The 56,328-nt window shown below is 65.8% G+C and carries 52 protein-coding genes and 1 pseudogene (2 of these 53 cut by a window edge); 26 read left to right on the forward strand and 27 right to left on the reverse strand.

Features of this window, described 5'->3' with window-relative positions:
- Both ACVK00_RS24610 and ACVK00_RS24615 read left to right on the forward strand, forming a co-directional pair.
- Positions 1-125, forward strand: partial view of a TfoX/Sxy family protein gene (locus ACVK00_RS24610; protein ID WP_284901011.1) — the 3' portion only. Its footprint begins 199 nt before the window's first position; the window shows 125 of its 324 coding nt (coding positions 200-324); its start codon lies off the left edge, out of view; its stop codon occupies positions 123-125.
- A 59-nt stretch (positions 126-184) separates the two neighbouring features.
- A complete protein-coding gene (locus ACVK00_RS24615) occupies positions 185-1,096 on the forward strand; it encodes a hypothetical protein (RefSeq protein ID WP_284900911.1) in 912 nt (303 codons plus the stop codon).
- Positions 1,097-1,135: 39 nt separating this feature from the next.
- Here the strand turns inward: ACVK00_RS24615 and ACVK00_RS24620 are convergent.
- Together ACVK00_RS24620 and ACVK00_RS24625 are read right to left on the reverse strand one after the other, a co-directional pair.
- A pseudogene (locus ACVK00_RS24620) lies at positions 1,136-1,303 on the reverse strand (branched-chain amino acid ABC transporter substrate-binding protein); the annotation flags it as partial.
- Between the two features lie 129 nt (positions 1,304-1,432).
- On the reverse strand, positions 1,433-3,607 hold the full coding sequence (locus ACVK00_RS24625; RefSeq protein WP_284900910.1) for a DUF4132 domain-containing protein: 2,175 nt from the start codon (positions 3,605-3,607) through the stop codon (positions 1,433-1,435).
- 547 nt (positions 3,608-4,154) lie between these two features.
- Between ACVK00_RS24625 and ACVK00_RS24630 the strand changes: the two genes are divergently transcribed.
- Complete coding sequence (locus tag ACVK00_RS24630; protein ID WP_175671614.1) at positions 4,155-5,582, forward strand: aminotransferase-like domain-containing protein; 1,428 nt, start codon at positions 4,155-4,157, stop codon at positions 5,580-5,582.
- Positions 5,583-5,639: 57 nt separating this feature from the next.
- Here ACVK00_RS24630 and ACVK00_RS24635 read toward each other — a convergent pair whose 3' ends face one another.
- Positions 5,640-6,764, reverse strand: a complete 1,125-nt coding sequence (locus ACVK00_RS24635; RefSeq protein ID WP_228910643.1) for an aminotransferase — start codon at positions 6,762-6,764, stop codon at positions 5,640-5,642.
- An 80-nt stretch (positions 6,765-6,844) separates the two neighbouring features.
- Entirely contained in the window at positions 6,845-7,627 is a 783-nt protein-coding gene (locus ACVK00_RS24640) for an ABC transporter substrate-binding protein (protein ID WP_228910644.1), read from the reverse strand.
- Positions 7,628-7,910: 283 nt separating this feature from the next.
- Between ACVK00_RS24640 and ACVK00_RS24645 the strand changes: the two genes are divergently transcribed.
- Both ACVK00_RS24645 and ACVK00_RS24650 read left to right on the forward strand, forming a co-directional pair.
- A complete protein-coding gene (locus tag ACVK00_RS24645; protein ID WP_284900908.1) occupies positions 7,911-9,059 on the forward strand; it encodes a succinylglutamate desuccinylase/aspartoacylase family protein in 1,149 nt (382 codons plus the stop codon).
- Positions 9,060-9,103: 44 nt separating this feature from the next.
- Positions 9,104-10,240 carry a succinylglutamate desuccinylase/aspartoacylase family protein gene (locus tag ACVK00_RS24650; protein WP_284900907.1) on the forward strand — a complete coding sequence of 379 codons (1,137 nt, stop codon included), beginning with the start codon at positions 9,104-9,106 and terminating at the stop codon, positions 10,238-10,240.
- 22 nt (positions 10,241-10,262) lie between these two features.
- On the opposite strand, the gene ACVK00_RS24655 is transcribed toward ACVK00_RS24650, so the two are convergent.
- Positions 10,263-10,880, reverse strand: a complete 618-nt coding sequence (locus ACVK00_RS24655) for a LysE family translocator (RefSeq protein WP_284901009.1) — start codon at positions 10,878-10,880, stop codon at positions 10,263-10,265.
- Positions 10,881-10,947: 67 nt separating this feature from the next.
- Here ACVK00_RS24655 and ACVK00_RS24660 point away from each other — a divergent pair, with 67 nt between their 5' ends.
- The gene (locus ACVK00_RS24660) at positions 10,948-11,871 is read left to right on the forward strand and encodes a LysR family transcriptional regulator (RefSeq protein WP_284900906.1); all 924 of its coding nucleotides are present in this window, start codon (positions 10,948-10,950) and stop codon (positions 11,869-11,871) included.
- Between the two features lie 125 nt (positions 11,872-11,996).
- Here the strand turns inward: ACVK00_RS24660 and acnB are convergent, their stop codons facing one another.
- The 5 genes from acnB to ACVK00_RS24685 all read right to left on the reverse strand — a co-directional run bounded on the left by acnB (position 11,997) and on the right by ACVK00_RS24685 (position 17,517).
- Positions 11,997-14,582, reverse strand: a complete 2,586-nt coding sequence (acnB, locus tag ACVK00_RS24665; protein WP_166723022.1) for a bifunctional aconitate hydratase 2/2-methylisocitrate dehydratase — start codon at positions 14,580-14,582, stop codon at positions 11,997-11,999.
- 224 nt (positions 14,583-14,806) lie between these two features.
- Complete coding sequence (locus tag ACVK00_RS24670) at positions 14,807-15,265, reverse strand: MarR family winged helix-turn-helix transcriptional regulator (RefSeq protein ID WP_284900905.1); 459 nt, start codon at positions 15,263-15,265, stop codon at positions 14,807-14,809.
- 44 nt (positions 15,266-15,309) lie between these two features.
- On the reverse strand, positions 15,310-16,191 hold the full coding sequence (locus ACVK00_RS24675) for an NmrA family NAD(P)-binding protein (RefSeq protein WP_284900904.1): 882 nt from the start codon (positions 16,189-16,191) through the stop codon (positions 15,310-15,312).
- A 152-nt stretch (positions 16,192-16,343) separates the two neighbouring features.
- Entirely contained in the window at positions 16,344-16,952 is a 609-nt protein-coding gene (locus tag ACVK00_RS24680) for a glutathione S-transferase family protein (protein WP_284900903.1), read from the reverse strand.
- 76 nt (positions 16,953-17,028) lie between these two features.
- A complete protein-coding gene (locus tag ACVK00_RS24685) occupies positions 17,029-17,517 on the reverse strand; it encodes a hypothetical protein (protein ID WP_284900902.1) in 489 nt (162 codons plus the stop codon).
- Between ACVK00_RS24685 and ACVK00_RS24690 the strand changes: the two genes are divergently transcribed.
- Positions 17,507-18,169, forward strand: a complete 663-nt coding sequence (locus tag ACVK00_RS24690; protein ID WP_284900901.1) for a glutathione S-transferase family protein — start codon at positions 17,507-17,509, stop codon at positions 18,167-18,169. The genes ACVK00_RS24685 and ACVK00_RS24690 overlap by 11 nt on opposite strands.
- Before the next feature lie 53 nt (positions 18,170-18,222).
- Here ACVK00_RS24690 and moaD read toward each other — a convergent pair whose 3' ends face one another.
- The 5 genes from moaD to fdhD all read right to left on the reverse strand — a co-directional run bounded on the left by moaD (position 18,223) and on the right by fdhD (position 22,545).
- The gene (moaD, locus tag ACVK00_RS24695; protein WP_228910891.1) at positions 18,223-18,480 is read right to left on the reverse strand and encodes a molybdopterin converting factor subunit 1; all 258 of its coding nucleotides are present in this window, start codon (positions 18,478-18,480) and stop codon (positions 18,223-18,225) included.
- A 61-nt stretch (positions 18,481-18,541) separates the two neighbouring features.
- Entirely contained in the window at positions 18,542-19,105 is a 564-nt protein-coding gene (locus ACVK00_RS24700) for a molybdenum cofactor biosynthesis protein MoaE (RefSeq protein WP_284900900.1), read from the reverse strand.
- 47 nt (positions 19,106-19,152) lie between these two features.
- Positions 19,153-20,271, reverse strand: a complete 1,119-nt coding sequence (moaA, locus tag ACVK00_RS24705) for a GTP 3',8-cyclase MoaA (protein ID WP_284900899.1) — start codon at positions 20,269-20,271, stop codon at positions 19,153-19,155.
- Positions 20,272-20,461: 190 nt separating this feature from the next.
- Positions 20,462-21,676 (reverse strand): molybdopterin molybdotransferase MoeA, encoded by a 1,215-nt coding sequence (locus ACVK00_RS24710; RefSeq protein WP_284900898.1) that lies wholly within the window; start codon positions 21,674-21,676, stop codon positions 20,462-20,464.
- Entirely contained in the window at positions 21,673-22,545 is an 873-nt protein-coding gene (gene fdhD / locus ACVK00_RS24715; protein WP_284900897.1) for a formate dehydrogenase accessory sulfurtransferase FdhD, read from the reverse strand. The genes ACVK00_RS24710 and fdhD overlap by 4 nt, the downstream gene beginning before the upstream one ends.
- 416 nt (positions 22,546-22,961) lie before the next feature.
- Here fdhD and ACVK00_RS24720 point away from each other — a divergent pair, with 416 nt between their 5' ends.
- The 4 genes from ACVK00_RS24720 to ACVK00_RS24735 all read left to right on the forward strand — a co-directional run bounded on the left by ACVK00_RS24720 (position 22,962) and on the right by ACVK00_RS24735 (position 26,835).
- Positions 22,962-24,362, forward strand: coding sequence for a cytochrome ubiquinol oxidase subunit I (locus ACVK00_RS24720; RefSeq protein WP_105785309.1), 1,401 nt, complete (start codon positions 22,962-22,964; stop codon positions 24,360-24,362).
- 3 nt (positions 24,363-24,365) lie between these two features.
- Complete coding sequence (gene cydB / locus ACVK00_RS24725) at positions 24,366-25,373, forward strand: cytochrome d ubiquinol oxidase subunit II (protein WP_228910659.1); 1,008 nt, start codon at positions 24,366-24,368, stop codon at positions 25,371-25,373.
- A 106-nt stretch (positions 25,374-25,479) separates the two neighbouring features.
- Positions 25,480-26,400: a bestrophin family protein gene (locus tag ACVK00_RS24730; protein WP_284900896.1), complete on the forward strand. Its 921-nt coding sequence runs from the start codon at positions 25,480-25,482 to the stop codon at positions 26,398-26,400.
- A gap of 48 nt (positions 26,401-26,448) precedes the next feature.
- Positions 26,449-26,835: a VOC family protein gene (locus tag ACVK00_RS24735; RefSeq protein WP_166723033.1), complete on the forward strand. Its 387-nt coding sequence runs from the start codon at positions 26,449-26,451 to the stop codon at positions 26,833-26,835.
- Here the strand turns inward: ACVK00_RS24735 and ACVK00_RS24740 are convergent.
- The 5 genes from ACVK00_RS24740 to ACVK00_RS24760 form a co-directional block, all read right to left on the reverse strand.
- Positions 26,814-27,041: a nuclear transport factor 2 family protein gene (locus tag ACVK00_RS24740; RefSeq protein ID WP_284900895.1), complete on the reverse strand. Its 228-nt coding sequence runs from the start codon at positions 27,039-27,041 to the stop codon at positions 26,814-26,816. The two genes, ACVK00_RS24735 and ACVK00_RS24740, sit on opposite strands and share 22 nt — an antisense overlap.
- 131 nt (positions 27,042-27,172) lie before the next feature.
- Complete coding sequence (locus tag ACVK00_RS24745) at positions 27,173-27,523, reverse strand: DUF1493 family protein (RefSeq protein WP_138850560.1); 351 nt, start codon at positions 27,521-27,523, stop codon at positions 27,173-27,175.
- Entirely contained in the window at positions 27,523-27,951 is a 429-nt protein-coding gene (locus tag ACVK00_RS24750; protein ID WP_228910661.1) for an STM2901 family protein, read from the reverse strand. The genes ACVK00_RS24745 and ACVK00_RS24750 overlap by 1 nt, the downstream gene beginning before the upstream one ends.
- A 348-nt stretch (positions 27,952-28,299) precedes the next feature.
- Positions 28,300-29,313: a tryptophan--tRNA ligase gene (gene trpS / locus ACVK00_RS24755; RefSeq protein WP_284900894.1), complete on the reverse strand. Its 1,014-nt coding sequence runs from the start codon at positions 29,311-29,313 to the stop codon at positions 28,300-28,302.
- 209 nt (positions 29,314-29,522) lie between these two features.
- Positions 29,523-29,678: a hypothetical protein gene (locus ACVK00_RS24760; protein WP_006753127.1), complete on the reverse strand. Its 156-nt coding sequence runs from the start codon at positions 29,676-29,678 to the stop codon at positions 29,523-29,525.
- Between the two features lie 532 nt (positions 29,679-30,210).
- On the opposite strand from ACVK00_RS24760, the gene ACVK00_RS24765 reads away from it, so the two are divergent.
- From ACVK00_RS24765 to ACVK00_RS24785, 5 genes are all read left to right on the forward strand, one after another.
- On the forward strand, positions 30,211-33,078 hold the full coding sequence (locus ACVK00_RS24765; protein WP_284901007.1) for a type VI secretion system Vgr family protein: 2,868 nt from the start codon (positions 30,211-30,213) through the stop codon (positions 33,076-33,078).
- Positions 33,079-33,113: 35 nt separating this feature from the next.
- Complete coding sequence (locus tag ACVK00_RS24770) at positions 33,114-35,189, forward strand: phospholipase D-like domain-containing protein (protein WP_228910664.1); 2,076 nt, start codon at positions 33,114-33,116, stop codon at positions 35,187-35,189.
- Positions 35,190-35,296: 107 nt separating this feature from the next.
- Entirely contained in the window at positions 35,297-36,859 is a 1,563-nt protein-coding gene (locus ACVK00_RS24775; protein ID WP_228910665.1) for a tetratricopeptide repeat protein, read from the forward strand.
- Positions 36,860-36,870: 11 nt separating this feature from the next.
- On the forward strand, positions 36,871-37,170 hold the full coding sequence (locus ACVK00_RS24780; RefSeq protein ID WP_284900893.1) for a hypothetical protein: 300 nt from the start codon (positions 36,871-36,873) through the stop codon (positions 37,168-37,170).
- Complete coding sequence (locus ACVK00_RS24785) at positions 37,167-37,670, forward strand: pentapeptide repeat-containing protein (protein WP_284900892.1); 504 nt, start codon at positions 37,167-37,169, stop codon at positions 37,668-37,670. Before ACVK00_RS24780 ends, ACVK00_RS24785 begins: the two co-directional genes overlap by 4 nt.
- A 237-nt stretch (positions 37,671-37,907) precedes the next feature.
- Here the strand turns inward: ACVK00_RS24785 and ACVK00_RS24790 are convergent, their stop codons facing one another.
- Entirely contained in the window at positions 37,908-38,054 is a 147-nt protein-coding gene (locus tag ACVK00_RS24790; protein WP_284900891.1) for a hypothetical protein, read from the reverse strand.
- A gap of 327 nt (positions 38,055-38,381) precedes the next feature.
- On the opposite strand from ACVK00_RS24790, the gene ACVK00_RS24795 reads away from it, so the two are divergent.
- From ACVK00_RS24795 to argE, 6 genes are all read left to right on the forward strand, one after another.
- Positions 38,382-38,627 (forward strand): AbrB/MazE/SpoVT family DNA-binding domain-containing protein, encoded by a 246-nt coding sequence (locus tag ACVK00_RS24795; RefSeq protein WP_006753129.1) that lies wholly within the window; start codon positions 38,382-38,384, stop codon positions 38,625-38,627.
- Positions 38,624-39,022, forward strand: a complete 399-nt coding sequence (locus ACVK00_RS24800) for a PIN domain-containing protein (RefSeq protein WP_284900890.1) — start codon at positions 38,624-38,626, stop codon at positions 39,020-39,022. The genes ACVK00_RS24795 and ACVK00_RS24800 overlap by 4 nt, the downstream gene beginning before the upstream one ends.
- Before the next feature lie 227 nt (positions 39,023-39,249).
- Positions 39,250-40,596: a flavin-containing monooxygenase gene (locus ACVK00_RS24805; RefSeq protein ID WP_284900889.1), complete on the forward strand. Its 1,347-nt coding sequence runs from the start codon at positions 39,250-39,252 to the stop codon at positions 40,594-40,596.
- 120 nt (positions 40,597-40,716) lie between these two features.
- The gene (locus ACVK00_RS24810) at positions 40,717-41,154 is read left to right on the forward strand and encodes a RidA family protein (RefSeq protein WP_011660575.1); all 438 of its coding nucleotides are present in this window, start codon (positions 40,717-40,719) and stop codon (positions 41,152-41,154) included.
- An 8-nt stretch (positions 41,155-41,162) separates the two neighbouring features.
- On the forward strand, positions 41,163-41,840 hold the full coding sequence (locus tag ACVK00_RS24815) for a DUF1028 domain-containing protein (protein WP_284900888.1): 678 nt from the start codon (positions 41,163-41,165) through the stop codon (positions 41,838-41,840).
- Complete coding sequence (gene argE, locus ACVK00_RS24820) at positions 41,833-42,996, forward strand: acetylornithine deacetylase (protein ID WP_284900887.1); 1,164 nt, start codon at positions 41,833-41,835, stop codon at positions 42,994-42,996. Before ACVK00_RS24815 ends, argE begins: the two co-directional genes overlap by 8 nt.
- 70 nt (positions 42,997-43,066) lie before the next feature.
- On the opposite strand, the gene ACVK00_RS24825 is transcribed toward argE, so the two are convergent.
- Complete coding sequence (locus tag ACVK00_RS24825; protein ID WP_041491854.1) at positions 43,067-43,990, reverse strand: LysR family transcriptional regulator; 924 nt, start codon at positions 43,988-43,990, stop codon at positions 43,067-43,069.
- Between the two features lie 352 nt (positions 43,991-44,342).
- On the opposite strand from ACVK00_RS24825, the gene ACVK00_RS24830 reads away from it, so the two are divergent.
- Complete coding sequence (locus ACVK00_RS24830; RefSeq protein ID WP_284900886.1) at positions 44,343-45,764, forward strand: purine-cytosine permease family protein; 1,422 nt, start codon at positions 44,343-44,345, stop codon at positions 45,762-45,764.
- A gap of 139 nt (positions 45,765-45,903) precedes the next feature.
- On the opposite strand, the gene ACVK00_RS24835 is transcribed toward ACVK00_RS24830, so the two are convergent.
- The 5 genes from ACVK00_RS24835 to ACVK00_RS24855 form a co-directional block, all read right to left on the reverse strand.
- Positions 45,904-48,183: an FdhF/YdeP family oxidoreductase gene (locus ACVK00_RS24835; protein ID WP_228910676.1), complete on the reverse strand. Its 2,280-nt coding sequence runs from the start codon at positions 48,181-48,183 to the stop codon at positions 45,904-45,906.
- A 100-nt stretch (positions 48,184-48,283) separates the two neighbouring features.
- Positions 48,284-51,115: an ATP-dependent Clp protease ATP-binding subunit gene (locus tag ACVK00_RS24840; RefSeq protein ID WP_284900883.1), complete on the reverse strand. Its 2,832-nt coding sequence runs from the start codon at positions 51,113-51,115 to the stop codon at positions 48,284-48,286.
- A gap of 600 nt (positions 51,116-51,715) precedes the next feature.
- Positions 51,716-51,985 carry a hypothetical protein gene (locus tag ACVK00_RS24845; RefSeq protein WP_284900882.1) on the reverse strand — a complete coding sequence of 90 codons (270 nt, stop codon included), beginning with the start codon at positions 51,983-51,985 and terminating at the stop codon, positions 51,716-51,718.
- Positions 51,986-52,085: 100 nt separating this feature from the next.
- Positions 52,086-52,901, reverse strand: a complete 816-nt coding sequence (locus ACVK00_RS24850) for a family 1 encapsulin nanocompartment shell protein (RefSeq protein WP_006755574.1) — start codon at positions 52,899-52,901, stop codon at positions 52,086-52,088.
- Positions 52,894-53,967 (reverse strand): Dyp-type peroxidase, encoded by a 1,074-nt coding sequence (locus tag ACVK00_RS24855; protein ID WP_284900881.1) that lies wholly within the window; start codon positions 53,965-53,967, stop codon positions 52,894-52,896. Before ACVK00_RS24855 ends, ACVK00_RS24850 begins: the two co-directional genes overlap by 8 nt.
- 520 nt (positions 53,968-54,487) lie before the next feature.
- On the opposite strand from ACVK00_RS24855, the gene ACVK00_RS24860 reads away from it, so the two are divergent.
- The 3 genes from ACVK00_RS24860 to ACVK00_RS24870 all read left to right on the forward strand — a co-directional run.
- Positions 54,488-54,940, forward strand: a complete 453-nt coding sequence (locus tag ACVK00_RS24860) for a phosphate-starvation-inducible protein PsiE (protein WP_284900880.1) — start codon at positions 54,488-54,490, stop codon at positions 54,938-54,940.
- 154 nt (positions 54,941-55,094) lie between these two features.
- Positions 55,095-55,550 carry a DUF1269 domain-containing protein gene (locus ACVK00_RS24865; RefSeq protein WP_284900879.1) on the forward strand — a complete coding sequence of 152 codons (456 nt, stop codon included), beginning with the start codon at positions 55,095-55,097 and terminating at the stop codon, positions 55,548-55,550.
- Between the two features lie 529 nt (positions 55,551-56,079).
- On the forward strand, positions 56,080-56,328 hold the 5' portion of the coding sequence (locus ACVK00_RS24870; RefSeq protein ID WP_284900878.1) for an aminotransferase-like domain-containing protein. 1,176 nt of this gene lie beyond the right edge of the window; only the first 249 of its 1,425 coding nucleotides appear in the window; its start codon is at positions 56,080-56,082; its stop codon lies beyond the right edge, outside the window.

Consider the following 56,328-nt stretch of genomic DNA (forward strand, 5'->3'; position numbering starts at 1 on the left):
CGTATCCGGCAGCAAAGCCGCATCTCGTCATTGGCGGCGACCGCTGGGACGACCGCGAATGGCTGTCGACGCTGATCCGGATCACCGCCGAGCAATTGCCGGTCCCGGTGAAGCGAGGCCGATAGCGGTCAGCATCTTCCGTGAAACAGGCGCGCCAACCCGCACGCCGCACTGGAGCACAAGAATGGAGACAACCCGACACTCGCAAGCCCCGCGACACGTTCGCCGCGCATGGCACGCGCTCGTCGCGGCGCTATGCGTCGGCTGGAGTGCGCTGTCGTTCGGCGCGGACGGTGCGGCCGCGCTGCTCGACCGTTATCACAGCCTCGGCGAGCAACTGAAGAACAACCCGTTCCACCGCCCGCTGTACCTCGAATCGTCCGAGGCGTCGTCATCGCTGAAGGGCGACATCTACGCGGTCGTCGACTATCCGTTCGCCGTCGTGAACGGCAAGCTCAACGATCCCGCGCAGGGCCCCGCCAACTGGTGCGCGGTGCTGATCCTGCACCTGAACACGAAGTATTGCCATGCATCGACCGGCAGCAACGGCCCGGTGCTCGACGTGAACCTCGGCCGCAAGATCGAGCAGAAGCTGTCGGATACCTATCGCGTGCAGTTCCGCTACGGCGTGGCCGCCGCGACGCCCGACTACTTCCAGGTCGACCTGACCGCCGACAGCGGCCCGATGGGCACGAAGGACTACCGGATCGCGCTGGAGGCCGTGCCGATCGGCGCATCGCGCACGTTCCTGCACCTCACGTATTCGTACGGCTTCGGCACGGTCGGCCGCATGGCGATGAAGACCTACCTCGCGACGGCCGGCAGCGACAAGGTCGGGTTCACGGTCGCGAGCGGCGCATCGACGGCGCAGCCGCAATACATCGGCGGCGTGCGCGGATTGCTGGAGCGCAACACGATGCGCTACTACCTCGCGATCGACACGTATCTGGCGACGCTCGACAAGCCGCTCGACCAGCGCCTCGCGCGCTGGTTCGACGCCACCGAGCAGTACCCGCAGCAGCTGCACGAAGTCGAGCGGGGCGCGTATCTGCAGATGAAAGCGCAGGAGGTGCAGCGGCAGCAGGCGGCGCGATGACGCCGCCTGCCGCCGGGCTGCCCGGCGTCGATCAGTCGATCAGTTCGACGCGCCGCCGACCGTGCGAATGCTGTGCCACTGTCCCTGTTCGACGCGGAACAGCGTGCAGGGCGGCTTGATCAGGTCGCCGCGCTCGTCGAACGAGATCTTCCCGGTCACGCCGGTGACCGACACCCCCGGCAGGCTCGCGACGATCTTGGCGCGATCATCGCGAACCGCGCATCAACCTCGCGTGCCCGGCCACGCGCGACGAACTCGTCAACGGGCTGCGGATCCTGTCCGGCACGCTGAAGGACCGGCCGCGCGCGCTGTTCGGCTCGATCTGACGGCACCCACTCAGTCGAGCAACCCCGCTACGACGTCGACGATCCGCTGCAGCAGCGCTTCGTCGTAAGGCAGCCACGGCACCGCGCGCAGCGGCGCCGGCGGCGGCTCGATCGCGGGTTCGACGGGCTCGCCGTCGCGCGTCACGCGTCCGGTCGCGCAATGCACCGCCCACGCGCCGACGCGCACATGGCGTTCATCGATCGTGATCCTCCCTTGCGCAACCGGTTCGGCGAACATGAGCGACAGCACGTGCCTGCGATGGCGTGCCATCACGCCCAATGGAAGATCCGACAACCGGTTCAGGCGGTGCCGGCGTTCCGTGTCGAGCGCGTGCTGGCGGACCGGGTCTGTCGTGAGCGCCGCGGCGGCCGCGCGCGTTGCGTCGTCGTCGAGCGCGAACGCGGCCACGCTGACGAGCAGGTCGACCGCGCGCGCCATTTCGGAGAAGACGACGCGGTCGATTTCGCCGATCGGCACGGGCGCCCAGCGCCGTTCGTGCCGGCGCTCGACGTACAGCCGGCGCGACGTGCCGTGGCTTTCCGAACCGGGATAGAGCCGCGCGTCGATGAGGAAGGTGGCGCGCACGTCGCCGAATTCGCGGACGAGCCCGTCGTCGTATGCGCGGATCGACCAGCCTTCGCGGCGCGCGACGCCGAGCAGCGGCCGGCTCGACAGCACGTGACCTTCGAACATCGCGCAATCGCTGGCCGACGCGTCGTCATCGGCCGGCACGTAATACTCGCGGAAGGCCTGCCGGACCGGTTGCCGCAGCGAGCGGCCGACGATCGCGCGCTGCCACGCGAGCCGCTCGTCCGCGTCGGCCAGCAGCGGGTGCCAGAGCCGGATGTCGCTGTCGGCCGCGATGTCGCAGGCGTGGCCGGCCGCGTCGCGCGGCACGACCTTGCCCTCAGCGATCTCAGGCATGAACGACTGCGTCGCGCCATCGCGGCCGCGTGCCTGCCAGATCATCCGCGCGGAGAACGCGGCGCCGGCCGGCGCATCGATGAGCCGCTCGCGCCATTCGGCGTGGCCGAGCGACATCGGCTGCCAGAAGCCGGCTTCCATGCACGCGGCGAGCATCGCGAGCTGCTTCTTGTCGGGCTTCGCGTTGAGCGTCATCCGCAGCGCGGTGTGCGGCCGCTCGCCGAGCGCGCGTTCGGCCGGTTTCAGGTTGCGCGCAAGCTTCTTCTGCACACCCGCATGACGCACGATGGCGAGCGCGTCGCGCAGCGCGCGCACGCTCTCGGGCGTCGGGATCGTCTCGACCGCGTGGCCGAGTGCGATCGCGAGCGACTGCGACGGCGCGGTCTTCGCGGCGGTCGGTGCGACGCACACGCCCGTCAGCAGCGGCCCGATCAGCGGGCGCAGCCAGGCTTCATCGCGATAGGCGGCCACGCGCGCGGCGCGCGCGACGACCTGCGCGTCGTCGGTCGTGAACGCGCGGTCGGCTTCGTAGGGCACGGTGCCGGCATGAAGCGCCGCGACCTGTCGCGCGGCTTCGGTCAGCGCGTCGCGCGCGAATGCGACGTACGCGGCGTCTTCCGCGAGCGTGACGGCCGGATCGCTGAAGTCGATCCACAGCCGCTTCGGCGCGAAATAGCCGTCGTTCGTCGCGGCCAGCGCGAGCAGCGCGGCCGCGCCGAGCTCGGGCAGCACGTCGAGTTCGCGCACGCGAAACGGCGAGCCGGCCAGCGCTGGCGCATACGCGGCGCGTCGCGCCGAGAAGTCGCGGCGGCCGGCGAACCAGTCGAGCGCATACGCGCCATACGCGGACGCCGCGCGCATCCCGCCTTCCTCCGGTTCGGCGGCGATGCGGGCGAGTTCGGCCTGCAGCGCGGGCGACGGCAGCGCGTCCAGGCAGGGCAGATCCTCCAGCGCACGTTTCCATCCGCCGGCCGGAATGTCGCGGAACAGCTCGAGTGCCGCATCGGCGTCGACGAGCGGCGCGAGGCCGAGCGCATCGATCTGCTGGCGCAGCCAGCGCGCGAATTCGGCGCGCGGGTCGTCGTACGCGTGGTCGCGCTGCAGGATCTCGTGCTCGACGCGACGCAAGGCCGGCCAGACCGCGCCGAGCGCACGCGCATCGAGCGCCGACAGGTCGATCGGCGTGCCGGTGAAGCGCGGATGGTCGGCCGTGCCGGTCAGCCGTGCGACCAGCAGCGCAACGAGGGCGCGATCAGTCATGCGCTTTCCCTGTCGATTGAGCCGTTCTGGCGCCATTTCCGTACTTGCCGGGCGGCGGGGGCTGCGTGGCCCGACCCGACTGCCTGTTCGATCTGTATTGCATGGTCTGACTCCGGCAGTGAAAACCGTGCGGGCGCACAGTATTGCACCCCAATTGCGGTCGTCGACGAAGGCCCGCGCGGCGGGCGTGCCGGGCGATCCGGCCGCGCCGCGCAAGCCGTCCGGCCGTTCGGCCATTTCATAAGATGTACAGTTGCCCCGCCATGCGCGATGCGCGCCGAACTGTACTCTTGTTCGCGTGATCGATGTGTGTACCCGTCGCCAACTGTTCTTCTCTTAAGATTCGTCCATCAAGTGCACAGTGCCGCGGATCCCGTTGTAACGGAATCCTCCCGGCGCATCTTCAAAAGCGAGCCACTGCGATGGAAAAGGCAAAACCGGAGGGAGCAATCAGGCAGAACGGCAGCCCGGTCGGCGGGCAGAACACGCGCGTATCGGACGCGCACGGGACGGCGGCGCGCATGCGCAGGCCGGCGGGGAGCGCGCGATGAAGCTCTACGAAAAACTCGCGGACGACATCGAGCGTCTGATTCGCCAGGGCGTGTACCGGCACGGCGACCGGATTCCGTCGGTGCGGCAGGCGAGCCAGCAGCACCGGATCAGCATCACGACCGTGCTGCACGCATATCTGCTGCTCGAAAGCCGCGGGCTGCTGGAAAGCCGGCCGCAGTCGGGTTACTTCGTGAACCTGCGCCGCGACGACAACCACGCGCCGGTGCGTGAGCTGCGGCCGTCGAAGCCGATCGCGATCTCGTCGTCCGTCGACATGAGCCGGCTCGTCCTGTCGACGCTGCGCTCGATCGGCACCGACGACGCGGTGCCGCTCGGCTCGCCGTATCCGGACCCGAGCCTGTTTCCGTTCGAGAAGCTGAACCGTTATGCGTATGCAGCCGGCCGCGACAAGTCTCTGTGGGGCGTGACGGACGGGCTGCCGCCGGGCCATCCGCGCCTGATCCGGCAGATCGCACGGCGCTATCTGGAAAACGGGATGTCGGTCGATCCGAACGAGATCATCGTGACGGTCGGCGCGACGGAGGCGATCAATCTGTGCCTGCAGGCAGTCGCGAAACCGGGTGACACGATCGCGGTGGAGTCGCCGACGTTCTACGCGATGCTGCACGCGATCGAGCGGATGGGGATGAAGGCGATCGAGGTCGCGACGCACCCGGAATACGGAATCGACATCGCGGCGCTGGCGGCGATCGCGAAGTCGCAGCCGATCGCCGCGTGCATGGTGATGCCGAATTTCCAGAACCCGCTTGGCTTCCAGATGCCCGACGAGCGCAAGCGCGAACTGGTTGAATATGCAACGAAAGCCGACATGCCGATCATCGAGAACGGCGTGTACAACGAACTGTATTTCGGCGAGTCGCATCCGAGCGCGCTGAAGTCGTATGACCGCACCGGGATCGTGCTGCACTGCTCATCGTTCTCGAAGAGCCTGACGGCCGCCTACCGGATCGGCTGGGCGTTGCCGGGGCGCTATCGGGATCAGGTCGAGAAGCTGAAGTTTTTGAACACGCTGGCGACGCCGTCGCTGCCGCAGCTCGCGATCGCCGAGTTTCTCGAACGCGACGGCTACGAGCATCACCTGCGGCGGATTCGCAAGGCGTATGCGCAGCAGGCGAACCTGATGCGCGCGATGGTGTCGCGGTTCTTCCCGGAAGGCACGCGCATCTCGAGCCCGGCGGGTGGTTACGTGCTGTGGGTTGAATTGCCGGCACAGGTCGACGCGATGCGCCTGTACCAGCTCGCGCTGGAGCAGGGCATCACGATCGGCCCCGGCTACATGTTCTCGATCACGGACAACTACCGGAACTTCATCCGGCTGAACTACAGCAGCCCGTGGTCGCCGGAGATCGAGCAGGCGGTGATCGCGGTCGGGAAGCTCGCGGCATCGTGCATGCAGTCGTGAAGCGAAGGGCCGGTGCGCGTCGCACGCACCGGCCTGTCCGATGCCGGTGTGCCGCGCTCAGCCGGCCTTCGCGCGTAAATACTCCGACACGCGCGCGAGCCCTTGCTCGAGCACCGTCCGGTTGTTGGCATAACCGATCCGCACATAGCCTTCCATGTCGAGTGCGCTGCCCGGCGTGAACATCACGCCGGTTGCCTCGATCAGCTCCGTGCAGAACGCGCGCGACGGCATGTCGAACGCATACTTGAGCAGCGCCGTCGTGCCCGACTTCGGCTTGACCCAGGAAATCGCCGGCTCGCGTTCGACCCATGCTTCGAGAATCGCGAGGTTGGTGCGCGTGATGTCGTGACTGCGCTTCAGGATCACGTCGCGGTGCTCGAGCGCGAGCGTCGCGAGATAGTCGTCGATCATCCCGACGCTGATCGTGTTGTAGTCGCGATGGACGCTCACCGCGTGGATCAGCTCGACCGGCCCGGCGATCCAGCCGAGACGCAGCCCGGCGAGCGAGTACGTCTTCGACATGCTCGCCGTGCTGATCCCGCGTTCGTACAGGTCGGCAATCGATGCGCTGTAGCCGCTGCCGGCCTGGTCGGTGCCGCGATAGACCTCGTCGCACAGAACATACGCGCCGCAGCGTTTCGCGATCTCGACGATCTTGCCGAGCAGCGCTTCGTCCATCAGCGAGCCGGTCGGGTTGTTCGGGTTGTTGATCGCGATCAGGCGCGTCTTGTCGTCGACGAGGGACGCGAGTGCGTCGAGATCGGGCAGGAACCCGTTTTCCTCGCGCAGCTTCAGCACCTTCACGTTCGCGCCGTAGCTTTCCGGAATCGAGTAGTGCTGCTGGTAGGTCGGCAACACCGACACGACCGTATCGCCCGGTTCGACCAGCGTTTCATAGATGAGCGCGTTGCCGCCGATCGCGCCGTGCGTGACGATCACGTTGGCGGCCGACTGGCGCGCGTAGGTCGATGCGATCGCTTCGCGCAGGCGCGGCGTGCCTTCGATCGCGCCATACGTGAGCTTCATCGGCCGCAGCTCGTCGAGCAGCGTGTCCTGCCTGCCGGTCATCGTCAGCAGCTGATCGACGGTCAGCGATTCGACGCAAGTTTCCGCGAGGTTGTACGTACAGCGGTTCTCGTATAGATCCATCCAGCGTTCGACGCCGAATTCCTTGATCTTCATGGTCGTTCCTTTCTCGGTTGAGGTGGCGCGGCAGGCGGCCGCGTACAGATTGAAACGGGCAGGCTCGTCGCGATCGCGGGCTACCTGACGATGATGTCGCGCTTGAAATAGTGGACCGACAGGCGGCTCAGCGTACCGTCCTTCTTCAATGCGTCGAGTGCGGCGGACACCTTGCCGCGCAGTTCGGCGTCCTGCTTGCGGAACGCCATCCCGACACCTTCGCCGAGCGTCGCGGGGTCGCGGATCGGCTCGCCGAGGATCGCGAACGCGCGGCCTTCAGGCTTGTCGAGGAAACCTTCCTGCGCGGTTTGCGATTCCTGCACGGCGGCGTCGAGGCGCCCGGATGCGAGATCGGCGTAGACGAGATTCTGATCCGAATACGACGTGATCGTGACGCCGCGCGGCTCCCAGTTGTGCTTCAGAAAATCCTCCTGCGCGGATGCCTGCAGCACGCCGATGTGCTTGCCCTTCAGGCGCGCGGGATCCGGCAACAATCCGGAGTCCTTGCGGGCGACGAACACCATCGGCACCGCATAGACCGGCGACGTGAAGTCGACGATCTGCTTGCGCTTCTGCGTGATGTTCATCGCCGAATTGACCATGTCGAACTTGCGTGCGTGCAGCGCCGGCAACAGGCCGTCATAGACGTTCTCGACCCACACGCACCGGACCTTCATCTTCGCGCAAATGGCGTTGCCGATGTCGATGTCGAAGCCCTGGAGCTGCCCGGACGCGGTCTTGCTTTCGAACGGCGGATACGCGGCTTCGATGCCGATCCTGAGCGTTGCGGCGTTATCCGCGAACGCTAGTCCGGACAGGCCCGTGGACAACGCGACTGCGACGACCAGATGCTTGAGGTTCATGCGAACTCCAATAAGGGTGAAAGGAGGACCGTCGCCCGTGGCCGGCCGGGGGCCGTGAAATCTGCTGCGGCGCACCGTAAAGCGGGACAGGTCGTCCATGACGGACGGTGCTGCCAAGTATCTTCTTTCAGAAACATATTGTCCATAGTAGACTAAAAATCTAAGTGATTTGGACGGTGTGACGAGGGCATCGACGCGCATCAAGCCAGTCGGCGGCGAGCCGCGAAGCGCGCGTTCGGGCCTCTCGTGACTGCGCACCGGAATCCGTTCGAGGAGACAGCAGGTGACCTATCAACGTATCGAACTGCCTTTGCCGTCGCCGGCACCGGGTGTCGCGCTTCATCTGAGCGCACACCGTTTCGGCAATCCCGACGCCGGGCGCAACCTGTATCTGCAGGCCGGGTTGCACGCGGACGAACATCCGGGGCTGCTCGTGCTCCAGCACCTGCTCGACGCATTGCACGAGCTCGATCGCGCGGGACGCATCGCCGGGGCCGTCACGGTCGTGCCGTATGCGAACCCGATCGGGCTGTCGCAGCGCCTGTTCGGGCCGGTCGTCGGGCGCTTCGATTTCGAGAACGGCGAGAACTTCAATCGCAATTTCCCGTTGCTGGACCGCGCGGTCGCGCAGCGTCTCGACGCGCCGGAGGCACGCGACATGACGCGGCAGGACTGGAAGCGGTTGTTCCGCGAGCTGCTCGGCGCGCGCAGCGAACTGACGCCGGCGGCCGCGATGAAGCTCGCGTTGGCGAGACTGGCGGTCGATCACGACATCGTTCTCGACCTGCATTGCGACACCGACGCGATCGCGCACGTCTACGCATCGACGTTGCAGCGCACGCGGGCCGAGACGGTTGCACGGATGATCGGCGCGCCGGTGGTCATGCTGGAGCCGCACGGCACCGGCGGCGGCGCGTTTGACCAGACGCATTCGAGCGCGTGGGGCGCGCTGCAACAGGCCGGCATCTTCGACGAAGCGCAGGGCGGCTTCTCGGCGACGATCGAGCTGCGCGGCCAGACCGACGTCGACGATGCGCTGGCGCGGCGCGACGCGCGCAACCTGTTGCGCTTCGCGCACGCCGAAGGAATCCTGTCGCTGCCGGAAACCGGTGATGGCGAAGAGGGGCCGGACGTCGTGCCTGCCGTGTTGCCGCTGCAGGGTGCCGCCCATGTGCGGTGTCCGTGTGCGGGCGTGATCGCCTATCGGCGCGCACCGGGCGAGCGCATCGCCGCGGGCGAGACGTTCGCGGAAGTCGTGCGTCTCGACGGCGACGGGATCAACGCGCGCATGCCGGTGGTCAGCCCGATCGACGGTGTGATGGTCGTGCGGCAACTGCAGAAGCTGGTGCGGCCCGGGCAGCGCGCGGCGCTGATCGCCGGCGACACCGCGCTCGCGGAACGGGATCCCGGGCATCTGCTGCTCGATTTCTGAGATCGGCCACACGTATCGTATCGATCCGACGACAGGAGTGCCGGATGGAACAGCTGGAAATCCCGCTGCCGGGAACGGCGCCGGGCATGCGCATCGCGTTGCGCGAATACACGTTCGGCCCCGCGGGCGCCGCGCGCTCGCTCTACGTTCAGGCCGCGCTGCACGCCGGGGAGGTGCCGGGGCTGCTGGTCATCCAGCATCTGCTTGAACGGCTCGCCGCGCTCGAGCGTACCGGCATGCTGGGTGGGCGCGTGGCCGTCATGACGTGGGCCAATCCGATCGGCATGCAGCAGTGCATCGGCGGCGCGCTGACCGGGCGTTTCGATTGTGCGGGCAGCGGCAATTTCGATCGGCGCTTTCCGGACATGCGGGCCGCGGTCGCGCGGCGGATCGCGGCGGGCGACGTGCCGCGCAGCGTGCGGGACGCGAAGGCATGGCTGACGGCGTTATCGGCGCCGCCGGCTGACGCCGCTGATCCGGTCGACTATCTGAAGGCGATGCTGCTGCATCGCGCATTCGCGCACGACATCGCGCTCGACCTGCATTGCGACAAGACGGCGGTGATGCACGTGTACGGCAACTGGGCGCACGAGGCGCGCGCGACGGCGTTGGCGCGCTGCCTGGATGCGCCGATACTGCTGCTCGAGGAACATGCGGGTGGCGGTACGTTCGACCAGGCGTTTCACGATGCGTGGGCGCAATTGCGCAAGCGCGGCGTGCCGGGTTGGCGCGACGATGAAGCGGGGCCGGGTTTTTCGGCGGTCGTCGAACTGCGCGGGCAGCGCGACGTATCCGATGCGCTCGCTCGCGGCGATGCGGACGGGTTGATCGAGTTCCTGCGAACCGAGGCGATCGTCGCCGATCGCAGTGCGACGCTTGCGCATGCCGCGCCGGCCGTGGCCGCGCTGGAGGCGGTTGATCACGTGAAGGCCGATCGTACCGGCATCGTGTGCTGGAAGGTGCCCGTGGGCGGGCACGTCGACGCCGATGCGGTGATCGCGGAAATCGTCGATGCGGCAGCGGACGGCGCGCAGCATCGCGTGGCGGTGCGCTCACGCACATCGGGGATGCTGGTGGCGAGGATGCATGTGCCCTTCGTGCTGGCCGGGCAGCGCATCGCTATGATTGCCGGCCGCGATGCGATACCGGGGCGGGTGAGCGGGGCGCTGTTGCCGGATTGACGTGGGGTCGGCAGCTCGCCGCTCAGCGACTGCCGCGCGCGACGGCCAGCATCACCCCGAAGCCGACGAGCAAGACACCGAAGGTGCGATCGATCCAGTGACGTAACGACAACAAGCGATCGCGGACGGCGTCGGCGGAGAAACAGACCGCGACCAGACTGAACCACCCTGCATGCGCCAGCGCGATGAACAGGCCATAGCCGATCTGCACGTGCAACGGCGTGTCGGGCCGGACGGCCTGCATGAACAGGCTGACGATGAACACGGTGGTTTTCGGATTCAATGCGTTGGTCAGAAAGCCGGTGCGCAGCGCCGCGAGATCGGACAGCGGTGCGACATGCATCGCGGGCCGGCCATCGGCTGGCCTGGCTGCGAGCATCCTCACGCCGAGGTAAATCAGGTAGATCGCGCCGACAAGCTTGACGGCGTTGAAGAGCCACAGCGATTGGCGGACCAGCAGGCCCACGCCGAGCAGCGTATAGCTCACGTGAACCGTCACGCCGAGCGCGATCCCCCAGGCGGTGAGCAAGCCCGATCGGCGCGACAGCATCAGGCTGTTGCGCGTGACCATCGCGAAATCCGGCCCCGGGCTAATGACGGCCAGCAGGGTGATGGTGACTACGACTATCCATTCCGTCATTGCATCGTCCTTTTGATTTTCATCGTGATGGGCCAATATTACGAATCGCGGTGCATCAGGAAAAACGATGATTTCTGACCAGGATGGTGAGTCTGATTCACATATTTTTCGATCCAACCTGCCGTCGTTGATGGCCCTGCGCTGTTTCGAGGCGGCAGCGCGTCATGAGCATTTCAGCCGTGCCGCCGACGAACTGCATTTGACGCACGGCGCCGTCAGTCGCGCGGTGCGTCTGCTCGAGGACGATCTGGGCGTGGCGTTGTTCGAGCGGCGCAGTCGCCGCGTCTTTCTGACCGATGCGGGCCGCAAGCTGGCGCAGGCCGTCCATGACGGTCTGCACTTGATGAGGCAGGCTGCAAACGAGCTAAGGACCGACGCGGCCCGTGCGCAGCGTTGGGTGCTGTCGTGCGAGCCGACGCTGCTGATGCGCTGGCTGATGCCGCGCTGGCCGGATTTCCAGGCGGCATACCCGGGCGTCGAGATTCATCTCGCGGCGGCGGGCGGCCCGTTCTCGTTCGACAACGGCATCGACATGGCGATTCGCCGGGATGACTTTACGTGGCCCGCCGGCTATCACGCGGCGAGACTGTTCGCGGAGAAGGTCGGTCCGGTATGCCGGCCCGACAAGGTAGATCCGTGGTTTTCCGGCGGAGGCGATGACCGCGCGTTGAAGCGGGGCGCGCCGCGACTGCATACGCGCACGCGGCCGGACGCATGGAAGGAATGGGCGGCGGCCGCGCATCAACCGGCGGGCAGCGGGCGCGGGCAGATGTTCGACCATTTCTATTTCAGCCTTCAGGCGGCCGTCGCGGGGCTGGGCGTCGCGATCGGCCCGTGGCATCTCGTGCGCGACGACCTCGCAAGCGGGGTCCTGGTCGCGCCGATGGGTTTCGTCGAAGACGGCTCGCACTATTGCCTGCTGACGCCGGAGCCGGTAAAGGACGGAAGCGCGCAGTCGGCTCTGCTCGACTGGCTGAGGACGATGGCCTGACGCGTGCGCCGGGTCGCTGCGCGACGTCGGCGACATCCAAAAAAAATGGCGCCGCAGGCATTCAGCCCGCGGCGCCATTGCGTGTCGCTACGGCGGGTACGACCCGCCGCAGCTCGACCGCGTGCTTAGATCTGCACGGTGTCGGCGACTTCCTTGAAGTCTTCGATCTGGTCGAAGTTCATGTACTTGTAGATCTTGTCGCCGTCCGCGGTGAGCACGCCCATGTCGGCCATGTACTCTTCCTTGGTCGGGATCCGGCCCAGACGCGAGCAGATCGCCGCCAGTTCCGCCGAGCCGAGGTACACGTTCGTGTTCTTGCCCAGGCGGTTCGGGAAGTTGCGGGTCGACGTCGACATCACCGTCGCGCCTTCGCGCACCTGTGCCTGGTTGCCCATGCACAGCGAGCAGCCCGGCATTTCGGTGCGGGCGCCGGCCGTGCCGAACACGCCGTAGTGACCTTCTTCCGTCAACTGCTTCTGGTCCATCTTGGTCGGCGGGGCGACCCACAGCTTGACCGGGATGTCGCGCTTGCCTTCCAGCAGCTTCGACGCGGCACGGAAGTGACCGATGTTGGTCATGCACGAGCCGATGAACACTTCGTCGATCGTGGCGCCGGCGACGTCGGACAGCGTCTTCACGTCGTCCGGGTCGTTCGGGCATGCAACGATCGGCTCGTGGATGTCGGCCAGGTCGATCTCGATGACGGCCGCGTATTCGGCGTCGGCATCCGGCGACAGCAGTTGCGGGTCGGCGAGCCACTGCTCCATCGCCGCGATACGGCGCTGCAGGCTGCGCGGATCCTGATAGCCCTGCGCGATCATCCACTTGAGCAGCGTGATGTTGCTGTTCAGGTACTCGATGATCGGTTCCTTGTTCAGGTGCACCGAGCAACCGGCGGCCGAACGCTCGGCCGACGCATCCGACAGCTCGAACGCTTGCTCGACCTTCAGGTCGGGCAGGCCTTCGATCTCGAGAATGCGGCCCGAGAAGATGTTCTTCTTGCCTTGCTTGGCGACCGTCAGCATGCCCTGCTTGATCGCGTACAGCGGAATCGCGTTGACCAGGTCACGCAGCGTGACGCCCGGCTGCATCTTGCCCTTGAAGCGGACCAGCACCGATTCCGGCATGTCCAGCGGCATCGTGCCGGTGGCGGCCGCGAACGCGACCAGGCCCGAGCCTGCCGGGAAGCTGATGCCGATCGGGAAGCGCGTGTGCGAGTCGCCGCCGGTGCCGACGGTGTCGGGCAGCAGCATGCGGTTCAGCCACGAGTGGATCACGCCGTCGCCCGGGCGCAGCGCGATGCCGCCACGCGTGCTGATGAAGTTCGGCAGCGTCTGGTGCGTCTTCACGTCCACCGGCTTCGGATAGGCGGCGGTGTGGCAGAACGACTGCATCACGAGGTCGGCCGAGAAGCCGAGGCACGCCAGATCCTTCAGTTCGTCGCGGGTCATCGGGCCCGTGGTGTCCTGCGAGCCGACCGAGGTCATCTTCGGTTCGCAGTACGTGCCCGGACGCACGCCCTGGCCTTCCGGCAGACCGCATGCGCGGCCGACCATCTTCTGCGCGAGCGAGAAGCCCTTGCCGCTGTCGGCCGGCTGGTGCGGCAGGCGGAACAGCGTCGACGGTGCGAGGCCCAGCGCTTCACGCGCCTTCGCGGTCAGGCCGCGGCCGATGATCAGCGGAATGCGGCCGCCGGCGCGCACTTCGTCGAACAGCACGTCGGACTTGACCTGGAATTCGGCGATCACGTTGCCGTCCTTCAGCGCCTTGCCTTCGTACGGGCGCAGTTCGACCACGTCGCCCATTTCCATCTGCGACACGTCGAGTTCGATCGGCAGCGCGCCGGCGTCTTCCATCGTGTTGTAGAAGATCGGGGCGATCTTGCCGCCGAGGCACACGCCGCCGAAGCGCTTGTTCGGGACGAACGGGATGTCTTCGCCGGTGAACCACAGCACCGAGTTGGTGGCCGACTTGCGCGAGGAGCCGGTGCCGACCACGTCGCCGACGTAGGCGACCAGGTGACCCTTTTCCTTCAGCGATTCGATGAACTTGACCGGGCCGCGCTTGCCGTCTTCTTCCGGCGTGATGCCGGGGCGGGCGTTCTTCAGCATCGCGAGCGCGTGCATCGGGATGTCCGGGCGGGTGGTGGCGTCCGGCGCCGGCGACAGGTCGTCGGTGTTGGTTTCGCCCGTGACCTTGAACACCGTGATGGTCAGGCTTTCCGGCACTTCCGGACGGCTCGTGAACCATTCGGCGTCGGCCCAGCTCTGCAGCACGGCCTTCGCGTGGGCGTTGCCCTTGTCGGCGAGTTCCTTCACGTCATGGAACTGGTCGAACATCAGCAGGGTTTTCTTCAGCGCGTCGGCCGCGACGGCCGCGACGGCGTCGTCCGACAGCAGCTCGATCAGCGGCTGGATGTTGTAGCCGCCGAGCATCGTGCCGAGCAGTTCGGTCGCGCGCTCGCGCGAGATCAGCGGGCAGGCCGTCTCGCCCTTCGCGACGGCGGCCAGGAAGCCGGCCTTCACGCGGGCGGCTTCGTCGACGCCGGCGGGGACGCGGTGGGTGATCAGGTCGACTAGCGTCTGCTCTTCGCCTGCGGGCGGGTTCGCCAGCAGTTCCACCAGCTCGGCGGTTTGCTGAGCCGTCAGCGGCAGGGGGGGAATACCGAGCGCGGCGCGGGCGGCCACGTGAGCACGAAAGTTTTCAAGCATGGGGGGACCTGCTGAGATTGCGTTTCAGGGGAAGGGCTTTCCAGGCACGCCGAGGCTGCTGTTCCGGACACTGCTTCACTGCTTTCGACCGGATTCTAATCGCAATACGGTCAGGCGTCAAATGTCTTATGTCTTATATAAGAGTTGGATTTTAAGACTTCCCCCTTGCGGGCGCGGCGCGGCGGTTGAGCGGCAGCCGACCGCGTCGCGAACCGCGAAGGCACTCATTCCGGGGCGGACGCAGAATCGGTCCCCACTTGCATCTGCGTGAGACTGCTGCGCAATACTTCCACGTTTTGCGCGCCGTTCAGTGCACTGAACTGGTGCTGCGCTTCGCGCCACAGTGGTGTCGCGCGCTCGAAGAGCTTCGTGCCTTCCGGCGTGAGCTCGACGATGCGGATACGACCGTCCTCCGGCGACGGTCGCATCGTGACGAAGCCGTCCCGCTCCAGGACGCCCACCATTTTTCCCATCGCCGTGCGCTCGATGTCGAGGCGCTCGGCCAGCGCATTGACCGACGCGTTCTCGCGCTCGTTCAACGTGGCGAGGATCAGGAACTGCGTGATACGCAGGCCCGACGGCTGGAGATGCGCATCGTAGAGACGCGAGATCTGACGGGCGGCCTTCCTCACCGTAAAGCAGTTGCATTGATCCACCCCGACGGGTTGGTCGTTCGCCCGCATTTCTCTTCTCCTTGATGTTGGCAAATTGCCGGATTCACGCGATGTCACGCAAAAGCGCCGCGGTACTTCTCGATGAAGGCCGGCACCGACAGCGCCGGGGTGCCCGTGATTTTCTCGACCACATCGTTGGTACCCTGGAAGATGCCCTCACGATAATGCTGGGCGACTTCCACGAGGTGCTGCACGAGGAACGGAGGGAACTTGTACAGTTGCTCCATCTTTTGCTTGAACGCCTCGATCGAAGCCGGAGCATATTCGATCTTGATGCCGAGCACGTCGCTCATCAGCGCCGCGATTTCCGTGTGATTCAGTTCCACCGGGCCATGCAGCGTGTAGGTCTGGCCTCCGTGGCCGGCCGGCTTCGCCAGCAGATGCGCGATGACCCGGCCCTGATCGTCCGTGCTGATCGGCGCGTGGCGGCCGTCCTCGAAAGGAAACTCGATCTTCTTCGTGGCCCGGATTTCCTTCGCGAAGTGCGGATAGACGAGCCAGTCCGCGAAGAAGGTGGGGCGCAGGTGCGTCGTCGGTACGCCCGACCAGTCGAACACGCGTTCGGAAACCCAGTGGTCCTGGGCCGCGTGGCTCGTCGATTCGCGTCGCGCCGAAATTTGCGACATGTTGACGATCGCGCCGACGCCGGCTTCCTTCGCGGCCTGCGCGAAATACGCCGCGGCCCCGACGATGCCCGGTGCGATCGGATGCAGGAAGTAGGCGGCGCTCACGCCTTCCATCGCGGCGCGGATCGTATCGATGCCGGTGAAATCGCCGACGGCGATGTCGACGCCGCGTGCGCGCAGCGCGGCGGCGCGCTCGTCGTCCGACCGCACGTAGGCGCGCACGCGCTTGCCCATCTGCAGCAGTTCGTCGATGGCGGCACCGCCGGTGCGGCCGGTCGCGCCGCTGACAAGAATCGATGTTTCGTTCATGACTGTATCCCTCCAGGAAAGTAAGAGCATATGCTCCTATGTGTCAATATAGGAGCATATGCTCTCATGTACAAGTCTTTAATTTGGGGCGGCAACGGCACGGCGATGGTCGAAACGTTTCGGGCCGCTGTGCAGCCCGGAGCGGTATGCCGCTAGAACGCCGCCATGCCCTGGACGACGCCGGGCCGCGCGCCGATCCGCGCGTACCACGCATGGAGCAGGGGCAAGGCGGACCAGTCGAGGTCCTGGGTCATGGCGAAGGCGCTCGTATAGGCGGCGATGTCCACGAGCGTGAACGTATCGCCGGCGAGATACGGGCTGTCGGCCAGGAATCGCTCGGCGTGAACGAGCGCGTCGAGCGAGCGCCCGGCCAGCCATCGGGCGCCCGGTTCGTCGCCTTGCTGCGCCAGCGCGAAAGCACTGCCGTTCGGTGCGATCACTTCGGTGATGAAATAGAACCAGCGATCGAGGAACAACGCAGCTTCCCGGCCTTGATCGGGCGCGAGGCGCTCGCCGGATCGGCTCGCCGCATGGAGCATGATCGCGTTCGACTGGGTGAGGACGAGGTCGGCGCCTGCATTGCCGTCCTCGACCATGACCGGCACGAGACCGCGCGGGTTGAGCGCGCGAAACGCGGCGGATTTGTGCGCGCCCGCCTTCAGGTCCACCTGGCTCACGGAATACGGAATACCGGCCTCCGCCAGCGCAATGGCGGCCCTGCGGCAGTTGCCTGTTCGTGCTCCATAAAGACGGATTGCCATGAGCGGGTCTCTGGTTGATGTCCACGGGAGGCCGTGGCGCCGAGCGAATCGCGCGAATGTCGAGCGTCGCGGGCCCTCATGCGACGGGCAGGAAAGGCCGCATCGCCGCGGCGGAGGTGTCCTGCGGCGTCAGTCGACGATTCGTCGTCGAGCCGCCGATGTAGCGCTCCTCGATTCGCCAGCCGCCGTCGGTCTGGCGAAGGCGGTCGAGCATCGGCGAATACATCCAGATCATCGGCAGGTCGCAGCTTTCGGTCAACTCGCCGTCACTCATCTTGGGCGCGTGTTCCGGCGCCGCGTAGCGCACGAGGAGGTTGTGATAACGTTCCGCTCGACCAGAGCGGCAGCCTGGACGGCAAGCCGTAATCGTCGTCGGCGTGACTGTGCCGGACACCGCGAGCGTGAGTCCCACCGAATATGCACGGCGCTTCGGCAGGCGCGCCAAGACGAGTGTCTGAGCGGCGCGCGCCGGCCTCTCGCTGAATGAATGGCGCCGACCCGCAGGAAGCGTCACCGTGAACGTCACGACGTGAAAACCCATGGAGGAGCGACAGATGAAAATCATCACCGGTCCGCTGAGCATGTTCGGCGCGAAGGTCGAGATCGCGGCGCACGAGAAGGGCATCGCTTTCGAGCGCGTGCTGGCGCCGTTCAGCCAGCAGCGCGGCTACGACCCGAAGCATCCGGACGTCCTGCGCATCAACCCGAAGCGTCAGGTGCCGGTGCTGATCGACGGCGAACTGGAGATTTTCGATTCCACGCAGATCTTCGAATATCTCGAGGACGTGAAGCCCGATCCCGCGTTATGGCCGGCGCAGCCGAAGGCGCGCGCCGTTGCGCGTCAGCTCGAGCACTGCAGCGACGAGATCTATTTTCCGCACGTCGTCCGGCTGATGGGCCTCGAAGCGACGCTGGACCACCCCGACGCGCAGGCCGCGCGCGACGCAGCGCGGCAATACTATCGACGCATGGAAGGCGTGCTGGCGGACCGGGAATATCTGGCGGAAACCTATTCCTATGCGGACATCGCGTTCTATATGGCGCAGTTGTTCGGCGCGCGCAAGGGCGCGCCGATGACGGCCGAGACGCCGAACCTGCTCGCGTGGCGTGAACGAATGACCGCGCGTCCTGCCGTGCGGAAAGTGGCCGGCGCGATGGCGGGCTATCTCGCGTCGATCGATCATCCGGTTCCGGACTTTCTTCGCGGGCTCGACTAGCCATCGGTTTCGCATCTCGCGGCGATCGCCGCTCGCCGCGAGATGCGAACGGATCACCCGCCCGTCACCGGCGGAAAGAACGCCACCTCGCTATCCTCCCGCACGACGAACCCGCCCGTCACCATCTCGAGATTCACGGCCGCCCGCACCGGCCGATCCATTCGCAGCGCTTCTGCGCTACGCGCGTCGCGTGCGGCGAGCGTGCCGCGCAGCGCGTCGACGGTGACCTCATCTGCATCGATCTCGACGACTTCCTCGTCGGTATGCAGCTGTTCGCGAATGCTCGCAAAGTATTTGATCGTCAGTTTCATCGCGATGTCCCGGGCGAAATCGGAGGAAGCGGCGGAAGCGGAAAAGGCATGACCGGCACGTTCATCCCCATCGCCGCATCGCCTGGTCGTCATGTGCCTTCGGCTCGACCCAGCCGGACACGCCGTCGTGCCGGATCTCCTTCTTCCAGAACGGTGCGTGCGTCTTCACGAAGTCCATGATGAACTCGCACGCATCGAACGCCGATGCGCGATGCGCGGCGGCGACCACGACGATCACGACCGGCTGGCCGAGCGGAATCCGCCCGACGCGATGCACGATCCTGACCGCTTCGAGCTGCCAGCGCGCGCCGGCTTCCTCGACGATGCTCCAGAGCGCCTGCTCGGTCATCGTCGGATAGTGCTCGACTTCGAGCGCGATCACGTCGTCGACGTCGCCTTCGTTGCGCACGACGCCGAGGAAATTCACGACCGCGCCGACATTCGGATTGCGAACGATCGGCGCGATCTCGGCGCCGGCGTCGATCGCCGCGTATTGCACCCGCACCTCGAAGCCGGCGGCAATCGCCGGCGGCGGTTCGCTGTGCAGGGCGGATGGCTCGGGATGGCTGCCGTCACGCGACGGATCGTCGGGTGGCGCGCCACGGGATTCGGTGAAACTCGTCATGACGGGGTTCTCCTGTAAGCGGTGCGCGCCGCTTCGCGCGGCAGCCGTCAGCCGCCGACGAGCGACATGCGCACGGTCGGATAGGTCTTGCCCGACGGCCGCGCCGCACGCGTCGCCCGCCGCTCGGAATAGCGGTCGTCGCGCTGCATCCAGCGCGCGCGCACGGCGTCGGCGAGCTGGCCGGTCGATGCGTTGTCGTCGAGCCACGGCCGCAGGTCGGTGCCCTGCGTGGCGAACAGGCACGTATAGAGCTGGCCGTCGGCCGACACGCGGGCGCGCGAGCACGTGCTGCAGAACGGATGCGACACGCTCGCGATGAAGCCGACTTCGCCCGCGCCGTCGATGTGCCGGCAGCGGATCGCGGTGGCGTCGTGCCCCGGTTCGCCGACGAGCACGAGCGGATAGCTTGCTTCGATCAACTCGCGCATCCGCGTGGCCGGCACGACCTTGTCGCCGGACCACGCGCTCGCGCCGCCGACGTCCATGTATTCGATGAAGCGCACGGCCACGCCGCTATGCCGGAAGTGACGCACGAGCGGCAGGATCTGGTCGTCGTTCGCGCCGCGCTCGATCACCGCGTTGACCTTCACGGGCGCGAGCCCGGCCGCCTGCGCGGCCTCGATGCCGGCCAGTACGCGCGCGACGGGCACGTCGGCATCGCTCATCCGGCGGAACACGGCATCGTCGATCGCGTCGAGGCTCACCGTCACGCGCGACAGGCCCGCATCGCGCAGCGAGCGTGCCTTGGCGGCGAGCAGCGAACCGTTGGTCGTCAGCGCGATTTCGAGGGGCTTGCCGTCGATGGTCGTCAGGGTCGCGAGCCGTTCGATCAGCGCTTCGAGGTTGCGGCGCAACAGCGGTTCGCCGCCGGTGAGTCGGATCTTTTCGACGCCGAGCGAGATGAACGCGCGGGCGATCTTCTCGAGTTGCGCGAACGACAGCCGCTCGGATGACGGCATGAACGCATAGTCGGGCCCGAAGCTGTCGCGCGGCATGCAGTAGCCGCAGCGGAAATTGCACTGGTCGATGACGGACAGCCGCAGATCGCGCAGCGGCCGCGCGAGCGTGTCGAGCGGGCGGGAGAAGGCGCCGGGCGATGCGCCGCCGGAGGCGGCGGCGGCCGGCGCTGAAACGATGGCATTCACGATCGGTTCGTCGGCCTGCATGAAGTGAGCGGAACGGCGTCGCCGAGCGGCCGCGTATGCGCCGATGTATCGGCGCACAGGTCGTGACGAGCCTCATCGTGAGGATAGTCCGCCGGACTTTTCCGGCAGAGGCACAATCCCGCCCGAAATGCAGGAATACAGTTCGCGATCCTGCATGCATGAAAGGCGGGCATCGCGCGCATGCTCATGCTCACGCGAGCCAATGCGCGAAATCGTAGTACGGCACCGCGTCGCCGCGTGCGATGCGTCGACCGGCCGGCAGCCGTGCGAGCCCGCTCGCCTGCACGAGCGATTGCAGCGTGCCGGCGCCTTGCTGCCGCAGCGTATCGAGTACGGGTGCGCCGTGGGCGTCGATGCTGCGGCGCACGCGCACGAAGCGTTCGCGCTGCGCATCCGGCTCGACGTCGATATCGATCGGCAGCGACGGCACGGCCGGCACGCAGTCGTCGCGCCCCTGCAGGCGGCGGATCAGCGGCGCGACGAACAGCGCGAACGCGGTCATCGCGGCGCCCGGATTGCCGGGCAGCAGCACGACGGGCCGTTCGTCGAGCCGCGCGAGCGCGACGGGCTTGCCGGGTTTCATCCGCACCCCGGAGACCACGAACGACGCGCCGAGCGCGGTTAGCGCGGGGCGCAGCAGGTCCTTGTCGCCGACCGATGCGCCGCCGACGCAGACGACCAGATCGCAGCGCGCGGCCATCGTGCGCAGCGCCTGATCGACGGCGGCCGCGGTGTCGGCGGCATGCTCGCTCGCGGCGACGATGGCACCGGTTCCCGCCACCAGCGCGGCGAGCATCGGCGCGTTGCTGTTGTAGATCTGCTGCGGCGCACGCGGCTGGCCGCACGGGACGAGCTCGTCGCCGGTCGTGAGGATGCCGACCCGCAGCGGCGGCCGCACATCGATGTGCGCGCAACCCTGCGCGGCGGCGACGCCGACGTGCATCGCGCCGAGCCGCACGCCGGCCGGCATCAGCAGGTCGCCCGCGCGCACTTCCTCGCCGCGGCGGCGGATATGCGATCCGGCGCGCTGCGGCGCGTCGAACGCGACCCAGCCGTCCTGCTCGTGCGCGTGCTCCTGCATCACGACGGTGTCGGCGCCGGCCGGAATCAGGCTGCCGGTGAAGATCCGCGCGGCCGTGCGCGGGGCCAGCGGCGACGGCGCGTCGCCCGCATAGCAGCGCTGCGCGACGCGCAACGGCTCGCCGTGCGCGAGGTCCGCGTGCCGGACCGCGTAGCCGTCCATCGCGCTCTGGTCGGCGGGCGGCTGGTCGAGCACGGCGGCGAGCGGCGTGGCGAGCACCTGGCCGGCCGCTTGCGCGACCGGAATGGAGACGGCCGCAGGCGGCGGTGCGAACGCGCCGGCGAAATGCCGTTGGGCGGTATCGAAATCGGTCAGGGGTGTCATCGAGCGGTGAGCGCATGCGGTTGCGCACGCGTGGGTTCGGGTAACGGGAGCACGTCGGGCGACACGTATTCGACGAAGCCGTCGTTGCGGCAGAAGCCGAGCAGCCGCACGCCGGCTTCGCGGGCGACGTCGATCGCGAGCGACGTCGGCGCTGAGATCGTCGCGATCATCGGGATGCCGACGCGTGCCGCCTTGCGCACGAGCTCGTAGCTCGCGCGGCTCGACAGGAACACGAAGCCCGCCCGCAGGTCGGCGCGGCGCCGCGCGAGGCGGCCGATCAGCTTGTCGAGCGCATTGTGGCGGCCGACGTCCTCGAAGACTTCCAGCACGGTGCCGTCGCGCTCGCACCAGGCGGCCGCATGGATGCCGCCGGTCGCGCGCATCAGCGGCTGCCGCGCCGGCAACGCGCGGGCGGCGCGCGCGACGGCATCGGCGCCGATGCCGGCCGCCGCACCCGCAGCGGCGATGCGGGGCGGGTGCAGATCGAGCTGCGCGATGCTTTCGATTCCGCAGACGCCGCAGCCGGTGCGGCCGGCCAGCGCGCGCCGGTGCGCCTTCAGCGCCATGAACGCCTGCTGCGACACGGTGAGCCGCACTTCGGCGCTGTCGGGCCGGCACTCGGTTTCGATGTCGAAGACGTCGGACGCGCGCTCGACGATCCCTTCGCTCAGCGCGAAGCCGAGGCCGAACGCGTCGAGGTCGATCGGCGTCGCCATCATCACCGTGTGCGCGATGCCGTTGAATACGAGGGCAACCGGCGTCTCGTCGACGACGCGATCGACGGCGCCCAGCGCGTCGCCAGCACGATGGCGCGTCACATGACACGCGCGGCTGCCGGCCGGATCGTCGGGGCGGTCGCTGGGCTCCATGCGGTTTTCTCCAGGGGGAATCGGGAATCGGCCGGCGCGGGCGCCGGGAGACGGAAACGGATGCTGCGAAGGGCGGTGCGCGGCGTCGCGCCGGCTCGCCACGGGCAGGCTTCCAGCCGATGGTACGGGCGTTCGGCCGGGTCGCGGATGCACAGCGTCGCGGTGCGGAAAGCAGTACAGCTGACGGCCTCCCGGGCCCGAAACGGGTTTTCCGTACACACATCTTCCGACCGGGGGAAAGCACAGTTTCAGCGCACGTTCGCGCGATTGCGAGTATCGTCCAAAACGCGATATCGTCATTCACGCTTCGTTGCCGTGCACCGCGATCCGTCCAGGTTGGCGCGTGCCGTCGCGAAGCCGTCGCGCGATTTCCTGCTTCGAGCTGACGTCCTCACAACCACGAGCAAATTACGGTCATGGAAATCTTCGATGCGTTCCATCTCGCACGATTGCAATTCGCGTTCACGGTGTCGTTCCACATCGTGTTTCCGGCGATCAGCATCGGCATGGCGAGCTTTCTGGCGGTGCTGGAATGGCGCTATCTCGTCACCGGCGACGCCGCCTATAAATCGATGTTCCAGTTCTGGTCGAAGATCTTCGCGATCGGCTTCGGGATGGGCGTCGTCTCCGGCGTCGTGATGGCCTACGAGTTCGGCACGAACTGGGCGGGCTTCTCGCGCGTCGCGGGCAACATCACCGGCCCGCTGCTCACTTACGAAGTCCTGACGGCCTTCTTCCTCGAAGCCGGCTTCCTCGGCGTGATGCTGTTCGGCTGGCAGCGCGTCAGCCCGCGTGCGCACTTCTTCGCGACGCTGATGGTCGCGGTCGGCACGCTGATCTCGACGTTCTGGATTCTCGCGTCGAACAGCTTCATGCAGACGCCGCAGGGCTACAAGATCGAGAACGGCCTCGTCGTGCCGGTCGACTGGTTCAAGATCATCTTCAACCCGTCGTTCCCGTATCGCCTCGTGCACATGACGATCGCGGCGTTCATCGTCGCGGGCTTCATCGTCGCCGCGTGCGGCGCGTGGCACCTCCTGAAAGGGCGTCGCGACGAGCCGGTGAAGCGCAGCTTCTCGATGGCGCTGTGGATGCTGCTGCTGCTCGCGCCGATCCAGATCGTGGTCGGCGATGCGCACGGGTTGAACACGCGCGAATACCAGCCGGCGAAGATCGCGGCGATCGAAGGGCTGTGGGAAACGGAGAAGGGCGGCACCGCGCTGAACCTCGTCGGACTGCCCGACATGCAGGCCGAAACGACGCGCTATGCGATCCAGGTGCCGCACCTCGGCAGCCTGATCCTCACGCACAGCTGGGACGGCGAGATTCGCGGGCTGAAGGAATTCCCGCCGCAGGACCGTCCGTATTCGCCGATCGTGTTCTGGACCTTCCGGATCATGGCCGGCCTCGGGATGCTGATGCTGCTCACCGCGGTGCTCGGCTTGCTGCTGCGCAAGGGCGGGCGCCTGTATGAAACGCGCTGGTTCCAGTGGTTCGTCGTGTGCATGGGGCCGTCGGGCATCGTCGCGCTGCTGGCCGGCTGGATCACGACCGAGGTCGGGCGGCAGCCGTGGACCGTGTACGGCGTGCTGCGCACCATCGATTCGGTCGCGCCGCTCAGCGCGCAGCAGGTCGGCGTGTCGCTGCTGATCTTCGTAGTCGTGTATTTCCTGGTGTTCGGAACGGGTATCTATTACATGTTGAACCTGATGAAGCGTGGGCCGGCCGCACACGCCGGGTATATCGAGCTGCACCGGCATCCGGGGCTGCGCAAGAGCGCGCTGTCCACGCCGCTGAACGTCACCGAAGCGGAGTAAGCCATGCAAATCGATCTTCCTGTCGTGTGGGCCGCGATCATCGGCCTCGGCGTGTTCATCTACGTGATGCTGGACGGCTTCGACCTCGGCATCGGCCTGCTGTTTCCGTTCTTCGACGCGAAGGCCGAGCGGCAGGTGATGCTCGACACCGTCGCGCCGGTGTGGGACGGCAACGAGACCTTTCTCGTGCTCGGCGGCGCGGGCCTGTACGGCGCCTTCCCGGTCGTCTACTCGACGCTGCTGCCGGCGAACTACCTGCCGCTAGTGCTGATGCTGGTCGGGCTGATCTTTCGCGGCGCCGCGTTCGAACTGCGCGCGAAGGCTACCCGCACACAACACCTGTGGGATCTCGCGTTCATCGGCGGCTCCGCGCTCGCGGCGTTCTGCCAGGGGATCGTGCTCGGTTCGCTGCTGCAGGGCATCAAGATCGAGAACCACCAGTTCGCGGGCGGGCCGTTCGACTGGCTGTCGCCGTTCAGCCTGCTGTGCGGGATCGGCGTGCTCGTCACGTATGCGACGCTCGGCTGCGGCTGGCTGATCCTGAAAGTCGACGGCGAACTGCAGCGCAAGATGCGCGTGCTGATGAAGCCGCTCGCGGGCGTGCTGCTCGCCGTGATGGGCGTGGTCAGCCTGTGGACCGTGATCGGGCTGCCGGCGGTCGCGCACCGCTGGTTCGGCAGCGGCAACCTCGGCTGGTTCCTGCCGGTGCCGATCCTCGTCGCCGCGTGCGTGTGGGGCATCTTCCACACGGTGAAGCGCCAGCATGAGGCGACGCCGTTCCTGCTGACGCTCGCGCTCGTGTTCCTCGGCTACACCGGGCTCGTGATCAGCATCTGGCCGAACATCGTGCCGCCGTCGCTGACGATCTGGGAGGCATCGTCGAGCCATTCGAGCCAGTTGTTCGCGCTCGTCGGCACCGTGATCGTGCTGCCGGTCATTCTCGTGTACAACGCGATGCAGTACCGCGTGTTCCGCGGCAAGGTGCGCGAGGGCGACATCGGCTATCACTGAGCGGTGCGCCCGGTATCGTTCCGACAGCGGCCCGCCACGTGCGGGCCGTCGCACATCGGGCGCCGGCGCAGGCATTACGTATTTCCTTGGCAGTCGAGACCACACCATGATCGTCAGACCACGACAAAACTGGCTCAGGATGCTGTTCGTATGGAACGGCTCCGTGCTGCAGTCGATCATTCCGCAACTTGTGTTCATGGCGATCGTCAGCACGCTGGCGGTCTTCACGAACGGGCGCATCTTCGGCGAGAAGATTCCGCTGAACACCGCGCCGTTCACGCTGTTCGGGCTCGCGCTCGCGATCTTCCTCGCATTTCGCAACAACGCGAGCTTCGAGCGCTTCAAGGAGGCGCGGCTTCTGTGGGGCAACCTGCTGATCGCGGCGCGCACCGTCACGTCGCAATTGCACCGCTACCTGCCCGACAGCGTCGGCGACGCCGAGCGCAATCGGCTCGCCGATCTGCTGATTGCGTTCACGTATGCGCTGAAACATCAGCTGCGTCATACCGATGCGACGCAAGACCTGCAACGCATCCTCGGCCCCGAGCGTGCCGCCGCGTTCGCGCACAAGTGCTACCAGCCTGTCGCGATTCTCGATGAACTGCGGGGCGGGATCGTCCGGGCGCTGGGCCGCGCGCCTGGCAGCGACGCGACGTGCTGGATGTTCGATGCGCAACTGGTCGAGCTGGGCCGGGCGGTGGGCGGCTGCGAGCGGATCCTCACCACGCCGATTCCGTTCTCGTACAGCGTGCTGCTGCACCGCACCGTCTATGCTTATTGTGTGCTGCTGCCGTTCGGTCTCGTCGATTCGACGGAGTTCTTCACGCCGCTGATCTGCGTATTCATTTCGTACACGCTGATCGCGCTCGAAGCGATCGCGAACGAGGTGGCCGAGCCGTTCGGCCTCGCACCGAACGCGCTGGCGCTCGACGCGATGGCGCGCACGATCGAACGGTCGGTGCTGGAGCTTGGCGACCGCGCGATGCCGGAGGAATTCGTGCCGGCGTCGACGTACCAGATCACGTAAGCGCCACCGCGCGGCGCGCGGCGGCACGCACGATCAGGAGAACATCTCATGCGTATTTACGTGACGAGCATCTTTGTCGACGATCAGGACAAGGCACTCGCGTTTTACACCGACACCCTCGGCTTCCGGCTGAAGAACAACGTGCCGGTGGGCGAGTATCGCTGGCTGACGGTCGTGTCGAAGGACCAGCCCGATGGCACCGAGCTGATGCTCGAGCCGAGCCATCATCGCGCGGTCGCGCCTTACCGTCAGGCGCTTTACGAGGATGGCATTCCGGCGGCGTCGTTCCAGGTCGACGATCTCGACGCGGAGTTCGCGCGGCTCGACGCGCTCGGCGTGCGCTTCACGCTGGCGCCGATGGACGCGGGGCCCGTGCGGGTCGCGGTGCTCGACGATACGTGCGGGAACCTCGTTCAGCTCATGCAGATGAAGTGACACGCGGAAGGCGCGCGGTTCGACGCGTCTTTCAAAGCGCCGCGACCGGCGGTTGCCGACGGGGCCGCCGAATGCCGCATAGTCGAGCATCGGTTTGTCCGTGAAAGTCGCTCGAATTCGTTCCAGTCTCGCCGGTCGACGGCGTGGCAGTAGCGCGTGAGCAGATCCTGGATGTCGAGCCGGTCGATCGTTTCCAGTGGCGTCATGATGGCGTGAGAATGCGTGGGTGACGCGGAAACGATAGCGGGCGGGTAGGTGGGCGACATCGGCGGATTGGACCAACGCGCGCGCACGAATCGAGATCGCTCGTGCATGTGTCGATGACGGTGCGGGCGGATCAGCTTTTGATCGCCGCTGAGTCCCACACGCCTAGCGATACCGCCTTGCACAGCATGCCGACGGTCAATGCGTCCCGTTTGAACGTATGGGGTTTCCTGAGGATGAACTTGCGGACCACGTGATACAGGAACCCCTCGCCTTCCATCAGGAAGTAACGCCCGAAATCGTAGTCGCCGCGTTCAACCTCGAAACGGGCGAAGAATCGCTCCATGAAGATGTCGGCGTCGTCTCCGGTTTGTCCGAGATCGTCGGTGAGCGACGTGTCCGCGGTAATCTGGCGTTTGCTCGATACCGCAGCTTCCTGGCGCACGAATGCTTCCAGCGCTTCCCAAATGTGGCGGTCGTCCATTACAGAATCCTGTCCTCCGGTTTCGCGATCTGGTTGTACTGGTAAACGGTGTTCCGGACAATATGGAAGGCGTCCTTGGCAAGCAACACCCAACCGACCCCGGGTATTGTCCGTCCCACAAACACTGCAAGTCGGTGTGTCAGAATTACCCGCAATCGCTTGATGCTCTTCAATGTGACGGTCGGTAATACCTTGCGCCTGAATTCATACCGAAATATCGACCGGGACATGACCGATGCAACGGATGTACCTTGAGTCGCGCCGAGCGGCTTGGCTCGGGTGGGGAGAATCGGTAGACCAGACAGAATCAGGATAATTGCTTCCAGGTCGTCTATGCCTGCTTGTTTGCTGGTTTCGTCTACGGCAATCAGGAAGAACAGTTCGATCGGACTCAGGTTGTGCCGGTCCTGGTAGCGATAGGTATTCACTTGGCGCCCTCGGAATGCCGGCGAAGCGAATCGCACGTGCTGTACGCCTCCGTTCGCCGTCGTTATCGATGGCCGCTCAAGTTAATGAAGTCCTCTTTGCGGGTCAATTTCGCAGGAACGCTCCCTGTGGCGTGGACGCCGGGACACGAGCCGCCCGAGAGCGACAGGATCGCTGTCGCGTGCTGCATGGTGGCGGGCGAACGGCACTGTGGTGCCAGCGAAATCGGCCGTTCTCGTTGAAAGGACGGACAGCGCAAAATGTTTCCGATTGTCGCCGGTCGCGTCCCGTGCCGGCGCTCGTTTTGGAAGCGCATGTCGCACGACGGCGATGCTCTCCGCCCGCACCACTCAATCGAAATACGTGAGCCCCATCGCGCCTTTCACCTCCGCCAGCGTCGCGCCGGCCACCTCGCGCGCATGCAGCGTGCCGCGCTTCAGGATCGCCATCACCTCGGCCTTGTCCGCCTCGAATTCGCGGCGGCGCGCACGGATCGGCTCGATCAGCGCCTGCAGCCGCTCGTTCAGCACGCGCTTCACGACGCTGTCGCCGAGGCCGCCGCGGCGATAGTGCGCCTTCAGTTCGTCGACCTTCGGCACGTCGGGTTCGAATGCGTCGAGGAACGTGAACACGACGTTGCCCTCGACCTGACCGGGATCGCTGACGCGCAGGTGGTTCGGGTCCGTGTACATGTCCTTGACGGCCTGCGTGATCTCGTCGGGCGTCGAGCCGAGCGTGATCGCGTTGCCGAGCGACTTGCTCATCTTCGCCTTGCCGTCGATGCCGGGCAGCCGCGTGACCGCCGACAACACGGCCTCGCATTCGACCAGCACCGGCTTGTCGACCGTCGCGTTGAAGCGGCGCACGAGTTCGTTGGTTTGCTCGATCATCGGCAACTGGTCGTCGCCGACGGGCACGTGCGTCGCCTTGAACGCGCTGATGTCGGCTGCCTGGCTGACGGGGTAGGTCAGGAAGCCGGCCGGGATGTCGCGCTCGAAGCCGCGCAGGCGGATCTCTTCCTTGATGGTCGGGTTGCGCTCGAGGCGCGCGACCGTGACGAGGTTGAGCAGATATTGCGACAGCTCGGCGAGCTCGGGCACCTGCGACTGGACGACGATCGTCGAGATCGCCGGGTCGATGCCGACGGCCAGGTAGTCCAGCGCGACCTCGATCACGTTATCGGTGACGCGCTGGCGGCGGCCCATGTTGTCGGTCAACGCCTGCGTGTCGGCGAGCAGCAGGAACTGCGTCGCCTCGTGCTGCATCTGCACGCGCGCGCGCAGCGAGCCGATGTAGTGGCCGAGATGCAGCGGGCCGGTCGTGCGGTCGCCGGTGAGGATGGTCGGTCGAGTCGGGTGCGTCATGGTACGGGTTGGCTCAGGGTTATCGAAGCCACCAGCCATGACGTAGGCGCAGAAACGACAATGCCGCCATGGCTGGCGGCATCACGTTCGGGACATGCAAAAGGAAACGGGCCGCCTGGGTCAGGCGCGCCACCAGCGTTGCACGTTCGGCGAGGCAGGTTTGATTTCCATTGCGCGAGTATAGCGCAGGGCGCGGTCCGCCGTGCGCGTCAGCGGATCACCGACTCCATCGCGAGGTAGGCGGTTTCGGCGGATGGCCACAGCAGGTACAGCAGGCCGGCCATCAACAGCAGCGCGCCTGCGCGTACCATCGGCGTTCGGTCTTTCCCGCTCAGGGTCATGATGTGCTGCTTCAGTTTCTTCATGCTTGCAGGCGCGACGTGCGCCACTCCAACGGTTGCTGCAACGGCGCCGGGTAGGACGGCGCCGAGATGCTACGGGGTTCAACGAGGGGCCGGGCCGGAGGCTCGGCGCGGCGAGAGGCGCGGCGGGGGATCGAAAAAGGGAACGATCAGGCGTCCTGTGGGCGCATCGCGTAGGACGAGACGACGCGCATCGTACCAGTTCGGGCGCGTGCGCACAGTCAAGAATTGTCGGATCCCAGGAAAGTGCTGGCACGGCGGGGCCGATTGCAATCGTGTGTTGGGAAATGGGAAAGGTTAATAAAATCAACGCCTTGAAGTGATTTTGTACCGAAATCCCTCGTGGACGATGCGTCGATTCAGGTGTATTCGGCGCGCCATCACGTCATTGCATCGCGATTATCATAACGAGATTGTTTTTGTGTGAACTTTGCATTTAAAATCAAAAGTTAAACAATTAAGATAAGCATGCAGGTGACGTGGCGATCTGAGAGCGCCGTTGCCGAATGCCCCTCGACAAGTGAACGTGACCGAAATGCTGCGCGCCTTCGTTAGCGCGCTCGATCAGAACAATCGTGCGATCAGGTTTCACTGGGGCCGTCATCAAGACGCGCTCGCGCATGTCCTCGTGCCACAGAACATCGATTTGACGGAGGGCCTGTGCACCGGCATCGAAGGGCACTTAACCTGTCTGTCTTCACGTCCGGATCTTCCACTCGCTACTTTTTTGGGGCTACCGCTATCAGTTCAACTGATAACGGATAGAGGCGAGCCGTATCCGATCAACGGGATCATTACCGACGTACGCGCCGGCCAATCGGACGGCTCTCTCACATGTGTCCAGCTAACGTTGCGAGATGCGCTCAGCATCCTTGAGCAGCGCGTCAACAGCAGAACGTTCCGTTCGATGAGTGTCCCGGACATCCTGGAAACGCTGCTGCAGGAATGGCAGCAACGCAGTTCAGCGTTGGCGCAGGCGTTCGATTTCGAGCTCATCCTCGATCGCAAGCAATATCCGAAGCGCGAGCAGTCCCGCCAGGCGGATGAGTCGGATGCGGCCTTTATCCGCCGACTATGTCGGCGCGACGGCATTTTCTGGTACGCCCGGGCCGGCAAACATGATGGCGCGGCAACCGATACGCCGGTCCATACAATCGTGTTCTGTGACGATCCGACGAAATTGCCGCAGGCGCTCGCGGGCAGCGTTTCCTACCATCGAGGTGCGCAGTCGAGGGAGCGTGATTCGGTCACGCTGTGGTCCACTGCTCGTGTGCTGACGCCTGGAAGCGTCCGACGCGCCAGTTGGGATTACAAGACCGGCAGGATGCTTCAGTCCGAGCAGGAGACGATCGTCGATCAGGGCGAGGCCGGAAACGATCTTGCGAAGTTGCTGGCCGATTCGGTCATCGACGTCCCGCATGTGGGCGATTCCGATGCCGATCAGGAGCGCTTGGCGAAGGCACGCATTCTCGCGCACGAACATCGCGCCGAATGCGTATATGCGTCCAGCGATGTCCGCGATGTGTCGCCAGGTTGCTGGTTCACGCTGCAGGGGCATCCAGAGGTCGACACACGGCCGGAGGAACAGCGCCAATTCGTCGTTACCAGCCTTCACCATCGGGCCACCAACAATTTCTCCAAGGCGCTGGACGAGCGGGCTCAGGCATTGTTCGCGGCGAGCCGCTGGAGCTTCGATGCGTTGCCGGCTCAGGACGGGGTCGGCGTCCGCTACGAGAATACGTTCATATGCGTTCGCCGCGGCGTGCCGCTGACGCCAGCCTACGATCCGCGTGTCGATCTGCCGCCCGTGCATCCATTTACCGCCAAGGTGGTCGGCCAGGACGGTGAAGAAGTCCATTGCGATGAACTCGGCCGCATCAAGGTGCAGATTCTTGGTTTGCGAGCCGATGACCATGCACATGCGCACGGTGCCGGCGCTAGCGGAACCGAGCGTGACAGCGCGTGGGTAAGATGGGTCAGTCCATGGGCGGGCCCGAACTACGGGATGGACATGTTGCCGCGCGCCGGCATGGAAGTGCTGGTCGACCATTTGCACGGCGATCCGGACAAGATGATCGTGACGGGCGTGCTGCACAGCGGTCCCAACATGCCGACCACCTTCAGCCACACGGGCTCGCTTCCGGGCAATCGATATCTGTCCGGCATCAAGACCAAGGAAGTCAAGGCGGATCGATATAACCAGTTGCGCTTCGACGATACGCCCGGCCAGATCAGCAGTCAGCTTGCCAGCGAGCACACCTATACGCAGTTGAACCTCGGCTACCTGACGGAGCCTCGCGATGGTGGTCAGGGCGCACCTCGCGGTGACGGCCTTGAGGCAAGAACCGACGCCCAGGCCGTCGTTCGTGCCGCGAAAGGCGTGTACGTGACGGCTCAACAGCAGGGGCGTGCCGAAGGCAAGATGCTCGAGCGTACGGCGTTGCAGACGTTGATCGAGCAATTGCAGGAGCTGGTTCAAAACCTTGGCGACGCGTCCGCTGCTCATGATGCAGACAATACCGACCTCGCGCGTATCGAGAAGATCGCGTCGCAGATCAAGAGTTGGGATGCAGGTAGCAACGTCAACCAGGGCGGTGGCACGGGTGGCGCACCAATGGTTGCCATCGAGGGGCCGGCCGGCGTGACCGTGGTCAGTCAGGACGCGATGGTGCTCGGTGCGCAGACGACCATCGATGCCGTGAGCTCGGGCAATACGCAGATCAGTGCCGGACGTCGGTTGCTGATACGGGTCGGGGACTGGATGAGCGCCTTCGCGGCCAAGGGCATGAAACTGGTCACGGCGGATGGCAAGCTTCGGATCGAGGCGCACAAGGAAGACGTCATCGTCAAAGCTGCCAAGCGCATCATTCTCGAGGCCGGTGAAGAGATCGTGTTCCGCTCGCCGAAAGTCAGTACGCAGGCGAGCGACGAAGCGTCGATCAATGGCGGATCCAGCTACAGCCAGTGGAACGGAAGCGGCGTGGTACATGGAACGAGCGGCGTTTGGCGCGAGCACGCGGCGTCGCATAGCCTCGTCGGGCCGGACAACAAGCCGGTGAAGGCGCCCGATCCCGTTTCGTTCAAGGAACTGGAGCAAAAGGAAAGTCTTGCCGTGGTCCTTCGTTCGCATCCCGATGGCGGTCGGCCGCTTGCCTATGAGCCGTATACCCTTTACAAAGGAACAGCCAAGATTGCGGACGGTGTAACGGACGAGCACGGTCAGTTGATCATTGCCAATCACCAGAAGGGCACGTCTTCGTATAGGGTCAAGCTTCACAACGGCCACGAAATCGATGTGCCGGTGATGGAGGGGGCGTTGACCGACGATGATCAATTGGCTGCCGAGGGATGGCGGGCCGTTGATGATGATCCTGAATCGCGCCAGCGCCACGCACAGGGCTGACGCGTGATTCTTCGCGGTTTTCGACGAGAAATTTGATGTCCGATACCAATACCCAAAACAAATCGAAGGCGCCGGTCGACGTTTCTACACGTCAATCGGTCGCCAGTGCGCAGTGGTTTCTGGAGAAGAATGAGACCTACTATGCACCGCCGTATGAGAAGAACAATCTCGACGTGTTCATTTGCGGCGAGGATGCGTTCAAACAGATCGCAGCCGATTTGAAGGCGGCCAAGCACAGCGTGGAAATCATCTGTTGGGGTTTCGATCCGGGCATGGAACTGATCCGGAATGGATCGGTGTGGCCGCGAGGAGATACCTGGGGCGGGTTGCTGCGCGATGTGGCCGCGGGAAAATTCAACAATGGCAAACCGGTTCAGGTTCGCTTGCTGTCGTGGTACGGGTTTATCGGAAGTCTTGGTTCGAACAACATGCCGGGACACAGCAGTGGTCGTTTGAACTACGAAGAAAAGATGGCCATGATGGTCGGTGCGGGCGGCGGCATCTATTTACAGACCGGCAAGCCACCTCAACCGCAGACACCGCAGGAGCGGCGCGAGGATTTCAATGCGCGCTGGTACGACGACGCGTTTGCGGGTCGGCTGGCCAATCTGTCGATTCGGACGCGGGATGGCAGCAGCAAGGCGGTTCATGACAGTCTCGCAGGCGAGCCTGGGAAGCGCGACTTCACCGAAGTGCTGGGGCTGGAGAAAGTGGCCACCGACCATCAGAAGACCATCCTGATCGACTACGAATACGAAGGTGGTGCGCACGCAGTCGGTTATGTGATGGGGCTGAACAGCGTGACGGACTACTGGGATACGCAGCAGCACCTCTTCAACGATCCACGCCGAGGAGAGTCATGGGAGGGTGCCAATGACGTGCAGCCTGGCCTGAAGCCATATCAGGATTACGCGAGCCGTATTCGAGGCGAAGCGCTGGTGGCGGTCAGCAAGAACTTCATCGATGCGTGGAACCGTGCCAAGGGCAAAGGTGCGAACGTATCGCGAACGCACGATTTCAAAAAAGTGCCGCCGGGATTGACGCAAAATCTCGGCACACCGTGCCAGCGGGCGCAGGTCGTGCGCACTCAGCCCGAAGAAAAGGACAAATCCATCAAGGCCTTGTATGAGCAGGCCACGTCCTTTGCACGCAGCTATATCTACGTCGAGAACCAGTATTTCCAATATACCGAGTGGCCGAAGAAGCTGAAGGAATTGCGAACGCAGTTTCTGTCGTGCAGTCAGGCAGCTGGCAAGAGTCCGAACGACATACCTAACTTGCACGTGATGGTTGTCATTCCCACGCCTGAGCGAACACAAATGGTGCCGCGTACGCACGACACGGTGAAGGTTCTGGGTCATGGCACGTCGATGCCCAATCAAGACAAGGCAGTAGAAGACGAACTCGCGCGCAACCGCCAGCAACAGGTGACCTGGGATGCCTATGTCAAGCGGCAGAAGGCGAGCGGTGCGAGCCTCGACTACGATCTTTATCCGGCACCGCTCTCACCGGCGGCGCAAAGTGCCAAGGATCTCGGCGACAAGGCGTCACTTGCGCAATCGCTGGACCAAATGGGTATCCGCGCGCTGGTAGGGAGCCTTTGGACCTTTGATCGCGACTGGCGCAATTCCAAGTTGAGCACCGAGACGGTGAAGCAGCAGGCTCGTTGGGACGAATATGTCAAAAAGCAGCAAGCAAAGGGCGAGTTGCCAGACCCGGATCTGGCGCCGATGCTGCCGTTGCCGACGCAAGCGATTGCAGCGCGGTACCGCGAGATTTACATCCACAGCAAACTGCTGCTGATCGACGATAGTTTCTTCACGCTGGGCAGTGCCAACCTGAATTTGCGAAGTATGGCGGTGGACGCGGAGATCAACGTAGGCAGCGATGATCGTGCCAAGAGCACCGATTTGCGGAAGCGAGTCTGGAAGCTGCATACCGGAGGCAAGCATGACGGTAGCGACGGCAGTCCTATCGCCATCAAGGAAACGTTCCTGAAGTGGCAAAAGCTCATGGATACCAACGCAATTCAGAGGAAGCGTGGTCTCGAACCGGTGGGCTTTCTAATGCCATTTCACGACGAACGCACATCAAGCGTTCGGCTGGCCTAGTGCGCTTTCAGATCATGCGAGTTCCGATGACTTCGACAATATCCAAACGTATGCGCCTGGCAGGTGTGTTTTCTCTCTTTCTGTTCTTTGCTTGTACCGCTTGCTCAATGAACGATTCCCTTCCGCGAAACATGTCGCTCGACGCTTTCAATCCGCATCGCGAGATGTTTGTTTGCGTGCATGAAGCATCCGTGGTTCCGGCAGTTGATCCAGAGGCGGACCGCTGGAATCAGCAGGCGCTGACGATGACAAGCGCATCGTTATGGCCGAACCAGCGTGACTACGCCGGTGCTGTTGCGCTGTGGAGCAAGGCCGCCGAACGCAAGCACTGGAAGGCAATGCTGAACCTCGCGAATGCCTATGCCCAGGGGTCGGGCGTGGATCGCAATACCGAGCGCGCCGTGCAAATCACCGAGCAAGCCATGAAGTTGGGCATCCCGGCTGCGTACGATTTGATGGGGACGTACTACATGAACGGGACTGGGGTAAAGCAGGATGCCAGTCGTGCGTACGCATTCTGGCAACTCGCGGCTGACAAGGGAAGCCCGAGCGCCATGGCTTATTTGGGCAGCAAGCTCGATGCGGTCTATGATGATCCGAAAGCCGGTTTTTGGGGCAACCGCAAGATTGCACTCAAAATGCTCGAGTGTGGATTTGCCCAAGGTAATGGCGATGCCGCATATGCACTCGGAACGACACTTGTTGGTTCCGACAAGTCGCTTGGCGAAGACAACGAGCGAGCCCTCAAAATCTTGCATGAAGGTGTGAAGTACGGCAGCGCCAAAAGTGCGGGTTATTTGTTCGGCGCGTTCGATGACGGCGATCCAGTAGCAGGCAATGCAAAGGATCGGGCGCGTGCCGAGCGTTACAGCGTTCTCGCCGACCGCCTCGAGCGCGATCCGGACCTTCGTCTGCCCAACCTGGACAAGGTGTTGCCGTTGCCACCGTCCAGATTGCCCAAGTGGGACGGCAACAAGGAAACGCTGATCAATGCGGCGAAGGCCGTGATGTCGGTGCCCGCGTCGCCTTCGAAACCCGCCATGCATCCGGTCTCGCTGCGTACCGGTCGTGCGCATGTGCCCGATGGCTACATGTTGCCGGAGAAGCCGCCCATCACCGTGCCTCCGCAGGCGGAAACCACCGCTGCTCCGGTCGGTGGCTACTGGCTTGCGCAGCTCAAGTATCCGACTGCCGAACGTCATTTCGCCTGGAATCTGGCGCAGGCGCCGATGCACTACAGCAAGGACGAACTATTCGATCGGAGCCGCCCCGGTCTTGTTCTGGAGGACGGCCGTATCTTCTTTCATTACATCGGCGACGCGATTCCGATGGCAGTACAACAAGCGGGATCGGAACCCCGCGTGACGCAGGGCATCGCGCGCGCCGCGGAATATCCCGATCCCGTGGTCCAGTGTCGGGGCACGCGCGCGTGCCCGGTGACGGGCATCTGGCAGGCCAGTGTGACAGAGAACCATCCTCGGGCCGCGACGTTCAATCAGTGGTACCGCCAGGCCTATGTCGCACAGGGTGATGCGTTCCCTGATCCGCGGGACATGCATCTGGATATATCGCCGACGGATGTCACCTGGACGTGGTGGAACGAAGCCAATCGCCTCGGATTCGCGAAACTGCCGGAAGTCAGTGTCGGCAACGCGTCCGGCAACGCCTGACGGAGAGAAGGATGCGCAAGTCGACAATGGCCATGATCGTAGTGGCGGGGGGCTTGATACTGGTTGCCTGGGCTGTCATCGCGTCCCTGGGGGCGGTGTCTCAGGTCAGCGGAGGCAGCTATGGTTCGCATGATGTCAGCGATTTTGCGATCGAGAATTTTCTGTTCCTCGGTTCGCTGATTGCATTGGGCGGCCTGGTCGCCTGGTACGCCAGCCGCGACTCCGCGGCGTCCGACGACGATGACGAGCAGGCGGAGGACAAGGGCGAAGGCGAATCGTCTGCTTCCGCGCGTCGAGATGCAGACTCATGAGCAGTTCTGAAATCATCTACAAGCACGACCTGTGGCGCAAGGGTGCGGGCGGTATGCCGGCAGGACTGTCTGGTCAGACGGACAGTTCGGCCTATGCCGGCCTGGATCTCGGTCTTGCGCAATTCGCCGGCAGTCACTTCAGCGGCAGCAGTTTCACCGGCACTTCATTCCAGCAGGCCGGCTGGACCGGTTGTCGGTTCTCTGCCTGCACGTTTGCCAGTTGCGATTTTTCGGGGATTGCAATTTCCGGATGCACGTTTGTCGATTGCAGCTTCGACGAAGCTGCCTTTCAGGGCAGCACTTTCAATGGCGTGAAATTCCTCGGATGCAAGTGGAACGGCGTCCGGTTCGACGACAACACCTGGCATTCGGTGCAAGTGCTGGACTGTACGGGAAGCACGGTCGAAGCCCATGGACTCAAGGGGCTGGATGTGGATTTCACGGGCAGCTATTTCGAGCATCTGGCATTCGAGGACACGGAAATCAACGGCGGGCATTGAGTCGAGAGCCTGTCCGGTACCGGTGCGTCGCGGCACCCGTCAACGTGTGCGCGCCATCCAAAGCGTCGTGTGCTCATCCAGTGTTTGACGCGGCCCCTGAGCAGGCGGGGATTGGGCGGGACGCACGTCCGGCATGAACATGTCGTGCAACGCGACACACCCAGTGTCCACGGAATCGGACGATGCGGCCATTCCCGTGTCGCTTATCGGTCAACGCCTGCGTGTCGGCCGTGCGCGTCAGCGGATCACCGACTCCATCGCGAGGTAGGCGGTTTCGGCGGATGGCCACAGCAGGCCGGCCATCAACAGCAGCGCGCCTGCGCGTACCATCGGCGTACGGTCTTTCCCGCTCAGGGTCACGATGTGCTGCTTCAGTTTCTTCATGCTTGCAGGCGCGACATGCGCCACTCCAACGGTTGCTGCAACGGCGCCGGGTAGGACGGCGCCGAGATGCTACGGGGTTCAACGAGGGGCCGGGCCGGAGGCTCGGCGCGGCGAGAGGCGCGGCGGGGGATCGAAAAAGGGAACGATCAGGCGTCTCTGTGCGCATCGCATAGGCGACGCGCATCGCCGACGGCCTGCGGCGTGCGTCGCCAGCTTGTATCGAGCCGCAGGTTCAGGGCTGGCCAATGCCAGCGGTCGTTGCCGTGCGGTCCAACCTTGCTTTTCGGTTTGCCTTACCTTAAAGTAAGGAATATCGGAGGTATCACCATGACAGCAGCAACTATCACTTCCAAGGGCCAGGTCACGATCCCTGTGGACGTGCGCAATCAGCTTGGCCTTGCGTCGGGAGACCGGATTGAATTCAGTTTCAACGAGACGACCGGCCGGTATGAGATCTACCCGGCCACGCGTTCGCTCGCGTCGCTCAAGGGCATCGTGAAGAAGCCCGCCAAACCGGTGTCGATCGAAGACATGAATCGGGCCATCGCCGAGCAGGGAGCATCCGCACGATGATCGGACTGGATACGAACGTGCTGGTCCGCTACTTTGCCCAGGACGACGTCGTTCAGTCGAAGAAGGCGACGGTATTGATGGAGTCCCTGTCGGCCGAATCGCCGGGGTACGTTTCGCAGGTCGCACTGGTCGAGGTCGTGTGGGTACTCGGGCGCTGCTACGGCGTTGAGCGAGAGCAGATGAAGGACATCATCGACTCGATGATCGGCACCAAGGAATTGATGGTTGAAGGTGCTGATACGGTGCGAAAGGCACTTCGCGTTTTCGCTGCATCCGCAAAGGCGGATTTCGCGGACTGCCTGATCGAGCGTTCAGGGCATGTAGCCGGCAGCGAGTACACGGCTACTTTCGATGTGACAGCGTCGAAGGTCGCAGGGATGCAGTTGATCAAGTAATCATTCAGCTGCACAAGATCATAAAGGCGCGCGGCCGCTTCGGACACACGCGCCCCGGAGGCTGTTCGCTCGCAATTTCAACCCCGCCTCACCACCCCCAGCTTTTTTCTCGTCAACAACGACAAAAATGATCGTTTCGCCCTAGGCAGCCTGTCAGCAGAATGTCTCCATTCCCCCTCGCGCGACGACACGAGCATCGCCGCGAGCCGCACTTCAAGGAGACAGCCGTGGCAGTGGAAACAACCTCAATCGATACGCTGGTCGTCGGTGCCGGCCAGGCCGGCGTGGCCATGAGCGAGCACCTGGGCAAGCTCGGCGTGCCGCATCTCGTGCTGGAGCGCGATCGCATCGCCGAGCGCTGGCGCACCGGGCGCTGGGATTCGCTGGTCGCGAACGGCCCCGCGTGGCACGACCGCTTTCCGGGGCTCGAATTCGACGGCCTCGATCCCGATGCGTTCGCAACGAAAGACCAGGTCGCCGACTACTTCGAAGCCTACGCACGCAAGTTCGGCGCGCCGATCCGCACCGGTGTCGAAGTGAAACACGTCGTGCGCAACGCAGGCAAGCCGGGCTTCATCGTCGAAACCTCGGACGGCACGATCGAGGCAAACCGCGTGGTCGTCGCGACGGGGCCGTTCCAGCGTCCGGTCATCCCGCCGATCGCGCCGGACGACGCCGGCTTCGTGCAGCTCCATTCCGCCGACTATCGCAACCCGGCGCAATTGCCGGACGGCGCGGTGCTGGTGGTCGGCGCGGGTTCGTCGGGCGTGCAGATCGCCGACGAACTGCAGCGCGCGGGCCGGCAGGTTTACCTGTCGGTCGGCCCGCACGATCGCCCGCCGCGCGCCTATCGCGGCCGCGACTTCTGCTGGTGGCTCGGCGTGCTCGGCGAATGGGACAAGGAAATCGCGACGCCCGGCCGCGAACACGTGACGATCGCGGTGAGCGGCGCGCGCGGCGGCCATACGGTCGATTTCCGCGCACTCGCGCACCAGGGCGTGACGCTCGTGGGGCTGACGAAGTCGTTCGACGGCGGCGTCGCGACGTTCGAAAGCGATCTCGCGAGCAATCTCGCTCGCGGCGACGAGAACTACCTGTCGCTGCTCGACGCGGCCGACGCCTATGCGGCGCGCAACGGCCTCGACCTGCCCGCGGAACCGGAAGCGCGCCGCATCCTGCCGAATCCGGACTGCGTCACGCAGCCGATCCTCGCACTCGACCTGGCCGGCGCGGGCGTCACGTCGATCGTCTGGGCGACGGGCTACGCGCTCGACTACAGCTGGCTGAACGTCGACGCGTTCGCCGCGAACGGCAAGCCGCAGCATCAGCGCGGCGTGTCGAAGGAGCCGGGCATCTATTTCCTCGGACTGCCGTGGTTGTCGCGACGCGGCTCCAGCTTCATCTGGGGCGTGTGGCACGACGCGAAACACATCGCCGACCACATCGTCACGCAGCGCAAGTACCTCGACTATCACGACGCGTCGCAACGCCGCGCGCAAACGCGCACCGGGCACGACGACACGGCACGCACCGCGCAGGCCGACGCGCGAGCGCTGATCGACGCGATCGGCTGATACGGATTCGGCATTCGGCATTCGCGTCGCGACCCGTACCCACGAGCACCCATCAGCACCCGCTGCGCCGCGACCGCGTCCGGCGCGGCGGGTGCACACACCGACCTTCGAAGGACCTCGATGAGCCAGCCTACCCATACCCGTATCCGCATGTTCAACACGAAGGATACCTACCCGAACCAGACGCTCGACAACGACCTGTGCCAGGCCGTGCGCGCCGGCAACACCGTCTACGTGCGCGGCCAGGTCGGCACCGATTTCGACGGCAACCTGGTCGGCCTCGGCGATCCGCGCGCCCAGGCCGAGCAGGCGATGAAGAACGTGAAGCAACTGCTCGAGGAAGCCGGCAGCGATATCACGCACATCGTGAAGACGACGACCTACCTGATCGACCCGCGCTATCGCGAGCCGGTGTACCAGGAAGTCGGCAAGTGGCTGAAGGGCGTCTATCCGATCTCGACGGGGCTCGTCGTCTCGGCGCTCGGCCAGCCGCAGTGGCTGATGGAGATCGACGTGATCGCGGTGATCCCGGACAACTGGCAGCCGAACCGCGCCTAGGAGGCGACATGACTTTCTCCATCGTCGGGCGCTGCCCGGAAACGGGCCAGCTCGGGATCGCGATCAGCTCGTCGAGCATCGCGGTGGGCGCGCGCTGCCCGTGGGTGCGGGCGGGCGTCGGCGCGGTCGCGACGCAGAACATCACGCTGCCGGCGCTCGGCCCGCAGATCCTCGACCTGATCGAGCACCAGCAGCTCGCGCCGGCCGCCGCGCTCGACCGCGCGCTCAGCGCGAACGGCTGGAGCCAGTACCGGCAGGTCACGGTGATCGATGGGCAGGGACAGACGGCGTGCTTCACCGGCAAGGAGGCGCTCGGCACGCACCATGCGGTGCAGGGCGAGCAATGCGTGGCAGCCGGCAATCTGTTGGCCGCGCCGGCCGTGATCGATGCGATGGCGCGCGCGTTCGAGCAGGCGCCCGGGCTGCTGGCCGATCGCCTGCTGGCCGCGATGCACGCGGCGATGGCGGCGGGCGGTGAGGCGGGGCCGGTGCATTCGGCCGCGCTGAAGGTGGCCGGCGACGTGACCTGGCCGATCGTCGACCTGCGCGTCGACTGGGCCGATGCCGATCCGATCGGGCAACTGGACGCGCTGTGGCAGGCGTATCGCCCGCAGATGCAGGATTACCAGACGCGCGCGCTGAACCCGACCGTCGCGCCGAGCTACGGAGTGCCGGGCGATGAGTGACACGTCGAGCCGCGCCTTGCTCGAGCGGCTGATCGGCTTCGCGACGGTCAGCCGCGATTCGAACCTCGCGATGATCGACTTCATCCGCGACTATCTCGACGGCTTCGGTGTCTCGAGCGAGCTGTTCTACAACGCGGAGCGCACGAAGGCGAGCCTGTACGCGACGATCGGGCCGCGCGATCGCGGCGGCATCGCGCTGTCGGGCCATACCGACGTGGTGCCGGTCGACGGGCAGGCGTGGACGGTCGAGCCGTTCCGGCTGACCGAGCGCGACGGCCGGCTGTACGGGCGCGGCACGGCCGACATGAAAGGCTTCATCGCGTCGGTGCTCGCGGCCGTGCCGGCATTCGTCTCGCGGCCGTTGAACCTGCCCGTGCACCTCGCGTTCTCGTACGACGAGGAAGTCGGCTGTCTCGGCGTGCGGCCGATGCTTGACGCACTGGCGACGCGCGAGCACCGGCCGCGCCTGTGCCTGATCGGCGAGCCGACCGAACTGAAGCCGGTGCTCGGTCACAAGGGCAAGCTCGCGATGCGCTGCCACGTGAAGGGCGCCGCGTGCCACTCGGCGTACGCGCCGCTCGGCATCAACGCGATCGACTACGCGGCGAAGCTGATCGGCCGCCTCGGCGAGATCGGCGCGTCGCTCGCGCGGCCGGAGCATCACGACAGCCGCTTCGATCCGCCGTTCTCGACCGTGCAGACCGGATTGATCAAGGGCGGCCGCGCGCTGAACATCGTGCCGGCCGAATGCGAGTTCGATTTCGAGGTGCGGGCGCTGCCCGCGTTCGATGCGCACGACGTGCCAAGGAAGCTGCAGGATTATGCGGAATCCGAACTGTTGCCGACGATGCGCGCGGTGCAGCCCGATACCGACATCCGTCTGCAGCCGCTCGGCGCGTATCCGGGGCTCGCCACTTCGCCGGACAGCGAAGCCGCGCGCCTGCTCGCGATGCTGAGCGGTTCCGACGCGTTCGGCACCGTCGCATTCGGCACCGAGGGCGGGCTGTTCGGGCAGGCCGGCATTCCAACGGTGGTGTGCGGGCCGGGCAGCATGGACCAGGGGCACAAGCCCGACGAGTTCGTCACGCTCGAACAGCTGCACGGCTGCGACGCGATGCTCGGCCGTCTCGCGACGTATCTCGCTTCGGCCGGTTAATCCGGCTGATCCTGCCGTCCAACCGCATGCCGCACGCGGCCGTTCGGTGGCGCGTGCGGTTCGTTCATTGCTATCGCGCCGATTCCGCGACGATCTGCGCCAGCCGTTCGCGGCAGAACTCGACGAACGACTGCGCCTGCTTCGTGAGCTGCCCGCGCTTCAGCCGCGCGCTCACGAGCCCCGACGGGCTCACCGTTTCGCTCAGGCCGATCGTCACGACGCGCCGGCCGTCGTACGTGTATTCGGAATGCGGCCGCGTGACGAGCAGCGAGAAGCCGAACCCCTGGCCGACCATCCCGCGCACCATCTCGATCGACGGCGAAGCGAACACGATGTTCGGCGTGAGCCCGAGCGCGTGAAACAGGCTGACGAAATACGTGCGGCTCGGCAGCACGTCGAGCAGGATCATCGGCTCGACGCTGAGCTCGTGCAGCGATACGTGCGACTGGCCCGCGAACCGGTGGTTCTCCGGCAGCAGCACGTACGGCTGCTGCGCCGGCATCAGCGGCTCGGTCTCGATCGTGCCGTCGAGGTCGTGGTCGTAGAGGAACGCGAGATCGAAGGTGCCGGCCGTCAGGCCCTGCACGAGCTCCTGCTGGTCGCCGTCGCGCAGCCGGATGTTGACGCCCGGATAGCGTTCGCGAAAGCCCGCGATCAGCTGCGGCAGGTAGAGCGGCGCGACGGTCTCGAAGCAGCCGATGTCGATCTGCCCGCTGATCACGTCGTTGTCGGCGAGCGCGTTCTGCTCGAACTCGTGCGCGATGCGCAGCAGCTCCTGCGCCTTGCGGTAGAAACGCGTGCCGCTCGGCGTCAGCGACACGCCCTGCGCGTGGTGACGGATGAACAGCTTCACGCCGAAGCTTTCCTCGAGCCCCTTGATCGCGCTGGAGATCGACGGCTGCGCGATGAAGAGCTGGCGCGACGCCTCGGCGACGCTGCCGGATTCCACCGTCGTCACGAAATATTTCAGTTGCCGCAAAGTGTAGTGAGCCACGAGCACCTCTGATGCCGGCCCCGCGCGCGTGCCGCCGCGGGGCGCGTTCTGTCCGCTGTTTTGCGTAGCACCTTACCCGAAGACGCCCGGCGCCGGAATTTCCGCTGCAGAGCTTTTTCGTATGTCCCGAAAATATTTTTAGTATTTTCCGGTCGCCGCATGCGTGGCGCACCATCGTCTGCAATCCGGATCGCGACAAAAGCGCGCACGCGTCGGCGGGGCAGTCATCCGTCCCCGCCCGCATGCGGCAATCCGTTGCCCGCGTATCCGGACCCGATTGCAGGCGCGCGCATCGTCGCGCGCCGGCGGAAACGGCACGCGCGCCTCGCCGCGCAGGACAGGAGACTTAGCCATGACGACCGCGGATCGCAACGCGTCCCCCATGATAGAGAAACACACGATCGGCTACGTGCCGCCCGCAGACCGCCACGGCAAGGTGCGCGACCTGTTCACGCTCTGGTTCGGCGGCAACATCGCGCCGCTGCCGATCGTGACCGGCGCGCTCGGCGTGCAGATCTTTCACCTGAACCTGATGTGGGGGATCGTCGCGATCGTCGTCGGCCAGGCGGTCGGCGGCGTGCTGATGGCGCTGCATTCGGCGCAGGGGCCGCAGATGGGCATCCCGCAGATGATCCAGAGTCGCGCGCAGTTCGGCTCGTGGGGCGCGTTGCTGGTCACGGTGATCGCGGCGGTGATGTACGTCGGCTTCTTCGCATCGAACATCGTGCTGGCCGGCAAGTCGGTGCACGGCATCGCGTCGTCGGTGCCGGTGCCGGTGGGCATCGTGATCGGCGCGGTCGGCTCGGGGCTGATCGGGATCGTCGGCTACCGGTTCATCCATATCCTGAACCGGATCGGCACGTGGGTGCTCGGCATCGGCATTCTCGTCGGCTTCTGGATGATCCTGTCGCACGTGAGCACTGCCGATTTCCTCACACGCGGCGGCTTCGACTTCGCGGGCTGGCTCGCGACGGTGTCGCTGTCCGCGCTGTGGCAGATCGCGTTCGCGCCGTACGTGTCGGACTATTCGCGCTACCTGCCGGAAGACGTCGGCGTCGCGTCGACGTTCTGGGCGACCTATCTCGGCTGCACGATCGGCTCGACGCTCGCGTTCATCTTCGGGGCGGTCGCGGTGCTCGCGGTGCCGGCCGGCGCGGACACGATGGACGCGGTCAAGCAGGCGACGGGCCCGCTCGGCCCGCTGATGCTGGTGCTGTTCCTGTTGAGCGTGATCAGCCACAACGCGCTGAACCTGTACGGCGCGGTGCTCGCGGTCATCACGTCGGTGCAGACCTTCGCCTACCGGTGGATTCCGACCGCGAAGACGCGCGCGGTGGTGTCGGTGGTGATCTTCGTCGCGTGCTGCTATGCGGCGATCGGCGCGTCGACCAACTTCGTCGGCAATCTCATCGATCTCGTGCTCGCGCTGCTGGTCGTGCTGGTGCCTTGGACGGCGATCAACCTGATCGACTTCTACGTGATCCACAAGGGCAAGTACGACATCCAGTCGATCTTCATGGCGGACGGCGGCGTGTACGGCCGTTTCAATCCGCAGGCGTTGCTCGCGTATGCGATCGGGATCGCCGTGCAGATTCCGTTCATGAACACGCCGATGTATGCGGGGCCGATTCCCGCGCATCTCGGCGGCGCCGACCTGTCGTGGCTCGTCGGGCTGGTGCTGACGTCGCCGCTGTACTACTGGCTCGCGACGCGCGACAGCGCGTACCGGCGCCGGCAGACGGGCGCGCAGCTGCCGTCGTCGGCGGCGCGATAAGCGGATGGTCGTTCGACGCGATCAAGGAAAGCGGCCGCCGCATCGGTAGCGATGCGGCGGCCGCGAGAGGGAACGCAGGAGGGATCAAGGCGCGGCGTATCGTGCCGTGCCTTGGGTCGCCAGCCTGCTTACCCGCGGATCAGACGACCGCCGAGCGCGCGACGCGCACCGGCACCGACTTGTACGACGGCGTGCCGCTTTCCTTGTCGATGTAGTCGAGCGGCACGAGCACGTTCGCTTCCGGGTAATACGCGCCGACCGATCCCGGCGCGATGTCGTACTCGATCGCGGTGATCTTCTCGAGGCGCAGCGTGCGGCCCGACGCGGTGGCCGTCTCGATGTCGACGAGGTCGCCGTGTTCGAGCCCGTACTTCGCGAGGTCCGCCGCGTTCATGAACAGCACGTCGCGTCGTCCGAACACGCCGCGATAGCGGTCGTCGAGCCCATAGATCGTCGTGTTGTACTGATCGTGGCTGCGCAGCGTGATCAGCCGCAGCACCTGCTCGGCGCCGAGCACATCCGCGTCTTCCTTCACGCCCTTGTAGATCGAGAACATCGCCTTGCCGGTGGCCGTGGGCCATACGCGCTCGGTGGGCGGCAGCGGCAGGCGGAAGCCGCCCGGCGTGCGGATGCGCTCGTTGAACGCCTCGAAGCCGGCCACCGTGCGGTCGATCAGGTCGCGGATGCGGTCGTAGTCGGCGATCAGGTCGAGCCACGCGACCTTGCTGGCCGGCAGCGTCGCGTGAGCGATTCCGGCGACGATCGCGGGCTCGGAGCGCAGCTGGTCCGACGCGGGCTTGAGCTTGCCGGCCGACGCGTGGACCATCGACATCGAATCCTCGACGGTGATCGACTGCCTGCCGCTCGCCTGCATGTCGAGCTCGGTGCGGCCGAGCACGGGCAGGATGTAGGTTTCCTTCGCGACGAGCAGGTGCGAGCGGTTCAGCTTCGTGCCGAGATGCACGCTGAGATCGAGCTTCGCCATCGCGGGGAACGACTGTTCGGGATCGGGCAGCGCGACCGCGAAGTTGCCGCCGAGGCACAGCAGCGCCTTGGCCTGGCCGTCGATCATCGCCTGCATCGCCTGCACGGCATCGTGTCCGTGCTGCGCGGGCGGCTTGAAGCCGCATACGTCCTCGATCTTCTGCAGGAACTCGGCCGACGGCTTCTCGGTGATGCCGACCGTGCGGTTGCCCTGCACGTTCGAGTGGCCGCGCAGCGGGCACACGCCGGCACCCGGCTTGCCGATGTTGCCGCGCATCAGCAGCAGGTCGGCGATCAGGCGCACGGTGGCGGTGCCCTTGTTGTGCTGCGTGACGCCCATCCCGTACGTGATGATCGTCGCGTTCGACTTCGCATACGCGAGCGCGACCTGTTCGAGCTGCGCCTGGCTCAAGCCGCTCGCGCGTTCGATGTCGTCCCACGACGTGGCCTCCAGGTCGGCGCTGAACGCGTCGAAGCCGCTCGTGTGCTGCGCGATGAAATCCTTGTCGAGCACGTCGCCGCGCTCGGCCTCGAGCTGCAGCAGCGCTTTCATGATGCCCTTCAGCGCGGCCGCGTCGCCGCCCGCGTCGAGCTGGTAGTACGTCGACGCGATGCGCGTCGAGCCGAACGACGCCATCTCGATCATGTCCTGCGGATCCGCGAAGCGTTCGAGCGCGCGCTCGCGCAGCGGATTGAACACGATGATCGGCACGTTGCGGCGCGAGCACTCGTGCAGCGTGCCCATCATCCGCGGATGGTTGGTACCGGGGTTGTGGCCGATCGAGATGATCAGCTCGCAGTGGTCGAAATCCTCGAGCGACACCGTGCCCTTGCCGATCCCGATCGACTGCGGCAGGCCGACGCTGGTCGGCTCGTGGCACATGTTCGAGCAGTCGGGGAAGTTGTTGGTGCCGAGCTCGCGCGCGAAGAGTTGATACAGGTAGGCGGCTTCGTTCGACGCGCGGCCTGACGTGTAGAACTCGACCTGCTCGGGCGGCAGCGCGCGCAGCACCTCGCCGATGCGCGCGAACGCATCGTCCCATTCGACCGCGCGAAACGTGTCGGTCGCGCGATCGTAGACGAGCGGATGCGTGAGCCGGCCCATGTTCTCCAGCTCGTAGTCAGACATCCGCAGCAGCGACGACACCGGGTTCGCCGCGAAGAACTCGGGCGTCACGCGCTTGGTGGTCGCTTCCCACGTGACGGCCTTCGCGCCGTTCTCGCAGAACTGGAACGTCGACTTGTGTTCCTTGTCGGGCCACGCGCAGCCGGGACAGTCGAAACCGTCGGGCTGGTTGGTCCGCATCAGCACGATCGGCGCCTCGATGGTTTCCATCTGCGTGCGCACGGCCTCGGCTGTCGCGCGAAGCGCGCCCCAACCGCCGGCGGGCCCATCGTACTTCCTGATGCCTGGCACTTCGCGTCGATTTGTCATGTGAATCTCCATCAGCCGGGCCCGCTGCGGGCCGGCTCGGGTTGCGCCGCGTCGCGGCGTTGGGGGGCATGCGGGCCCGTGCATCCGGGCCCGCCTGGTATTACTGCGCGTCCTTCTTCGCACCGGACGACTTCTTGCCGGATGGCTTGGCTGCCGGTGCAGGCGTCTCGGTCTTCGCTTCGTCATCCTTTACATCGGACGCTGCCTTCGCCGCCTTGCCGTTCGGCTTTGCCTTGCCGTCGGCGTTCCTGGTCGCGTCCTTGGCGTCGGGCCGTGCGAGCTTGTTGAACGTCACCGCGTCGCTCGCCTTGTCGTAATCGACTTCGACGTGATCGCCGGACTGCAGCTTGTCCGCGAGGATCTCCTTCGCGAGCTTCGTCTCGATGATCTGGCGAACCTGCCGCTTCAGCTCGCGCGCGCCGAATTCCGGTTGATAGCCGGCTTCGGTCAGGTGTTCGACGAGCGCGTCGCCCATCACGAGCGTGATGTCCTGTGCGGCGGCGGTGCGCACCACGCGGTCGAGCTGGATCTGCACGATCGAGCGGATGTTCTCCTTCGACAGCGCATGGAACACGATCACCTCGTCGATCCGGTTCAGGAACTCGGGGCGGAAATGGCCCTTCAGCACCTGCATCAGCTGCTCGCGGATCGCCTTGTCGGTCTTGCGCGCGGCTTCCGGCTGCGTGAGGTTGTCCATGATGATCGCGGCGCCGAGGTTGCTCGTCGCGATGATGATCGTGTTGCTGAAGTCGACCACGCGGCCCTTGCCGTCGGTCAGGCGGCCGTCGTCGAACACCTGCAGCAGCACGTTGTAGACGTCCGGATGCGCCTTCTCGATCTCGTCGAGCAGGATCACGCTGTACGGGCGGCGCCGCACGCGCTCGGTGAGCTGGCCGCCTTCGTCGTAGCCGACGTAGCCGGGCGGCGCGCCGATCAGCCGCGCGACCGCGTGCCGTTCCATGTACTCGGACATGTCGATGCGGATGATCGACTGCTCGTCGCCGAACACGGTCTCGGCCAGCGCCTTCGCGAGCTCGGTCTTGCCGACGCCGGTCGGCCCGAGGAACAGGAACGTCGCGATCGGCCGGTGCGACTGGCCGAGCCCGGCGCGCGACAGCCGCACCGCGTCGCTGACGGCGACCACGGCATCGCTCTGGCCGATCACGCGCTCGCGCAGTTGCTCTTCCATCTTCAGCAGCTTCTGGCGCTCTTCCTGCGTGAGCTCGGACACTGGAATGCCCGTCAGCCGCGACACGACCTCGGCGACCGATTCGACGGTCACTTCCAGCGTCTCGGAACCGGTCTTGCGCTGCCACGCCTCCATCTTTTCGTCGAGCGACTTCTGCTTCGCGTTGATCTGCTCCTCGAACTGCTTCGCCTGGTCGAAGCGCTTGCGCGACGTTGCGTAGTCCTGCTCGCGCTTGAGCTGCACGATCTGCGCTTCGTCTTCCTGGATGTCGGCGGGGCGCGACGTCGCGCCGATCCGTACGCGCGCGGCGGCCTGGTCGATCAGGTCGATCGCCTTGTCGGGCAGGAAGCGCGCGGTGATGTAGCGGTCGGCGAACTCGGCGGCCGCGACGAACGCGTCGTCGGCGAACGTGACCTGGTGGTGCGCCTCGAGGCTGTCGCGCAGCCCGCGCAGGATCAGGATCGTCTGCTCGACGCTCGGCTCCGGCACGAACACCGGCTGGAAGCGCCGTTCGAGCGCCGCGTCCTTCTCGATGTGCTTCTGGTATTCGTTGAGCGTGGTCGCGCCGATCAGGCTCAGCTCGCCGCGCGCGAGCGCCGGCTTCAGCACGTTCGCGATGTCGAGGCCGCCTTCGCCGCCGCCCTGGCCCGCGCCGACGATCGTATGCAGCTCGTCGATGAAGAGGATCAGCTCGTCATGCTTGGCCGTGACCTCGTCGATCAGCTGCTTCGCGCGTTCCTCGAATTCGCCGCGATACTTCGCGCCGGCCACCATCGAGTTGATGTTGACTTCGACGAGCCGCTTGCCGCGCAGCACTTCGGGCACGTCGCCGTTGACGATCCGCTGCGCGAGGCCTTCGACGATCGCGGTCTTGCCGACACCGGGCTCGCCGATCAGCACCGGGTTGTTCTTCTTGCGGCGCGCGAGCACTTCGATCGTGCTCTCGATTTCCTGCGCGCGGCCGAGCACCGGGTCGAGCTTGCCCTGGCGCGCGATCGCGGTGAGGTCGCGGCCGAACTTGTCGAGATTCGGCGTGCCGGTCGGCGCGTCGACGCGGCCGTCTTCCGCGCCCTTGCCGACGACCTTCACGACCTTCTGGCGCAGCGCTTCCGGCGTCACGCCGTATTTCTTCAGCAGCGTGCCGGCGATGCTGTCCGGCACCGCCGCGAGACCGATCAGCAGGTGCTCGGGGCCGATGTACGAGTGGCCGAGATCGCGCGACGCCTGGAATGCGTACTGCACGGCCTTCTTCACGCGCGGCGAGATCGACAGCTTGTCGAGCGACGCGTCCGCGGCAGCCGTGCCGGTGTGCGCATGCTCGTCGATGTAGGACTTCAAGTCCTGCGGCGACAGCTTCAGTTCCTTCAGCAGCGCCGCGCACACGTCGGTATCGGCGAGCGCGTACAGCAGGTGTTCGGTGTCGAGTTCGCTGCGGCGCAGTTCGTGCGCCTTCTCGGCCGCGCGCTGCAGCAGTTCGAGCGTCTGCTCGCTGAACGCGTCGGTCGGGTCGACCGATTCGCGCGGAATCTCGGCGGCCAGCGGCGACGCGTCGCCGTCCTCGCCGAACAGCGAGGACCCACCGCCACCCAGCAGCGAATCGAACGGGTTCAGCATGCTCTGATGCCGCATCAGCTGACGGAAGTGGTAGTCGCAGATCGAGATCGTCTTGCGCTCGCCGTCCTGCATCACGGTGGCGCGCGCGACGGCGGGCCGGGCGTGACAGATATCGCAAAGTGCGGGCATGGTGGTCTGACTCCTGTCAATGAACGTGGATCGAAAGGGAAGTCCCGATGCGCGACGGCGCCGGGGTGTGCCCGCCGCGCGACTCGACCGGCGGCGCACGCGCCGCACCGGCGCCATCGCACGGCGCGCGCCGGCACGGCAGCCGGCCGCGATCGACGCCGGCAACACCGGTGCGTCGCTCAGCCCGCGGCATCACTTCGACTGCGTTCAAAATAGCGAATTGGCCGAAGGCCTCCAAGACACAGTTCCGCACCGGCCCGGCCGGGAATTGCACCCTCACATGCACGCTTGCGCCCGGTGCAGGGAGTACAGACGAGCGCGCATGCGGGTGCGGGATCCGGAAACAGCGCGGCGCGCAACGCGCGCGAAGCGCGGTGCGACATCGGCGCGCAGGGCGCCGGCAGGCGGCAAACGGGAAGGGCCGCGCGCGGTGAAGCGCGGCGCACGCGCGGCGGCGCGATCGCGCGGGGCGGTGAGGGTCGCGGGCGGGTTACGCCGGGCCGCGCACGCCCCGCAATCAGTGCGTGGCGTGGGGCCGAGGGCGAAGCGGGCGGGTTGCACGGTGCGGGCCGGATCAGGCGCAACCGTGGCGAACCGGCGTCAGTCGGAGAGTTTCATCGCGAGGCGCTGCCGGGCAATCTGCTTCACGTCGGTCGACAGTGCCGCATTTTGCAGACCATTGGCCCAGACGGTGAACGAATCCTCGATCAGGTTGCGGGTGTCGGGCGGCAGTTCAGCCAGCATCAGCGACACCACGGTGAACAGGACGGCCGAGTCGCCGGTCTGGCGGCTCGCGTTCGCGTCGACGGCCTGCTTCAGGCTGTCGACCGACGCTTGCAGTGACTGCAATGCTTCATTCGAATCGCTCATGTCACGCTCCATGCAGGAGGGTTCAGCCGGCGACGAACGTGCGGCCGGCAACGCGGCCGGGGTGCGCGACGCCCGGTGGGCATCGCGCGCGGGCAGGCCGTCAGGCCGCCGTGCTGGCCTGCGGCGCCACGGCCACCGATGCCTCGCTCGTCAGCATCAGGAACGTGAACGTTTCGCGCAGGTACAGGCGGACGACCTTGTCAGTATGGCTCGTATAGCCGATCGACACGTCTTCGCCGAGGTGCAGCTCGTAGTCTCCGCCGCGGGTGGACAGCACGCAACCGCCGCTGATCGCCGGCGCCCAGATGATCTCGCCGCTGACGATGCGCTTGATGTGGCCGAGCACCGGGTAGCCCTGGTCGCGCGCTTCGCTGAGCGCGGTGTAGGCGTCCGAGCCGAGCACGACCGTGTACGGGCCGTCGACGCCGGCGAGTCGCAGCGCTTCCAGCGCGTCGCTGATCGCGTCCGGGTACGCGCTGACATCGGTCGGCAGCGTGAGCTTGCGGTTCGACGTGCCTTCGCGGATGCCGACGATGTCCGCGGCCAGATAGCCGTCGAAGATCGCGCCGTCTTCCGCGAATGCCAGGCGCTGCGCGGCGTCCTTCGCCGGCTGCCAGTCGGCATCGCGCGCGCCGCGCTCGACGCTGTCGATCGCGTCGCGGCTCAGCTCGAACGGCACCGTCAGCTCGACGACGTTGCGGACCTCGCGCAGCCGCGCGCTCACCTGCTCGCGCGGCGCGGTGACGTCGCGCAGATGCCCGGTGCCGACGGCCGACAGCTCGGGGCCGGCCGGCCCTTCGACGTCGACCACGCGGCGTCCGGCCACCGAGCGCTTGAAGGTGCGCGCGACTTCTTCCTCGATCTGCTCCCACGCGGACGAGGCAATCGGCGCGAGTTCGCGGTGCAGGTTATTCATAGGCTTTGGCTCCTTTCAGCGATCCGATATTCAGCGAGCCGTCACGACGCGACTCGGGCGATGAGGGGGCCGGCTGCGCGACGGCGGCAGCGTCGGCCGGTGCGGCGCGATCGGCGAGCGCTTCGAGCAGGTCGGCCGACGGCACGAAGAACAGCGAGCCGGTGACCGCGCGGCTGTAGTCGAGCAGCCGGTCGTAGTTGCCGGGCGGGCGGCCGACGAACATGTTTTCGAGCATCTGTTCGATCGGCGCCGGCGAACGCGCGTAGCCGATGAAATAGGTGCCGAATTCGCCCGAACCGGGGCGCCCGAACGGCATGTTGTCGCGCAGGATCTTCACTTCCTGGCCGTTTTCGTCGAGCGTGGTCAGCGAGCTGTGCGAGCACGACGGCTTCACGTCCGGCGCGAGCTCGATGTCGGACAGCTTGGTGCGGCCGATGATGCGCTCCTGCGTCTCGACCGCGAGCGCGTTCCAGCCGGCCATGTCGTGCAGGTACTTCTGCACGAGCACGTAGCTGCCGCCCGCGAATTCGGCGTCCTCGTCGCCGATCACCGTGAAGTCGACCGCGTCGCGGCCTTCCGGGTTCTCGGTGCCGTCGACGAAGCCGATCATCGCGCGCTGGTCGAAGTTGCGGAAGCCGTGCACCTCGTCGACGACCGTGACCGCGTCGCCGAGCGCGGCGAGCAACTGGGTCGCGAGTTCGAAGCACAGGTCCATCGCGTCGGCGCGAATGTGCAGCAGGATGTCGCCCGGCGTCGCGACCGCGACGCGCTGGCCGGCGCCGAATTCGCGGAACGGATGCAGCGACGCGGGACGCGGCTCGCCGAACAGCGCATCCCATGCGTCGGCGCCGAAGCCGCATACGCAGGACAGGTTGCCGCCCGGCACGCGCTTGCCGACCGAGCGCACGAGCGCGGCGATGTCGCCGCACCACGCGCGGATCGTGTCGGCGCGTTCGGCGCCGGGGTTGACGGTTGCGACGAGGAAGATCGCGCTGCGCGTGATCGGGTTGTGAACGGCCTGGGAAAGCGGGGGACGGGTTTGCATCGCGGCCTGCCGGTCAGTCATGTCGGGACGGACGGGCCGCGGATGCCGCGGCGCGCGAAGACGAACGGGTGGACTGTGTCATGCGACTGTTCTCTTTGTGACATGCGGATGAAGGACGTTGCGCGGGCATCGCGCAACGGGCCGCAGCGGCGGCGGCCTGCCGTCCGGGCGCGAAAGGGAAGGCAGGCAGGATGGCCGCGCGTTCGCCCGGCGCGTGACCTCTCCGCACCGCGTAACGTCGTCGAGCCTGCAATCTAGCAGCTTCGGCGGGTCTTTGGAACACGTATCGACGATCTGTCATTCGAATGGGTTGATCAGGGTTCGATTTTGCGTCGCGTGCGTGCAGCTGTACTCCTGAAGCCCGCGGCGCTGTGCTCTTGAGCGGGCGCGACGCGTGCAGTAGATTGGGTTCGCTCCACCCGCCGACGAGGACCATCATGACGAACCTGCTGGAAGCGATGCGAATTTTTGTCGCGGGGGGCGAGCACGGCGTCGACGGAGCGTCGAGCGCGGCATCGACTTCTTTGCACCGGTCATCGCCTTGAACACGTCCACTGCTTCCGCCGATACGGCCGCCGAGCGCATCCGCCGCCGCTTCGGCCACTTCCTCCATGCGGCCGAGCTGGCCGGGCTGATCGTGATCGGTCTGGCGACCGCGTTCGCGATGGCGCAGGAAGCGTGGAAGGTCGTGCTCGCGGGCGAGGTGTCGCTTACCGACCTGCTGCTGATGTTCCTGTATCTGGAGGTGCTCGCGATGAACGTGCGCTATCTGCGACTCGGCCGGCTGCCGGTGCGCTTTCCGTTGTTCATCGCGATGACGTCGCTCGCGCGTGACCTGATCCTGCGCGGCGCGACCGACAGCCCCGAGCGGATGCTGATGACCACGTTCGGGATCGTGCTGCTCGCGGTGGGCGTGCTGATCCTGAGCTTCGGCCAGCATCGCTTTCCGGCGGAAGTCGACGATGTCGAGGAGGACGCGCATACGCGCCGATGACGTGCGGCCCGCACCGCGCGTGCTCGTGACGCAGCGGCAGGCGCGCGTATCGAACCCACGGATCCCGGCACGCAACGCGCGCCCGGTCCGACCCATCCGCGGATGACCGTCGACTGGCGGCGCTCGCGTGGCTCATCAACCGGAGAGGTGTCGCATGACCAAGCAACTGATCGTCGCCGTATTCGGCAGCGTCGAGACGGCCCGTCAGGCCGCGAACGATTTCGAGGCGCTGTCGGAGAAGCATGAAGGATTCCACGTCGACAACGGCGTCGTCGTCGAAAAGGACGCGAACGGCAAGCTCGCCGTGCTCGACGTCGAGTCGCGGCCGTTCAAGGGCGGCCTGATCGGCGCGATCGCGGGCGGCCTGCTCGGGATGCTCGCCGGGCCGCTCGGCGCGATCACCGGCATGGCGGCCGGCGCGGGGGCCGGCATCGTCGCGGACGCAGCCGGCAATGCGCTGCTCGACGGCCAGTTCGTCGAATCGGTCGCGACACGGCTCGTGCCCGGCAGCGTCGCGGTCATCGTCGAGGCGCAGGAGGCGACGCCGTTCTCGGTCGACAACATCGTGACGGGATTCGGCGGCAAGGTCGCGCGCCACGTAATCGACTAGGCCCGGCTTGCCGCGTTCGAGCCGGACGCAGGCCGGCGCGCGGCCCGGCGCGGATCGCGGCGACGACACGTGCGCGTTCGTGCGACACCGCGCATCGTGAAGCACGACCCGGCATTGCGCGTGCGCGGGACCTGGACAATCAGCTATACCGAGCGTCGGTACGCACGACGTCACGCTCGAGCGTCGCCACGCGAATCGCGTCGTGCCGTTTCGCGTCACGACCGCATGCGCGCGGCGGTACGGATGACACGAGACGCGGCCGCGTGCCACGGTCTTCCCATCTGTTCACCACACCCGCGCGATTTGACGTTTGGCCGCCAAACTGTCACTTACATTCGCCGAATTGACGCAGTAGGATGCCGATCCTCGTCATGATGGATTCCGCATTGCTATCCGCCTTCAATTTCGGTAACGGCCGACGCTCGCACCAGAACGCCCGCCAGCGGGCACGGCTATCCGGCTTCGCGCATCGGCGCGGCACGCGCGCACACGCGTCGCGGGCCGGTTCACCGCTGGCGGGGCGAGGCGGATGAAGCTCTACGAGAAATTCGCGAACGACATCGAGAGACTCATCCGGCAACGCGTATATCGACATGGCGATCGTGTGCCGTCGGTACGGCAGGCGAGCCAGCAGCACCGGATCAGCATTACGACCGTGCTGCATGCGTATCTGCTGCTCGAAAGCCGCGGGCTGCTGGAAAGCCGGCCGCAGTCGGGCTACTTCGTGAACCTGCGTCGCGACGACAACCGCGCGCCGGTGCGCGAGCTGCGGCCATCG

This window comes from Burkholderia sp. PvR073, from assembly GCF_054055695.1.

Excerpts from the sequence above, each read along its gene's own strand:
- ACVK00_RS24845 (WP_284900882.1), bottom strand. The coding sequence starts at position 51,985 with ATGAGCGATTCGAATGAAGCATTGCAGTCACTGCAAGCGTCGGTCGAC.
- ACVK00_RS24650 (WP_284900907.1), top strand. The coding sequence starts at position 9,104 with ATGGAACAGCTGGAAATCCCGCTGCCGGGAACGGCGCCGGGCATGCGC.
- ACVK00_RS24850 (WP_006755574.1), bottom strand. The coding sequence starts at position 52,901 with ATGAATAACCTGCACCGCGAACTCGCGCCGATTGCCTCGTCCGCGTGG.
- ACVK00_RS24745 (WP_138850560.1), bottom strand. The coding sequence starts at position 27,523 with ATGGACGACCGCCACATTTGGGAAGCGCTGGAAGCATTCGTGCGCCAG.
- ACVK00_RS24630 (WP_175671614.1), top strand. The coding sequence starts at position 4,155 with ATGAAGCTCTACGAAAAACTCGCGGACGACATCGAGCGTCTGATTCGC.
- ACVK00_RS24865 (WP_284900879.1), top strand. The coding sequence starts at position 55,095 with ATGACCAAGCAACTGATCGTCGCCGTATTCGGCAGCGTCGAGACGGCC.
- ACVK00_RS24625 (WP_284900910.1), bottom strand. The coding sequence starts at position 3,607 with ATGACTGATCGCGCCCTCGTTGCGCTGCTGGTCGCACGGCTGACCGGC.
- trpS (WP_284900894.1), bottom strand. The coding sequence starts at position 29,313 with ATGACGCACCCGACTCGACCGACCATCCTCACCGGCGACCGCACGACC.
- ACVK00_RS24775 (WP_228910665.1), top strand. The coding sequence starts at position 35,297 with ATGAACGATTCCCTTCCGCGAAACATGTCGCTCGACGCTTTCAATCCG.
- ACVK00_RS24660 (WP_284900906.1), top strand. The coding sequence starts at position 10,948 with ATGATTTCTGACCAGGATGGTGAGTCTGATTCACATATTTTTCGATCC.
- ACVK00_RS24730 (WP_284900896.1), top strand. The coding sequence starts at position 25,480 with ATGATCGTCAGACCACGACAAAACTGGCTCAGGATGCTGTTCGTATGG.
- ACVK00_RS24675 (WP_284900904.1), bottom strand. The coding sequence starts at position 16,191 with ATGAACGAAACATCGATTCTTGTCAGCGGCGCGACCGGCCGCACCGGC.
- ACVK00_RS24670 (WP_284900905.1), bottom strand. The coding sequence starts at position 15,265 with ATGCGGGCGAACGACCAACCCGTCGGGGTGGATCAATGCAACTGCTTT.
- ACVK00_RS24720 (WP_105785309.1), top strand. The coding sequence starts at position 22,962 with ATGGAAATCTTCGATGCGTTCCATCTCGCACGATTGCAATTCGCGTTC.
- ACVK00_RS24770 (WP_228910664.1), top strand. The coding sequence starts at position 33,114 with ATGTCCGATACCAATACCCAAAACAAATCGAAGGCGCCGGTCGACGTT.
- argE (WP_284900887.1), top strand. The coding sequence starts at position 41,833 with ATGAGTGACACGTCGAGCCGCGCCTTGCTCGAGCGGCTGATCGGCTTC.
- ACVK00_RS24640 (WP_228910644.1), bottom strand. The coding sequence starts at position 7,627 with ATGAACCTCAAGCATCTGGTCGTCGCAGTCGCGTTGTCCACGGGCCTG.
- ACVK00_RS24790 (WP_284900891.1), bottom strand. The coding sequence starts at position 38,054 with ATGAAGAAACTGAAGCAGCACATCGTGACCCTGAGCGGGAAAGACCGT.
- ACVK00_RS24795 (WP_006753129.1), top strand. The coding sequence starts at position 38,382 with ATGACAGCAGCAACTATCACTTCCAAGGGCCAGGTCACGATCCCTGTG.
- ACVK00_RS24680 (WP_284900903.1), bottom strand. The coding sequence starts at position 16,952 with ATGGCAATCCGTCTTTATGGAGCACGAACAGGCAACTGCCGCAGGGCC.
- moaA (WP_284900899.1), bottom strand. The coding sequence starts at position 20,271 with ATGCAGGCCGACGAACCGATCGTGAATGCCATCGTTTCAGCGCCGGCC.
- ACVK00_RS24800 (WP_284900890.1), top strand. The coding sequence starts at position 38,624 with ATGATCGGACTGGATACGAACGTGCTGGTCCGCTACTTTGCCCAGGAC.
- acnB (WP_166723022.1), bottom strand. The coding sequence starts at position 14,582 with ATGCTTGAAAACTTTCGTGCTCACGTGGCCGCCCGCGCCGCGCTCGGT.
- ACVK00_RS24710 (WP_284900898.1), bottom strand. The coding sequence starts at position 21,676 with ATGACACCCCTGACCGATTTCGATACCGCCCAACGGCATTTCGCCGGC.
- ACVK00_RS24815 (WP_284900888.1), top strand. The coding sequence starts at position 41,163 with ATGACTTTCTCCATCGTCGGGCGCTGCCCGGAAACGGGCCAGCTCGGG.
- ACVK00_RS24615 (WP_284900911.1), top strand. The coding sequence starts at position 185 with ATGGAGACAACCCGACACTCGCAAGCCCCGCGACACGTTCGCCGCGCA.
- ACVK00_RS24780 (WP_284900893.1), top strand. The coding sequence starts at position 36,871 with ATGCGCAAGTCGACAATGGCCATGATCGTAGTGGCGGGGGGCTTGATA.
- moaD (WP_228910891.1), bottom strand. The coding sequence starts at position 18,480 with ATGAAACTGACGATCAAATACTTTGCGAGCATTCGCGAACAGCTGCAT.
- ACVK00_RS24685 (WP_284900902.1), bottom strand. The coding sequence starts at position 17,517 with ATGATTTTCATCTGTCGCTCCTCCATGGGTTTTCACGTCGTGACGTTC.
- ACVK00_RS24785 (WP_284900892.1), top strand. The coding sequence starts at position 37,167 with ATGAGCAGTTCTGAAATCATCTACAAGCACGACCTGTGGCGCAAGGGT.
- cydB (WP_228910659.1), top strand. The coding sequence starts at position 24,366 with ATGCAAATCGATCTTCCTGTCGTGTGGGCCGCGATCATCGGCCTCGGC.
- ACVK00_RS24855 (WP_284900881.1), bottom strand. The coding sequence starts at position 53,967 with ATGACTGACCGGCAGGCCGCGATGCAAACCCGTCCCCCGCTTTCCCAG.
- ACVK00_RS24765 (WP_284901007.1), top strand. The coding sequence starts at position 30,211 with ATGCTGCGCGCCTTCGTTAGCGCGCTCGATCAGAACAATCGTGCGATC.
- ACVK00_RS24735 (WP_166723033.1), top strand. The coding sequence starts at position 26,449 with ATGCGTATTTACGTGACGAGCATCTTTGTCGACGATCAGGACAAGGCA.
- ACVK00_RS24835 (WP_228910676.1), bottom strand. The coding sequence starts at position 48,183 with ATGACAAATCGACGCGAAGTGCCAGGCATCAGGAAGTACGATGGGCCC.
- ACVK00_RS24830 (WP_284900886.1), top strand. The coding sequence starts at position 44,343 with ATGACGACCGCGGATCGCAACGCGTCCCCCATGATAGAGAAACACACG.
- ACVK00_RS24840 (WP_284900883.1), bottom strand. The coding sequence starts at position 51,115 with ATGCCCGCACTTTGCGATATCTGTCACGCCCGGCCCGCCGTCGCGCGC.
- ACVK00_RS24690 (WP_284900901.1), top strand. The coding sequence starts at position 17,507 with ATGAAAATCATCACCGGTCCGCTGAGCATGTTCGGCGCGAAGGTCGAG.
- fdhD (WP_284900897.1), bottom strand. The coding sequence starts at position 22,545 with ATGGAGCCCAGCGACCGCCCCGACGATCCGGCCGGCAGCCGCGCGTGT.
- ACVK00_RS24810 (WP_011660575.1), top strand. The coding sequence starts at position 40,717 with ATGAGCCAGCCTACCCATACCCGTATCCGCATGTTCAACACGAAGGAT.
- ACVK00_RS24655 (WP_284901009.1), bottom strand. The coding sequence starts at position 10,880 with ATGACGGAATGGATAGTCGTAGTCACCATCACCCTGCTGGCCGTCATT.
- ACVK00_RS24700 (WP_284900900.1), bottom strand. The coding sequence starts at position 19,105 with ATGACGAGTTTCACCGAATCCCGTGGCGCGCCACCCGACGATCCGTCG.
- ACVK00_RS24760 (WP_006753127.1), bottom strand. The coding sequence starts at position 29,678 with ATGAAGAAACTGAAGCAGCACATCATGACCCTGAGCGGGAAAGACCGA.
- ACVK00_RS24740 (WP_284900895.1), bottom strand. The coding sequence starts at position 27,041 with ATGACGCCACTGGAAACGATCGACCGGCTCGACATCCAGGATCTGCTC.
- ACVK00_RS24635 (WP_228910643.1), bottom strand. The coding sequence starts at position 6,764 with ATGAAGATCAAGGAATTCGGCGTCGAACGCTGGATGGATCTATACGAG.